Source organism: Enterococcus moraviensis ATCC BAA-383 (assembly GCF_000407445.1).
Classification (GTDB): Bacteria; Bacillota; Bacilli; order Lactobacillales; family Enterococcaceae; genus Enterococcus_L; species Enterococcus_L moraviensis.
Genome location: NZ_ASWB01000004.1, coordinates 346,029 through 403,699 on the forward strand (window position 1 = coordinate 346,029; position 57,671 = coordinate 403,699).

Genomic DNA, 57,671 nt, shown 5'->3' on the forward strand with positions numbered 1-57,671 from the left:
CTCTTTATTGATTTTTTTATCATTAGTTGGATTTGCTTGGCAGCCAGCTTTGATTCTTTTAGTCTGTATGCCGCTGATTCCACTGGTTATTATGAGTGTGATGAAAATTGCAAAACGAATTTTAAGTGGCTATTGGAATCAATATACTGATTTAGGTGCTAAATTTCATGAAAATTTAAGTGGATTAAGTACGTTGAAAGCTTACGATCAAGATGAAATCAAACAAGTTGAAGCGGCCAATGATGCAGAGAAATTTAGAAACGTTACGATGAGTTTACTTTCAATGCAGTTAAATTCTATTACGATCATGGATATTGTTTCTTATTGCGGAGCGGCAGTAGGAATTGGATTGGCATTATTTGCGTATCAACAAGAGCAGTTGACACTTGTGGGTATGCTGATGTTTATTTTATTGAGTGCGGAATTTTTTATTCCGATGCGTCAATTAGGTTCACTATTTCATGTTGCAATGAATGGTATAAGTGCATGCAAAAAGCTATTCACCTATTTGGAGCTGCCAGAACAAGAATATGGAGAGGTTACGTTGTCATCATCTTTGGATCAATTAAAAATAGAACACGTTGATTTTCGTTATGCTGGGTCGGAAGCGTTGGCATTAAATGATGTATCATTACTCATCAAACGTGGGGAATTTACGGCTTTTGTAGGGCAATCAGGTTCTGGGAAAAGTACGATCGTAAGGCTGTTGTTGCATCAATTATCTCAATACGAAGGAAGAATTTACTGGAATCAGGATGAGCTGAAGACATTATCACAAGAAACGATTCAGCAAACGGCGAGCCTTGTTGATAATCACGGCTATCTCTATCCAACGACCATCAAAGAAAATTTACTTTTAGGAAATAAAAAGGCTTCTGACGATGAATTATGGCAAGTATTAGAAAAAGTTCAATTAGCTGATTTTGTGCAACAGTTACCAAAAAAACTATCAGAACCTTTGAATGAAAATGGGGCTAATTTATCTGGAGGACAACGTCAGCGTCTACTATTGGCCAGAGCGTTACTCAAGGATGCACAGTTGTATGTTTTTGATGAAATAACTTCGGGGATTGATTTGGCCAGTGAGCAGATTATATTGTCTTGTTTGCAGGAATTGGCTAAGACAAACAGTGTTATTTTTATTTCCCACCGGCTATACAATGTCTTGGAAGCGGATCAGGTAATTGTTTTTGAGGACGGTCGAGTGATTGAATCGGGCAGTCCAGCTCAGCTTCAACGCGAATCTGTTTACTTTAAAAATTATTTCAAACAAGAGCAAGCGATGATCAATGGAGGTGAGCAGTAGATGAAGGAATACAACTTGATTCGTTGGCTGTTAGCGTTCGTTCGTCACGTAAAAGGGAAAGTATTATTGGCTGTAACACTTGGAATCATTAGTAACTTGTCTGTTGTTGCGATTCCGTTGATTGGATTACATGAGGTATTGAGAGTGACAATGGGGCTAGCTGGGCAGCCGATGCAAGCCTTACTATGGATGGTGATTTGTGGGGTGATTCGAGGAGTCACACGTTATTGTGAACAATATTTGAACCATGATATTGCCTTTCGATTACTAGCTGAGATTCGTCAAGAAATTTTTGCGACGATTCGATCATTGGGGCCAGCCAAACTAATAGGGAAAAAAAGTGGTGATTTAGTGACAGCAATCACGACAGATGTTGAAGCATTAGAAGTATTCTTTGCCCATACGATTTCTCCTGTTTTGATTGCAATTGGGACGACCGTAATCACGGTCAGTTATCTTTGGCAATATAGTGTGTTGCTTGGGCTGATTTTATTGTTAGGACAATTGATTGTCGGAATCGTTATTCCAGTTGTTGGCTATCGTAAAAGTCGAGCATTGGGAGATGACTACCAGAAATCATTTGTTGAGTTGAATCAAACGGTGATGGAAAATACTGCTAGTTTACAAGATATTACCCAATATGCCATTGAAACAGAGCAGCTAGAAAAATTAACTAGTGCAGGTGATCAGTTGAATGTCCAGTATAAAAGAAGACTTGCTCAAGAAAGCCAGCTTAGGATTTTAAGTGAGATTGTCATTTTGACAACAGCGGTTTCTGTGCTAGTAGTTGGTGTAGCCGTAAATTTGTCTGCTGAGGCTGTACTGACAGCAACTGTTTTGAGTTTAAGTTCGTTTGGTTCTGTATTGGCTTTGAGTGGGTTAGGCAGTGCGTTGTTGACAACGTTAGCAAGTGGTCGTCGGTTATTTGCCTTGACAACTGAGCGACCAGATGTTGATTTTGCAGCAAGTCACAAGGGAATTACTGAATTTGAAAAAAGTTCTATAGAGAACGTTTCATTTTCATATGCAACGGAGCAAAGAGTAGTTCTTTCTGATCTCACTCTTTCAATTGAAAAAGGGGCGGTCATTGGGATCGGCGGTCAAAGTGGGAATGGGAAAAGTACGTTAGTGAAATTACTGATGCGCTATTGGGACCCACAATCTGGGCGAATCATGTTTGATCAAACCAATGTAAACGATCTTCAAGAAGAATCTTTACACCAAATTGAAGGCGTGATGGAGCAAGCAACATTTATTTTTGAAGATACTGTGGGGAATAATATTGGTTTAGGGAAAAAGCAAGCGACTCAAGAAGAGATCGAAGCGTCTGCTAAAAAAGCTTCGCTTCATGAGTGGATCATGTCTTTACCAGAACAATATGAGACCAAAATCGGTGGCAATAATCGGAGTATTTCAGATGGTGAACGCCAGCGGATTGGTTTAGCAAGACTATTTCTTCATGATGCGCCATTCTTACTCTTAGATGAGCCAACAAGCAATCTAGATTATTTAAACGAACAAGCGATTTTACAAGCACTAACAAGCGGGATGATGGATAAAACAGTGCTATTGATTTCGCATCGTGATACAACATTGAGCATCACCGATCGTCGATATGACTTATCTGGTGGTACGTTATTTAAACAATGAAGAATGTAAATAGTGCGCTAAGGTGCTAAATAAAGACAAATTAAGACATCGTAGGGAAAACGCCTCTTTGATTAGATTATCTAATCAAAGAGGCGTTTTATTTGTGGTACTATCGTCATCACTAGATAGGAAGAAACGTAGCGAAAAAATTTAAATACTTCATTCTAGATTGCATATTTTTCTCACCTTGTTCTTATGATAAACTAAAGAGGAATGGATAAAAATAAAGGAGAAATACGGTGAATAAAATGAATTATGACATGTTGGTTGGGGAAGAGGTAACGGTAGAAGCGATACGCTATAAAATTACCGGAGTCATTGAATTTCAACAAGGGAATTATTACTGGCGCGAATTCAAATTGGTTGGAGAAAATCAAGAAATCAAGTGGTTGAGTATTGATAAAGATAATCCAGCAGAACGTTACAGTTTGTTTCAAGGAATAGAAGCTTTTTTTAGTTTGAGTACACCAGAGTATGAAAATGAGAAATATACATTAGCAGAGTCTGGAACGGCAACAGTGATTGCAGTCGAAGGTGAGGTAGATGCTGAACGTAACGAACGAGTGACGTTTAAAGAATTTTATGCTCAGACGAATGAACTGAAATTATTAAGCTATGAAAAATGGTCAGATGAGTCAGAGTATAGTAGTGGGAAAATCATTTCTGCTTCCCAAGTAGAATACCATGGAGAAATCACCGAAAGCAGTCGAACTGAAAAAAGGAAAGTCGAGCTATCCACACTAAAAAAACTCAAAAATGGGCAGGAAATAGCAATTGGCAGAACAATTTATAAAGTTGTTGGGTGGGCCAATTATCACCAAGGGAGCTATTCTTGGATTGAATACAGATTATTACCAAAGTCTGGTAAACAAGAAGCTTGGCTAGTTGTAGAGCCTCAAGGGGATAAATACGTACTTAGTCTATTCAAAACAATTGGAAACAAACAAGTTTCATTGAATACGACAGGCTCCCAAGTGAAATATAAGAACAAAACCTACAATATTGAAGAAACAGGAACCGCAATCGTCACCCGTTCAGCTGGGGATGTTGATTTTGACCCGAATGAAAAAGTCAGATTTACAGATTTTACGAATGAAAAAAAAGAGATCTTATCAAAAGAGCAATGGTCGGATGGTATTGAATACTCTTTCGGTCGGATACTGCATGATGCTGAATTTGAGTTATTAGAATATGTCGATCCACCATTTTGGAAAAAAGAAAAAGTCAAAAAAACGATGCTGATCAGTTTGATTGGACTCGTTATCCTTTTTTTCTTTGCTTTATCAGAAGGTCTCATCCATTTTCCACAAGCTACGATAGAAAAGCAAATGCGAGAATCAGCGATGTACGAAGAAGTGACAAATGTTACGTTTAAAGACCCTAGTAAGACTAAATCAACAATTTATAAAAGTGATTTAACTGTGGATCAAACCTGTGAAAACTTAATAGAACTAGATCCTGAACGGATATTATATGTAACGACGGATAAAGAAAATATTGAACAAGGGGAAAAAATGATCCAGACGAAAAAGGAAACAGTTTTGGTTTATATAGGAGAAGATCAAGAAACCTATATTCAGATTTTTCCTAATAAAGATTATCAAAATAGTTACAGTTCATACCATGCAGCCAATCATAGCCGTTTGCGTTCATTTTATGTGAATAGTCGAAATTGGGGGAATAACCAAGGAACAACGCAACAACCCAAAAATTATTCAGATGGATCGGTAGAACGTTCGATCGATACAACGCATTACAGCGGGGTCGTTGCTTCGGCGAGACAAAATAGTATCAATGCAAGAAAGCAAGATGGCGGAGGGACAGGTTTTGGTAAATAAGATACAGCAACATGAGTTTAGTGGTACACACGTTTTAGCGGAATTTTACGGGGTAACTATTCCGTTATTTGATCAACATGAAATAGAAACGGTTGTGAATAAAGCTTGTTTAAAGGGGCATGCCCATGTAATCAAACAAGAGGCTGCTACATTTGCAAATGGTGGGTATACGTTATTTGCATTATTGAAAGAGTCTCATTTATCGATTCATACTTATCCAGAACATCATGCAATCTTTATTGATGTTTTTACGTGTGGAAAGGCAGACTCAAAAAAAGTTGTAGAAGAACTAGCAACCTATTATCAACCAACATCACTCACTCTTAAAACGGTTAAGCGAGGGATAAAAGATGACGAGGGGTAAATTTATTCTTAGCGATAATCATTATTTGAAAAGTAGTCAAAAGGGGAGGGATATCGCGTGCTAGAAGAACATCATGGGGAAAAAATAGAGTTTAAGATACGTCCGTTGTTGTTTACCACACTGATTATTTCAGGGTGTTCAATGATCTACGAATTGATCATAGGGAGTCTAGGGTCCTATTTATTAGGAAATAGTGTAGTGCAATTTTCATTGACCATCGGAATTTATTTATTTGCGATGGGAGTAGGAAGTTATGGTTCGAAGTTTATTCATCAGCACTTATTTGATTATTTTGCTAGTTTAGAGGTCATTGTTGGATTGTTAGGGAGTTTTTCAAGTATTATTTTATTTCTTTGTTATATTTATACAGATATCTATTCAATCGTGATGTATGGATTAACGTTTGGGATTGGATTTTTTGTGGGTTTAGAGATTCCTTTGTTAGTAAGAATCATCGAACAGCACGATAAAGTATTGAAAGATGAGTTGGCGAATCTTTTTGCGTTTGATTATATCGGTGGTCTGCTAGGATCATTGGCATTTCCGCTGTTATTATTACCTCAATTTGGCTATATCACAGTAGCCTTTATTACAGGGATCTTGAATATTTTAGCGGCAAGCGTGATTGTTTTTAAATATGATGCGCACCTAAAATGGAAGAAAAGTCTTAAAACGGTTATCGTCGCATCGCTTATTGTGATTGTTTCTTTCATCTTTTTTGGCAATCGTTTGACTAATTTTTTAGAAGGTGGCTTGTACGAAGATCAAGTTATTTTTTCTAAACAAACCTTATATCAAAAAATCGTTGTAACGAAACATAAAGATGATTTACGAGTCTTTTTAGATGGAAATACACAGTTTTCTTCAATCGATGAAAAAAGATACCATGAAGCGCTAGTCCATATTCCTGTTGGATTAACAGGTCAGCCGAAAAAGGTCTTGTTACTTGGAGCAGGGGACGGTTTAGCTGCGCGAGAATTATTAAAATATTCATCTATAGAAAAAATTACGCTTGTTGATTTAGATGAAGAAATGGTTGAACTTTGCCGGACAAATCCGGAGATTTCAAAGTTGAATGAACAGTCGTTGGATAACCCAAAGGTTGAATTGGTTTATGAAGATGCGTTTACTTTTTTAGAGAAGAATAAAGAACAATATCAGGTCGTGATCGCTGATTTACCTGATCCAAACAATGAATCCTTGAATAAATTATACACAACGAGTTTTTACCGTTTGGTCAACCGAAGTTTGACTGAAGAGGGCATCATGGTCACCCAATCAAACAGTCCATTGTTCACAGGAAATGCATTTTGGTGTATCAACAAGACCTTAAAAGAAGAGTTTCCCTATGTTGTACCGTATCATCTTTATGTTCCTTCCTTTGGCGATTGGGGATACAACTTAGCCTCAAAGACCAAAATAGAGCCAGCAAAAATAAAGCTGGATCAGTTGGACTTATCTTATTTAAATGAGCAAACGTTACCAGTCTTGTTTAGTTTTGCCGAAGATGAAAAGAAGGACTTAGCCAAATTAGAAATCAATACTTTATTTAAACCAAAATTATTTGAATACTATGACAGTGACACAAGCAAACTCTGAGTGATAGGCTCGTTCATTGAAATTCTTAAAAGCAACGGATTACGAAAATCGTATAGTACTTAATATTTACTGGATGATAAAAGAGGTTATTTCGGAAATAGGGGCATTTTTTTGATGGTTTTTAAAGCGAAAGATAGCTGAAAAATAAACTTTATCACCTGTTTTTGTTGTTAGGATACCATGTGCTGCTCCTTCTTTTCCGTGTGTTAGAATCGATTTTATTTCTAAAGTACTAAGCTCTTTTTGTTCTTTGAGGATCATTTTTATAAACAGATCTTTTCCTTCTAATGGTTGTTTCCCTGGCACGATCCAATAAAAAGAGTCAGAAAGGATGGTGTTTAATAAAGGCAGATTTCCAGAAGCGGCAGCGATTAAATAATCTCGAATTATTTTTCTTTTTGGTGCGTTATCGCAATTTAATGAACCGATTACAGCGAAGTTTGTTTGGGGAACAGTATCATCACTAGAAGGCAATTGAAAAGCTAAATTCTGATCTTTCAAAGCTTTTTCTAAAATCGTTAGTGCTTTAGGACCCACGCCATGTATTTTTAAAAGAGATGCTTTATCTAATGTGCTCACTTGTTCAAGGGTAGTAATGCCGATTGCTTCAAGTGCATGTTTAGCGGGTTTACCGATACTTGGTAATTGCGTCATCTCCGTGCCTCCTTCTTTGATTTAGTTATTTTCTCTATTATATAGTTATTTGTGTCGATTTAAAACGATGCAAGTCTAAAATCAAGTGGCTAATATCTGAATTTGACTATTTTTCTTCAAAATGGTAGAGTACCTTTGAGGAAGGTGTTTCAAATGTACGTATTATATATTTCAACTCTTAGCTCCCTACAACTTATGTTTGATGAAGTGTTGTATGGAGCTTAATCGGAAAGCTTATGAGCTTTTCTTATTCATCAGTAAATTTTGTATACTAAAAAAATAGCATCTATTTGCTATGTATTTAGTCTGCTTATTTACTGAAGGATATATAGATTAAAAGGCCCTAGACATTTTGTCTATGGGTCTTTTTTGTATGTTCTTTAGTAAAAATCTAGGAAACCACATGAAAGAGGAAATTAAAATGGAATTATTACAAGTCAAAGATTTAACTTATGCAGTACCTGATAAACAGCTTTATGAAAACAGTTCATTTACGTTAAGAAGTCACGAACATATGGGCATCGTCGGTAAAAATGGTGCAGGAAAAAGTACCTTGTTGAAGATGCTTTTAGGGAACGTTTTACCCGATGCAGGAGCAATCATATGGAATCCAGCTGCTACATTAGGATATTTAGACCAATATGTGGATATGGATCAATCGCTGACGATCAACGAATTTTTAAGATCAGCTTATCAAGAATTATTTGCCACAGAACAAGAAATGTTGAAACTTTATGAGACATATGGTGAAACGGGCGATGACCAATTGTTAACAAGAGCGGCAACCTATCAAGAAAATTTGGAAATGAAGGGATTTTATGAAGTTGAAAATGATATCAGCAAAGCAATCACAGGGCTTGGCATCAGTGATGCTGATCAAACATTAGCTGCATTAAATCGTGGGGATCAAATCAAGGTCATCTTGGCTAAATTACTATTGGAAAAACCATCTGTCTTAATTTTAGATGAGCCAACCAACTATTTAGACCAAGAACATATCGAATGGCTGACAGATTATCTAAACGCATTTGAGAATGCATTTATCATCGTTTCCCATGATACAGAATTTTTAAGTAACATTGCAACCTGTATCTGTGATATTGATTTTGGTTCGATCAAAAAATACCATAGCAACTACACTGATTTTTTGAAACAAAAAGCGCACTTAGCCGAAGCCTATCAAAGTCAATTTGTAGCCCAACAACGAAAAATCAAAGAAACAGAAGCCTTCATTCAGAAAAATATTGCAGGGATCAAAACCAAAATGGCGCAAGGTAGAAGAAAGCATTTGGAGAAAATGGATCGTTTGAAAGAACCAGAGAAAAAGATAAAATCTAATTTTTCTTTTAAACTGATGCCCCAAAGTTCACCCAATGTTTTGACGATTGACGAACTAATAGTAGGGGACAAGGAACCGGTACTGACTGTACGTGATTTACAAGTGAAAAAAGGCGAAAAAATAGTACTCACTGGTGCAGATGGTTTAGGAAAATCAACACTGATAAAAACGCTTCTATCAATAGTGCCAGCGATTTCTGGAAAAACACATTTTTCACCACAGGTTGTTCCAGGATACCATTCACAAGATATAGAGTGGGAAAATACTGATTGGACACCGATCGAAGCGCTAGCCAATAAATACACGAAACTTACGTATGAAGATGTTCGGCGAGAGTTGGCTAAGTGTGGCTTGAAACGAGAAACTGCTTCAAAAAATATTTATATGCTAAGCGGTGGGGAACAATCAAAAGTGAAATTATGTGACCTAACGATGCAACCAAGCAATTTCCTGATTTTAGATGAGCCAACCAATCATTTAGATGTGGATTCGAGAAAATCCCTACAAGATGCTTTAAAAACGTTTAGAGGCAGTATTTTGCTCGTTTCAAATGATGAAGAGTTTTATTCACCAATCGCAGATCAAGTATATACCATTGCGGATAAACATCTTCTGAAGCAGTGAGGTGAACGCTGAGGCTGTTGACTGGATGTAAAACGACCATCTCTATGAATTTTAGTGGACCAGACAAGAAATTCCCAAGGTAAAAACGCAACAACTTCTACACTGAATTTTGATGTTCAAAAGTGGAATGTTAAAGTGCTAATTAGCTACACAAAAGAAAGAAGTCTTTCATATTGAACGCTCAGATAAACTTCTTCCGCTATTAATAACTTCATTGTGTCTAAACCCTATGAATTTTTCTAATTTAGTTTATAGTTAAAAGAACAAATTAAAATTCAAAGGAGAACTAAATGTTCACAACAATTGAAGAAGCTAATTTTCAACAAGTAGTCGATACATGGAATCAAGGATTTAGCGATTACCTATTACCGATCAATGTCGATCAAAAAGGCTTAGAGCAAAGAATCCAATCATTAAAACTGTCCAAAAAACTTTCTGTTCTCTATTCAATCAATGGTGAATTTGCGGGTATTATCTTGTTAGGTGTACAGACTTTTCGAAATATAAAAGTGATGTGGGTCGGTGGAATGGCTGTAGTTCCGAAATATCGCCAAAACAAAGTTGCCTCCAAATTGATGAACTACGCTGAACAGATGGCAAAAGAACATCACTGTGAGCATTTACTCCTCGAAGTGCTTGAAGCCAATGAACGGGCGAAACATTTATATCAAACTAAAGGGTTTCAAACTATAAATGAGTTAGTCGTTGGGGAGGTTGTGTTACCCCCTACGACAAATAAAAAAAGTAAGATTCACTTTCAACCTATCGCACCAAAAGAGCAAGTAGTGAATGAAAATAAATGGACACCTTGGCAAAACCGCTGTATTTTTTCTGATAAAAACTATACTATTTACCAAGAGTCAGCTAAAATTGGTTCGATCAGTTTTAATGTGGTGGATGAATCTTCTAGCAAAAACTTGATCCTAAAACAACTCCATTTATTTGAGCAACGAGACGTATTCTTAGTAGAGAACATCCTAACTACTTTAAAAGAGCAAGAAAACAGTGATAGCATCAAAGTAACCAATTTTGATAAGGAAACGTCTGAATATGCTGTACTTGAAAAAATCGGTATGAGCATACAACTCACACAATTTCAGCTAGCAAAAAAAATTGTTCAATCATAGTAACCCCAAAAATATAACTAGGTTTGTTTTAGCGAATAAACCTAGTTATATTTTTTTGCTGAAAAGACTGTTAAATAAAGGAGCAATGTATCGTTGCATGCCTCCCTATTGTATAATAAAGGAAAGCAACGTATTTATGCGCTAAAGATGCTGGACGCTAGAAAGTAGGTGGACTATAGTGACTGTAGAAATGGGGAAACAACTAAAAAAATTCCGTCAGGAGCAAGGGGTGTCTCAACAAGAACTAGCAGATTACTTGTCTATCTCCCGGCAAACAATTTCCAAATGGGAGTTAGGAAAAAGTCTTCCAGATGTTGAAAATATTATAAGACTTTGCGATTATTTCAATATCAGTGCAGATGTTCTAATCGGACGTAAAAAGCCTAGTTTTTTTGAAAACTTGTTCAGAGGAAAAGAAAGAAGGCAAATGCCTATGGATCAAGAGAAAGAAAAAAAGAACAATGCAGTATTTTATAGTGCCTATGCACCAGATATCGAACCACTGATTCTAGCGGGGCAGCGAGTGAACACATTTGTGAAAATTGAAGAGAACATTTTGCCGCACGCTACTTTTTCTAAATTAATGGGGTATGCTAATTGTTTATGCAACTTTAATGGCGAGAAGGTCTCAATTGATCAAATCGGGAAATTTGAATGGGTTGTAAATACTCCAATAGAAAAACCAATCGTTGAATTTTCACTTCAAGATGTTTTGGAGATAAAGCTACAATTTGGTAAATATTTTCGGAATGTTGGCGGTAACTTTGTGACATTGATCGATATTGTGACCAAAGACCAAACGTATTCTTTTTGGGTAGAATCTTTAAAAATCGCCTATGTGATTTGGCATCATGAAAAATTTAAGAACGTAAAACTCAACGTAGATAAAACATTCCAAAAAGCTTTAAACTTATCCAATGAAGAAGAGGCAGTTGCCGCAATTCGCAATGATGCAAAAAACATTCCCTTATTCTACAGCAATTCAAAGTGAATCATATAGTTTAGAAAAGAGCCGGTGTGTACCGTCACTTTTTTATTTATGTAAGCTTAGTCTAAAAAAAGTGATCTTGCTGCAGTAGCACAAGATCACTTTTGATTTTATAGAACACTATAGTTTCGACTCTATTTTGAAAAAAGTTTAGCTATTCCTTTTTATAGTTAAATAGTCTTCACGAGCCTTTGTTGAATCTTCTTTCATCGTTGGATATGCTTTTTTTATATCGTTCGCAGTAAGAAAAAAGAAAATAATAGCTACAATTTCAAGAGGGAAGACAATCAAGCCCATTAGACCCAAAGATACATCCCCTGTTCCTCCACTATAGATTTCAGAAATCATTAAGATACCAATGAGAAAGCCAATTGCTTCTGCGACATACATGATTATTGGGGCCACATATTTTCTTTTAGATACAAGTGTTAATTTACGTACACCAATATGTGCTAAAATCGTAAACACAAAGATAATCACGCCGACTGAGTTTAGATCTATTCCTAAAAAAGACAAAATAAATACAGCAATAACAATGATTGGAATGCCCAAATAGTATCCATATACTTGGTACGGCCTAACATTGTCTTTCATTTCTTTTTTTGCAACCTTCAAGTGTTCTTTCATAACAAACATCCTCCTTAATTTTAAAACCATTTGTTATTATACCATTCTTGATATTCCAAATTCTAGATAGAAATAGAGAGTTTGAGAGGCAATCAAGGAACAAAATGCAACTATACATAATAAATAGAAAGGTGTTTTTTTTTTGAATCATTTAAGCGATGTCAAACCTCAAGTAGTATTAAAAAATCAGCCTCAGTACTGATATATCATAAAATAGACTTTGTTATAATAAAAACAAGAGAAAAACATTGAGAAGTAGGGGTGTTATGAGGGTGGGAACTATTGATAGGGTGGTTAAAGAAAAAAAAATAAGTACTCAAGGCATTGATTTAGTTAAATATGCAGCAGCAATTTTAGTGATTTGCTTCCATTGTGAAAGAATTTTTCAAGATCCGGCAATCAATCATTTATTTAAGAATGTATTTTGTCGATTTGCGGTTCCATACTTTTTGATTTCTACAAGTTACTTTGTTAGAAAAGGACAGAATCAATCACCAGATTACATAAAACACTATATCAAATCGTTAGGGAAATCGTATTTATTTTGGAGCTTGCTCTATTTGCCAGTAGGCTTTATGTGGATCCAACAAAATTATTCTCTTGACCCAATGCTGTATCCAGTTGCCTTAATAGTAGGTTTCTTTTATACAGGAACGTATTATCATCTATGGTATATTCCAGCTATGATTTTTGGCATTGTTTGTGTTCAGTGGCTACTTAAAAAGACAGGGTATGGCTTACTGTTTGTACTTGCAGGGATAACATATGGATTTGGTACACTAGAAACGTATTATGCCTATATTGAAAATGAACAGTTGAGAAATTTTTTTGATCAGTATTTAAGTAACTTTATCACTACGCGTAATGGTTTATTTTTCGCATTGATATTTGTAGCAGTGGGTTTTTTCTTATGGGATCATCAAGAGAAAATCATTCGTCTTCAGAAGTATCTGAGTAGGCTTCTAGCGGTGATGGGGTTATTGTTAATAATAGAAGGTAGTGTGGTTTATGCGAACGTTGGAATTGATAAGAATTTCATGTGGATGTTAATTCCGTTTACTAGTTGTCTTTTTTGTTGGAGTTTGTTTATAAAAGTAGATAGGAAAATCGATGTAAAGCGTTTGAGAGAATTAGGTAAGTATTATTTTTTCATTCACCCACTGTGCATTTTGTGGACAGCAAGTTTGGTAAATAACTATGCATTTCTAAGTAATACGTGGCTACAGTTGGTTGTAACACTGAGTGCGACACACATATTGAGTTCATTGGCAATAACATTGGTTCAGCAACTACCCTATTACTATTTCGATCTACAACTTATGCTTCAAGTAAATCGAGCGTATCTACAAAAACTTATTTAAATGAATGTAAAACAGTTTCTATGAAAAGTGAGGCTGAGATAAAACGCCCAATCGTCTATCTCAGCTTCTTTTTCTAGTTTTTTACGTAAGGTGAACGCCCTTATCCACATAAATAATATCCCCTACGATACCAGCAGCTAATTCACTGACTAAAAAGGCACACGTATTCCCTACTTCTTCGATCGTTACACCAGCTTTATCTGGCGTACGGCCTTCGGAAATTTTGATCAATTGATCGTAATCTTTTACGCCTGTGACAGCAAGTGTTTTGATTGCACCTGCTGAGATGCCATTCACACGGATTTTATCAGCAGCAAATTCATAAGCTAAATATTTTACGGCTGTCTCTAAAGACGCCTTAGCGATGCCCATCATGTTGTAGTTTGGAATGGCTCTTTCAGAACCTAGGTATGTCATCGTTACGATACCAGCGCCTGGATTTAGCATTGGCTTAGCATGATGTGCAACAGCTAACAATGAGTAACTACTGATGTCTTGCGCTAATAGAAAACCTGAACGACTGATATCACTGACATTTCCATCTAGTTCTTCTTTGTTGGCAAATGCAATTGCATGGACTAGGCCATCGATTTTTTCATATTTTTCTTGAATCGTTTGGAAAGCTTGTGCAATCGAGTCGTCAGATGCCACATCACATTCAACAAGTAAATCTGTAGGTTCAGCTAATTTTAATAATTGCTTTTTCATGCGTTCGTTTTGGTAAGTATAAATAATATCTGCACCTTGTTCTTTTAATGCTTTGGCACATCCCCAAGCGATACTTCTCTTGTTTGCTACGCCCATTACGACGATTTTTTTATTTTTTAAAAACATATGGATTTTTCCCCTTTTAAAATTATTTTTAGTGTGTGAAAAAGGTCTCACATCTTAACAAAATCGTACGATCTGATTTTATTTAAGTTGACGGATAAAATTGCAACTGGTATTATCTGTGTTGAGAAAGATAAAAAATTTCTCTAACGAATAAACAACACCTGTACAGACATTTTATCGGATGTCTGAATTATTAACTAAAATACTTTGAAAGTCAAACTATTTTACTTAAATTTAAACAAAAAAGTGGTGTTTACGCAAGTTTTTTTTAATTTGATAGTCAAAACAATAGTGGAGGTGCACGATGAAACGAGTTGTAATAACAGGAATGGGAGCAGTGACTCCTTTAGGAAATACGGTAAAAGAGTATTGGCAAAATTTAGTCAATGGGAAATTAGGAATCGCTAAAATCACGAAGTTTGATTCTGAAGATACAGGTGTAGCACTTGCAGGTGAAGTAAAAGATTTTGACCCGAGTGAAGTTCTTGATCGTAAGGAACAAAAACGGATGGATCTATTTTCACAATATGGTTTAGTCGCTGCAATGGAAGCATGGAATATGAGTGGCTTAACGCAAGAAACAATCGATCCAAAGCGCTTTGGCGTAATCGTTGGTAGTGGTATCGGCGGGATGACGACCTTACAAGACCAAGTAAGAGTTATGGATAAAAAAGGTGCTAAACGTGTGACGCCATTCTTTGTACCAATGGTGATCGCAAATATGGCTTCAGGAAATATTTCAATCAAATTAGGTGCAAAAGGACCTTCTCAAACAATCGTAACTGCTTGTGCATCTGCGACAAACGCAATTGGTGAAGCATTCCGCACAATTAAATATGGCTTGGCGGATATGATGATCACAGGTGGAACCGAAGCGACAATCTGTGAAATCGGAATTGCTGGGTTTGCTGCGTTGAGTGCGTTGAATACAACAGAAGATCCAACAAGAGCGTCGATTCCGTTTGATAAAGAACGCCATGGATTTGTGATGGGTGAAGGTGCGGGCATGTTGATGCTAGAAGAACTTGAGCATGCGCAAAAACGTGGAGCTACGATCTTAGGTGAGATCGTAGGATACGGTAGTAATTGCGATGCTAGTCATATGACAGCGCCGCTAAAAGATGGTAGTGGAGCGGCAGATGCTATTGAATTGGCTCTAGCTGAAGCGTCGATTGATGCTTCTGCTGTAGGCTATGTCAATGCACATGGGACATCAACACCAGCAAATGATGCGGCCGAAACCGCAGCTTTAAAACGTGTCTTTGGTGAACGTGCCTACGATATTCCAATTTCGAGCACGAAAAGTATGACAGGTCATCTCTTAGGAGCGGCTGGAGGAATTGAAGCAATTGCTTGTGTGAAAACGTTACAAGAAGGTGTTGCACATCCAACAGTTGGCTATCAAGTAGAAGACCCTGAATGTGATTTAGATTATGTAACAGCAGGCTCACGTCCTGTACAAGCAGACTATGCAATCAGCAATTCGTTTGGCTTTGGCGGACACAATGGCGTTATTTGTATGAAGAAATGGGAGGAAAACTAACAATGACAAGATTAATGAATGCAACAGAAATTATGGAAATGATTCCAAACCGTTACCCAATTTGCTTTATCGACTATGTGGATGAAATTATTCCAGAGAAAAAAATTATCGCGACCAAAAACGTTACGATCAATGAAGAATTTTTCCAAGGACATTTCCCTGGAAATCCAACAATGCCAGGTGTTCTAATTATTGAAGCATTGGCACAAGTTGGGTCGATCTTGATTTTAAAAATGGAACAATTTAACGGCGAAACAGCGTATATCGGTGGGATCAATAAAGCCAAATTCCGTCAAAAAGTTGTTCCTGGTGATGTATTGAAATTACATTTTGAAATCGTAAAAATCAGAGATTATGTAGGAATTGGAAAAGCGACAGCTTTTGTTGAAGATAAAAAAGTTTGTGAATGTGAATTGACGTTTATCGTAGGTAGATAAATAAATAAACAAAAAAGTCGAAACTAACAAAATGTTTCGGCTTTTTTGTTTATTTTAATGATGCAATTCATATAATTTCAACGCCAATTGCAAGGCGAAAGTATTTTTTTCTTGCTCTAAATCCACAGGTATTAGGCTTTTGATCTTTTCAATCCGATAAAGCAACGTATTTCGATGGATAAATAACGCTCTTGACGTCGTAGCGATATTTAAATGATGAGCCAAGTACGCTTTTAATGTCGGAGTGAAATGTGTGTTATTCTCTTGATCATAGGTCAATAATGTATTTAAATAGTGTGCGTAGAATTTTTTTCCTTGTTCTTTTGAAATGGAATCAACTAAAAAGGAATCAAAGTAAAAATCATTAAAAAAATAAATTTTCTCTTCTTTTAAGTCACCTTCAAGCAATTGGATGACTTTTTTTGCTTCTTCAAAACTTTGAGCCAATTCAAAGATAGGCAAAGTTGAACCAATCGTACAGAAAATCTCTCGTTCAGAGTGCCCTTGTTGTTCCAAATACATGCGGATCCGTTCGGCTGTATCAGACACTTCGTTATGGGTTTTTACAGAACTTAAAGTACGGTCAGTTCCCAAAAGCATGACAAGCTGATTTTTACGACTGAATAGATGAAGATGAGAGAACCGATTCGTCGTATACGTTGTGAGTGAGGACAACAAGCTTTTCATCAAGCGATCTTCTGATTGTTTCTTTTGCATCAAAGAGGTAGAAGTTTGACCAAATGATTGAATCGATAAAATCAACACTGTATAGTTCAAGCTTGGATCGATTGTCGTATCGTAAGCAGCTAAAGCCTCCACATCTTTAATTTGTCCAGATAACAATTGATCGAAGAAATCACGGCGAATACGGTTTTCTGTTCGTTCAATCTCAAAAAGGCGCATTTGCTCTAGTGCAAATGCCATTGAACCATTTTCTAAGGCAACATAATCAAGGTCAGTTAACGGACGCTGAGTTTGATAAACCAAAATAAATCCATAATGGATCGTATCAAAATAAACGGGCATGATCACGCAAGGATGTTCTTGTTTTTCAACAAAAATCCCACGCGTAATTGGTTTTTGGATCCGCTCAAAGTCTGTTGGTAAATCGGTAAAAGTTTGAACAGGGAAGCGAAACGTATTCCCTGTTTTTTCAATAGTTGCTTGAATCAACGGTTGTTTTTCGTCACTCACAGCATTCACCGACCACTCTGTATCCACTAATACAACTGGATTGTTCACCATTTCGGCTAAACCAGCAGCGATTTTTGTCATTCCACCACCATGTAAAGAAATTTCAAAAAACTGGGAATGAATATCTAATGAGGCTTGATTCAACTCATTCATTCGACCAGAAATTTCAGCCATAACAATATTCATAATCTTTGAAAAGGCAATTCCATAAGGGATTTCAATGATTGGTAAAGCGAGTTCATCAGCTAAATCACGTATAGATTTTGGAATTTCTTTCAAGTAAATATGTGGCTTGATACAAATCGCCGAACAGTTGATTTCTTTAAAACGTTGAATAAATCGGCGTTGGATTTCTTCATTTTCACTAAAAAAATAGCCTGAAGTAATCAACAATTCTCCAGCCGACAACCAATCGGAAGCATCTGGATTGTCTAGGATATTCACACCAGTAATTTCATTTGTAAGACCATTTGCTCCAGCGACTAATTGGAACGTTTTGAATGGAGCAAGCTGTAAGAAGCTTTTGACCGTTAACATAATACACCATCTTTCTAGTTCGTGAGGTTAATACATCAACTATACGGCAATTGGTTAAAGTGTACAACTGAAAAAGAAAATATTCAGCTATTTTATCTCTTTTTGAAAAGGCTTTCTTAATGTAAATTGAATAGTGTAAAGAAGATCAATCAGTGAGGAAGTGAGTAAGATGCTTACGTACCAATCCCTATCTGGAGCTGGAAATTTCTTGCATGAAATCCAAGAAAAGTCGTGGAAAGGAGAAATTCACAGTGCGTTCAACCGGACGATAAATATTATTTCTGATTCTGGAGAATTGTATACGATAGCGTCAGAGGAATTGGATAATGCGCCCAATACTTTGAGGGTGAGAGGATTATTTAATAAGGGGCCGAAAATCACTGTTAAAACACCTGTTTATTCTCGGAAGGATCAGTTGATAATCGGAAAAACAGTTGCCGTTACGATTCAAAGTGCAAGTGAATGGCGATACCCACAAATTGAATTTCCAAAAAAACAAGCGTATTTCAGAGTCCGTAACCGTGTAGCTCAAGTAAATGAGTGGATGATGCAATTAGGAAATACTGGAGGCTATTTATTAAACAAAACACAGGCTACGACTTACGAGAAAATGATCCATGTAATGCTTTTACAAGAATCGGAACAACTATTAGTACATTTGAAGGAAAAACAGTTGTTTCAAGCGATGAAACAGTTGAATCGTGTAATTGGATTAGGCCCGGGCTTAACACCATCCGGCGATGATTTTTTAGTAGGACTCGCACTTATTTTTACGACGGTAAATTATCCATATCATTCTTTAAAGCAATGGCTGGACAATAACCGAAATGAACTAAAAAAAAGGACGAATATCATTAGTTATTCTGCATTAGATTGGGCAATCAAAGGCGTAGCTAGAGAACGGCTCGGATTATTTTTAAATGAATTATTTTACGGCGAAAGTGATAGTCTTCTGAAAAGAAAAATGATTGATGTACTGGAAATTGGTTCAACATCTGGTGGAGATATCCTGACAGGGATGTTGGCAGGAATAAAATTGACGATGGAAAGTAGCAGGTGAAACGTTGTTACCATGTGTTATCTAGCTGCACAAATCAATCCTTAGGAAAATAGATAAATTGTCAGTGAAATAAAGAGCATTTCAATGCCAATTTCCTAATTTTCTACAGGATTAAACGATTTGTTACGCTTTTATTGTTATCTAGCTACGCGAGCTAACCCTTCGGGAAAAAGATAAAAATAGTTTGTGGTAAAGAGCACCATAATCGATTTTTCCTATTTTCCTGTCAGAGTTGAACGAGCCCGCTTCGCTTTTGCTTTGAAACACAGTGAATAAAATGAACTGATGTTGAAAAGTACAAGGTGTAGCGTAGCGAAACGTTGTTACATATATATAAGGAGGAACCAAAATGACAATCAGTATTAAAATTCAACCAAATACCTACATTGATTCAGTCTCATTAATGGCTTTATCAACGAAAGCCAATCAAATAGCTGGGGTTGATCAAGCAATTATTGCAATGGCAACAGAGATGAACAAAGAAGTGATGAAAAATGTTGGTTTGTTTACCGATGAGATTGCGCAAGCGCAAACGAGTGATTTAGTTATCGCATTAGATGCAAAAGAAGAACAGGATTCACAGGAACTGATCAAACAAATCGAAACATTGATGACGGAGAAAAAAGCCAAGACTGCTAATCAACCTACAGAACAGTATACAACGATCGAAACCGCGAAAAAGAACATTCCAGAAGCAAACCTCGCTGTGATTTCAGTTAATGGTCAATATGCTGCTCGTGAGGCTAGAAAAGCGTTGAATAATGATCTGCATGTGATGATGTTCAGTGATAATGTCAGTGTAGAAGAAGAAATTGAGTTGAAGGACTTGGCGCATGAAAAAGGATTACTGATGATGGGCCCTGATTGTGGCACAGCGATTATCAATAATGTGGGGTTGTGTTTTGCTAACAAGGTACGCAAAGGAAGTATTGGGGTTGTTGGAGCGTCTGGGACTGGTAGTCAAGAAATCAGTGTGCGCATCCATGAGTTTGGTGAAGGGATTTCTCAATTGATTGGAACGGGTGGACGTGACCTGAGTGAAGCTGTCGGCGGAAAAATGATGCTCGATGCGATCGATGCTTTAGAAGCAGATCAAGAAACAAAAGTGATCGTTTTGATTTCTAAGCCACCAGCAAAAGCTGTGGAAGAAAAAATTCTTACTAGAGTCAGAAAAGCGGAAAAACCTGTTGTGATTTGGTTTATCGGAAGTGAAACTAGAGAAAATGAAGAAGGTATTTTCTTTGAAAAAATGTCTAAAGCCGCCGCTTTGAGAGCTGTTACTTTAGCAGGGATCGATCAGAATAAATTAGATGTCCATCCTTTGAACTTACCCTTGATTGATGAAGTTCGAGAAAAATTGAACTCGGAACAACAATACATTCGTGGTTTATTCACAGGTGGCACTTTATGTGATGAAGCAATGTTTACTGCTAAAGAACGTTTTTCAGATGTGTATAGCAATATTGCAACAAATCAAGAACATCTTTTGTATTTCGGCGATCCAAGTAAAGCCCACACTTTTATTGATTTCGGGGCAGATGAGTTCACGAATGGCAAACCACATCCAATGATCGATCCTTCTAATCGTATCGCTCGTTTTAAAGAAGAGGCGGCGGATCCTACGGTTGGCGTGATTCTAATGGATTTTGTACTAGGTTATGGAGCGCATCCAGATCCCGTTGGTGCAATGTTACCTGCGATGAAAGAGGCAAAAGAACATGCAACAGCGAATGGTCGTCATCTAGAAATCATCGGCTATGTGCTGGGGACAGATTTAGATAAACAAAATATCGATGAGCAAGTTGAAAAATTGACATCAATTGGTGCAACGTACGCTAGCAGTAGTCAAAATGCTGGATTATTAGCAAGAGAGTTTGTTGTGAAAGGAGCAGAACAATGAGTAAAATAACTGAATTATTCACTGAAGAACCAGTCATTATCGATCTTGGGATCGAGTCATTTCAAGAAGAATTAATCGAACAACAGGTACAAGCGACGTATTTAAATTGGGCCCCGCCAGGACAAGGGAAAGCAAGTATTTTAGCCGCTTTAGAAAAAATTGAAACGCCAGAGAATTTGGAAAAAATCAAAAAAGCAAACGAAGAAGCAGTTCATCGAATCATTTCTTCTCAAATTTCCTTGATTGGGTATGATCAAGCAATCAATGTTGTGCCAGGGATGACTAAAAATACAATTTTACATGCAGGACCGCCGATTACATGGGATAGAATGAATGGCCCAATGAAAGGTGCTGTTAAAGGCGCAATGGTTTTCGAAGGACTAGCGAAAAACCTAGACGATGCTGAAAAGGTTGCAGCTTCTGGTGAAATCATTTTTTCTCCCTGTCATGAACATCAATGCGTTGGATCAATGGCAGGTGTTACCTCTGCATCAATGTATATGCACATCGTAGAAAATAAAACATATGGCAATTTGGCATTTACAAATTTAAGTGAGCAAATGTCTAAAATCTTGCGAATGGGTGCTAACGATGATAGTGTAGTTGAACGTTTGATTTGGATGAGAGATGTTTTTGGTCCGATTTTAAGGGATGCAATGAAATTGTGTACAGAAGGAATCGATTTAAAACATATGCTAGCGCAAGCGGTACACATGGGAGATGAATGTCATAATCGTAATAATGCGGGTACCACACTGCTAATTCAAGCATTGACTCCTTATATTATTCAAACAGATCATTCGATCGAAGAAATGAAAGAGGTTTTTGATTTTGTGGCAAGTAGTGATTATTTTTCAGGTCCAACTTGGATGGCGATGTGTAAAGCAGCGTTAGATTCAGCTGTAGGAATTCCTTATAGTACAGTTGTTACAACAATGGCGAGAAATGGTACAGATTTTGGCATTCATATCAGTGGTATCGAAGGTAACCCATGGTTCGTTGGTCCATCGCAAAAAGTTATCGGTCCGATGTTTGCAGGGTACAAGCCAGAAGATGCAGGTCTTGATATTGGAGATAGTGCCATCACTGAAACGTATGGTATTGGTGGCTTTGCAATGGCTGCAGCACCAGCAATCGTAGCGTTAGTTGGTGGAACGATCGAAGACGCTTTACGTTTTTCGACAGAAATGCAAGAAATCACAACTGCTGAAAATCCTAATATCACGATTCCAACGTTAGACTTTATGGGGATTCCATCAGGAATTGATAGTTTAAAAGTAATTCAAACCAATACATTACCGATCATCAATACAGCTATTGCGCATAAAGAAGCAGGGATTGGCATGATTGGAGCTGGGATCACGCATCCGCCAATGGAAGCTTTTGAAAAAGCAATCATTGCATTTAGCGAACAACTATAAAAATAGAAAGGAGTAAAACGATGGATACAGTAAAAGTAAATCAATCATTGCTAAAGGCAGTAACATCCGGGCAAACACAACAAGTTATACAACGATTAAACGAAGGCTGTGATGTTTCTGTAACGGATGAAGAGGGGCGCTCCCCGCTAATGATTGCAGTGCAACATAATCAATTAGAGATCGTGAAAGAATTGTTGGTGTTTGGTGCAGATGTGAATCAACGCGATAATACGCAATTAACACCATTTATTTGTGCAGCGGCCAACGGTTTTGATGAAATCCTAAATGAGATTCTGCAATCTGGGCGAGCAGAATTAGCATCTGTCAATCGTTTTGGCGGTACGGCACTTCTTCCATCAAGTGAAAAAGGGTACCTAAGAACCGTTCAATTGTGTTTGACTGCAGGAGTGCCTGTTGATCATGTGAATCGTTTAGGCTGGTCAGCGTTATTAGAGGCTGTAATTTTAGGAAATAGTGGTTTTTTATACCAAGATGTGATCCGTGAATTGGTACAGCATCAGGCAAATGTGGCCCAAGTTGATGGCACTGGCAAAAATGCTTTGATGTATGCAAAAGAAACGGCCGATGAGGGACTTTTGGCTATCTTAGAAAAAAAAGAAGTTGAGGCACCGATTTTTAAAGAGGTACGTGCCTATTTAAACAATGGAGACTTACAAAAAGCTCTAACAATATTAGACGCACAAGATCAAACTGATTTAGAGGTTCTCTATTATTTAGGGTATACACACCAACGATTAAAAGAGTTTAAAACAGCAATCACTTATTATGAAAAAGGCTGGAAAAAAGATCAGCAATTTGCCTTTTATATAGGAAATAGTTACCGCATGATGGGTGAAATAGACAAAGCGCTTCAAACGTATGATCACGCAATCAAAACAGATCAGAGCTTCTTTTATCGTTATCATAAATCTAATTTTTTAAGAGAATTAGGCCGTCATGAAGCAGCAGTCAAACTGATGGATGACTTGTTGGGTGACTATCCTGAACGAGTTGATTTCTATTTTCATAAGGCAAACAGTTTACGTAGTTTGAATCGCCATCAAGAAGCCGCAGAGGCGATGGAACAAGCGATTCAACTAAGTCCAGAAAATCCATTATTTTCAGAACACCTTGCACAATCACTTCAGTTAGTAAAAAACTAAAGAAATGTATTGGAGGAAAATACAATGGAATCAGTAGAAAAACAAATCATCGCTGACTCACCGACCTATTCGGCGGAGCTATTGCCAAAAACAGGAGCAGACAAAAACTGGGGTACCTTTAATTACGTGACGCTTTGGATGGGAGCCGTTCACAATATTCTTTCTTATATGACAGTAGCAGGATTTTTCTTGCTAGGATTAAATACAAAACAGGTGTTAGCTGCTGTAATGGTGTCTGCTGTGATTGTTTCGGTTTTCTATGTATTGAATGGTGTGGCGTCAGCTAAATATGGACTGCCATTTCCCATGTTGTTACGTTCCGTCTTTGGTGTAAAAGGGGCGATCATCCCATCGTTATGTCGAGGGCTGATCGCAGGCGTTGTATTTTTTGGGACGCAAAGTGTTGTAAGCGCTCAATCTTTAGATGTTTTGTTTAGTCGGATTTTTCCTAACTACATGAACATCGGTGGTGGCATGACGATCCTTGGGATGGCAGCACCTACAATGCTTAGTTACTTGATCGTTTGGTGTGTAACGGTTGCGCTATTTTTAGGTGGAACCAAAGTGTTAGATAAATTCGGTAACTGGTCTTCCCCAATCGTTTATGTCTTTATTATAGGCGCTGCTGTTTGGACCATTCAAATTGCTGGCGGTTTTGGTCCAATTTTAGCGTATTCACCAGCGAATGCTACTACAAGTCCAATCGTCTTTATTGCGTGTGTCAGTGCCTTAGTATCAAATTGGGCGGGACCTATTGTGAATATCGGAGACTTTACTCAAAAAGCGAAAACGCCTAAAGCTATGATCATCGGGTTACCGTTAGGTTTTATTCTTTCTTATATTTTGTTTGCGGTTACATGTGTAGGGTTGATTGCTGGAACACAAATTGCTTTTGGAGAACCTATTTTTAATATTGTGAATGCATTTGATAAAATCGACAATACCTTCGCCGTTTTTGTTCTAATTTTAGCCTTAAATATGGGCGCTTTAGCATTTGTTGTATTCGGAAATTTATTCCCTGCAGGGTTACAAATGTCATCGTTATTCCCTAAATTTTTGGATGTAAAAAAGGCAGGTGTTCTGACCGCAATTATCGGTACTCTGATTTTACCGTGGAAATTAGTGGAAAATGCTTCAACCTTGTTTTATTTTTATAGTTTCATCGGGTCCATGTTTGGCCCGATTGCAGGAATCATGTTAGCAAGCTTTTATATTGAACATAGACAAGTGATCCATTTAGAGGATATTTATGTGGAAGAAGGCCAACCAGGTGAGTTTAAATCAGGTTATAATAAAATGGCAATGATTACCTTGGCAACAAGTTTTGTAATCACGATGTCAGGCGCATTTTTACAATCTGTCTCATTATTGAAAACAATCAACGACTTTGCGTTCTTTTCAGGGTTGATATTTTCGTTTGTTGTGTACAGTTTGCTTAGTAAAGTGATGAAAGGAGAAAAATAATGGATTATATGAAAATGGCAGCCGATGCAACGGTTGCTGGAATGGAAAAGAAATTTGGCGGGCCGTTTGGTGCAACTTTAGTTAGAAATGGTGAGGTGATCGTAGCCGTCAGTAATACAATGATGAAAGATACAGATCCTTCGGCGCATGCAGAAATGATCGCGGTAAGAGAAGCGTGTAAAAAATTAGATACGATGGATTTATCTGATTGTGAAATTTATGCAACATGTGAACCTTGCCCGATGTGTGTAGGCGCCATCTTATGGGCAGGTATTAAAAAAGTTTATTATTCAAATACGAGAGAAGATGCTGCGAAGCATGGTTTTTCTGATATGCATTTACGACATTATTTAGACGGATCGGATAAATCGCCACTTGATATGATCCACACAGGTGGATGCCCAGAGTGTGATTCGCTGTGGCAAACATTTACGGAACTTAATTCGAATGATGTGGAGAAAGTAGGAGAAAAATGAAACGTGTCGTTGTAGCATTAGGTGGTAATGCAATTTTGGAAAGTGATCCGACAGCCGTTGCACAACAAAAAATTGTACAAGAAACGGCAGAATCACTAGCTAATTTATTAACAGACGAGATGGAGTTAGTCATCGTACATGGAAACGGTCCACAAGTTGGCAATTTACTGCTACAACAAGTTCAAACAGAATCAACAGAAAACCCAGCAATGCCTTTGGATACTTGTGTAGCAATGACAGAGGGAAGTATAGGGTATTGGCTGGTCAATGCGTTGACAAATGCTTTTGAGCAAAAAAAAATAAAGCGAAATGTAGCCGCTATCATGACCCAGGTAGAAGTATCACCTGAAGATGAAGGCTTTGCACATCCGAGTAAGCCTATCGGTCCATTTTTAACTGAGGATAAAGCGCAAGAATTAATGCAGACGACAGATGCTGTGTATATGGAAGATTCAGGTCGAGGTTTTCGTAAGGTTGTACCATCACCAAAGCCTTTTGCAATCAAAGAAAGCCAAACAATTCAAATGCTCATAGAAAATGGCGTGGTAACAGTTGCTGGCGGTGGTGGAGGCATTCCAGTAATTCGTTCAGAAGGCAAATTAGAGGGTATTGAAGCCGTTATCGACAAAGATCTAGCAGCAGAAAAATTAGCTGAGTTGATCAATGCGGATACATTGATTATTCTAACAGGCGTAGCAAATGTTTTTGTGGATTATAATAAACCGAATCAAAAAGCATTGGAAACAGTCAGTATTTCAGAAATTGAGCACTATATCGAAGAAGGACAATTTGCCCCAGGCAGTATGCTACCTAAGGTTGAAGCAGCAGTTCAATTCGTTAAACGAAATCCAGCAAATAAAGCGGTGATCACATCACTTGATAATCTGGAAAAGGCTGTAAAAGAGGGCTTAGGAACCATAGTTGTACAAAAAGAACAAGTCAGTATCCGTTGATTTATGATGTGGTTGGGATAGAAGGAGTTGCTTCTGCCTCTACGGTCCTCGATTCACTCCGATCCTCGAAGCATCGAGGACCATTTGAACCCATCGTTTATTTGGATACCAGGTGTCTGGGATATAACTCGCAGAGTTGTGCCCCAGACACTTTTTTTACTGAAATTGGGTATGTGACTTGTTTTCATTCAAAAAAATCGATCCAGATAGCGTATTCTCTAGAATATCCGCTAGTAATCTGCTACAATGGGTGAGAAGATTTTTTTTAAGAAGCGTTTTTAATCTAAGCAGTTTCCTAGATATAAGGACGCGATACTAACGTTTCGATCAAATTTTGCGATCGAACCTTAAAGAAAGAGGAGAAAACAACATGATAGCAGTAAGTGATCTTAAAGCAGGTATGACTTTTGAACAAGATGGTAAATTGATCCGCGTAATGGATGCAAGCCACCACAAACCAGGTAAAGGGAATACGGTAATGCGTATGAAATTGAAGGATGTTCGTACGGGTGCTACAACGGATACAACGATGCGTCCTGATGATAAAGTAAAAAAAGCATTTATCGAAAGCAAACCAGTTCAATACTTATACAGCCAAGATGATACAGCCAACTTCATGGATTTAGAAACATACGAACAATATGAAATTCCAACCTCTGTGATTGATTATGAATTAAAATATCTTTTAGAAAACATGGAAGTAAAAATCCAGTTTTACGGATCAGAAGTTATTGGTGTAACATTGCCAACAACTGTTGTCTTAAAAGTGAAAGAAACACAACCTTCAATCAAAGGGGCAACCGTTTCAGGTTCTGGTAAGCCTGCTGTGATGGAAACAGGATTAGTGGTTAACGTTCCTGATTTTATCGAAGTGGATGAATCTTTAGAAATCAATACACAAGAAGGTACGTATTTAAAACGTGCATCAAAATAATTAAAAATGAAACGGCTGGCAGAGAAAAAAATAGATCTGTTAGCCGTTTTTTATTTTGCAGAGAAATCCTATTATTGCTACGAAAGCAAACAAGCATGGTACAATAATGTAGATGATTTTATAGTAGAAAGGGAGAGAAATATGGGTTTTTTATTAACATTATGTCTTGTCTTATTATTTACAAAACTTGCGGGACATTTTTGTAATCGAGTAGGGATCCCATCTGTGATTGGGGAACTATTGGTAGGTATTTTAATTGGTCCAGCATTGTTAGGTTGGGTCAAACCAGATGATTTTATGCATTATTTTTCTGAGATCGGTGTCATCATTTTGATGTTTATCGCAGGTCTAGAAAGTGATCTTGAGCTACTGAAAAAATATTGGCGACCAGCGCTAGCTGTGGCGCTTTTAGGAATCCTATTCCCAGCTGCGATGGGATTTGGTGTGGGAGAAGCATTTCAGTTTTCTGCCCAAAATTCAATTTTTTTAGGTGTTTTATTTAGTGCGACATCTGTTAGTATTTCTGTCCAAGTATTAAAAGATCTGAAAAAAATCGATACCGAAGAAGGCGCGACGATTCTTGGTGCAGCAGTTGTTGATGATATCGTTGTGGTATTGATTTTAGGTGTGATGTTGAGTTTGATGAATCGATCTGCGCCTGGTGAAGGGTTACCGATGTGGGAAGTTTTATTATTGAAAGTATTTTTCTTTATTGTTATCTTTGCAGCAAGTAAATGGCTTGTGCCGTGGTTGTTGAACCTAAGTAAAAAGCTGATTGCTATTGAGGCTGTATCTGCGATTTCCTTAGTAATCTGTTTAGGTTTTGCCTATTTTGCGGAGATGTTAGATATGGGCGCTATTATTGGCGCGTTTTTTGCAGGCGTAGCAATTGCACAGACAGATTATCGTAAGAGCGTAGATGAAAAATTAGAGACAATTGGCTATACTGTTTTTATTCCAATGTTCTTCGTATCAATTGGCTTAAATATGACGTTTACTGGCATGTCTAAGCATTTACTTTTCATTGTTGTTTTAACCGTTGCTGCCGTATTATCTAAATTATTAGGTGGGGCATTGGGTGCGCGCATGACTGGTTTTAAAGGTGTTTCTACTTTGATCATTGGCTCTGGAATGGTATCGAGAGGGGAAATGGCTTTGATCATTGCTCAAGTAGGGCTGACATCAAGTTTTCTTTCAGAAGAGTATTATTCTTCTGTGATCATTGTGATTATCGCTACGACGATCATTGCACCGTTATTATTAAAAGCGACGATTATGAAACAAGAACGACAACTTCACTATTAAAAAAACAGTTTCCGCTAATGCCTAATTTATTGGCGTTAGCAGAAACTGTTTTAGTTTAATGAATGGAACCCATTAGTTTTTTGATAGGTTTCTTAGAAAGAATCAGTAGAATACCTGCAATGACGGCGACGATCCCAACGATTCCGAAGTAGGCTGATTCAGTTTGGGGTGTGTAAAAACGTGCAATTTGAGCATTGATTGCTTGTGAAGCAGCATCGGCTAATAACCAAATGGCCACTGTTTGTGATTCAAACGCTTTAGGTGCAAGTTTTGTTGTAATAGATAAGCCAACCGGAGAAATACACATTTCACCGACAATCATAATAAAGAAACTAAAGAATAACCATAAAGGACTCACGCGTGTATCTGTACCATACAGCAACCCTGGTAACATTAAAAGGACGAAAGACAAACCAGCAAAGACTAAACCTAACGAAAATTTCACTACAGTTGAAGGTTGTTTTTTGCCTAATTTTGTCCATAAAGTTACGAATACAGGGGTTAAAACAACAACAAAAATCGGATTTAATGATTGAAACCAACTAGGTGCAATCGAGAACCCAAACAATGTGTCATTTGTCCGTTCGCTAGCAAATAGAGCTAAAATAGAAGACCCTTGCTCTTCTAACGACCAAAATACAATACCAGCTAAAAACAAAGGGATATAGCCGAGAACTTTTGGTTTTTCTTCAGCCGTTACATTTTTAGAAGTCAGCATTTTGATAAAATAATAAACAGGCAATAAAATTCCTAAGACGCTCACACTGTTAATGAAAAAGCCGATAGTCAAATGTCCGGTAGCAAATGCGCCACCAAAGAGAACGATGACAAAAACAAGTGCGAACAATAAAGAACGCATGAATTTTTTACGCTCGTCAGCCCCAATCGGATTTGTTGGGTTTAAGCCAATAGTGGATAATGATTTTTTACCTTGGAAATAATATTGCAATAAGCCGAAAAACATACCAAAGGCTGCAACAGAAAAACCAACATGATAGTTATACGTTTGCCCTAATGTTCCAACCACAAATGGAGCTAATAAGGCGCCGATATTGATCCCCATATAAAAGATCGAGAAACCAGCATCTCGACGTGTATCGGTTTTTGAATAAAGATGTCCGACCATACCAGAGACATTCGGTTTTAACATCCCAGTTCCAATGACAATCAGAAAGATAGAAAGAAATAGTGCGGAAACTCCGAATGGTGTCGCTAAAACAATATGTCCGACCATAATGAATGCGCCACCGAAGAAAACCGTTTTTCTAGCACCTAACACTCGGTCAGAAATCCAACCGCCAACAATACTCGACATAAAAACGAGTGATCCGTAAATCGACATGATGGCTAAAGCAGTTTCTTTAGGTAAGCCTAATCCACCATTTGCTACTGTATCGTAGATATAGTATAGTAAAATTGCTCGCATACCATAGTAACTAAATCTTTCCCACATCTCAGTAAAGAAGAGTGTAGACAATCCTTTGGGTTGACCCAAGAATGATTTGTCTAACTGCTGCTCGTCCATAAATAATAACCTCAATTCTTTTTAATATTCAGAAAATTCATTTAACCTAGAGTTACTGAAAAAATATATACGATATATTGTAAACTTCTACTCTTTTAAAATTCATAAAATTCCGTGAGTAGACTGTAAGAAAAAATATGTTTATATTCATTTTTTTTTAATTTTTTAAAAATTAAAAATAATTGATAGCAAAAATGATGCAATGGAAGGGATGATACTTTGAATGTATTCGCAAAAAGACAACAAGAATGGGCTTCTTTGAAGTATTTAGTTTTATCAAAATCCCAACAAGATTACAGAGGGATCAGAACATTGTTTTCAGATAATGGTTGGGATGAAAGAAAAGAGCAGCAATTCCGTGCCTATCTGCAACATGCGTGGTCACAACCAATCACCAAAGGGAATGCGTTGAATGCATACCAGCATGTTTGGGGCTACTTTAAGAGAAAAGCCACAGAGGAAGAAAAGAGAAAGTATGAAGAATTGAGCAACGATTTTACCTTGGAACAGGATGAAATACTCCCGTTTTTAAAAGAGTTGACATTAAAATATCAAGAACAGTATTTACTAAACGCAAGATTACTCTTTCCTAAAGAAGAAGAATAGAAAAAAACAATCTTAATGATGACATTCGACTTTTTGTTCGTTATAAATGTTTAAGATTGTTTTTTTTATTTTTTTTTTTGTTTTTATAGATCAATACACGAATATTTATTGATTAAAATGAAAAAACGTATTGAAATTGATAGGCAAAATTAGTATACTGAATCAGTGGAAAAACGAACGAGGAGTGTATAGATGAACAAGAATGTTCCGTATTTTATCGTAGCCCCTGGGATGATTTTATTACTATTTTTCTTAATGATTCCTTTAGTTACAAGTATTTTACCAACTATTTTTACAGAGCAAGGGGTAACATTGAGTAGCTACCTCGACTTTTTTAAAGACGAATATAACATGTCGATCTTTTGGCGCACAATCAGAGTATCATTGATCGTTACATTTATTTCAATTTTATTAGGGATTCCAACGGCGTATTATATTGCTGGTGTGGGTAAGAAGTGGCGTGGCATCTTGATGGCGATGACCTTGTTTCCCTTACTGACAAATTCCGTGATTCGTAGTTTTGCTTGGATCAATATTTTAGGGAAAACAGGCGTGATCAATACGTTGTTGTTGAAAACAGGTTTAGTTTCTCAACCACTGAATTTACTTTATACAGAATTTGCTATTATTATTGGCTCTGTTTATCTCTTTTTACCTACGATGATCATGACACTTGTGGGCGTTATGGAAAATATTGAAGGAGAAATGCTGGAAGCTGCTGAAACATTAGGTGCAAGCCCGTTTACTGCTTTCCGAAAAGTCGTGCTGCCACTTTCTATTCCCGGGACGATTGTTGGAAGTATCTTAGTTTTTACTGGGACATTGACAGCTTATACAACACCGCAATTATTAGGTGGAAATCAGAAGATGATGATGTCGACATTTCTATATCAAAAAGCCAATACTTTGGGAGATTGGAAAGCAGCAAGTGTTTTGGCCTTGATCATGATCGGTGTAACCTTGATCGTCATGAAGGGATTAGATCTGGTTGCTAAAAAAGTTGATAGGAGAGAGGCAAACAATGCGTAAACAAAAAGGGATGACGCTAATTGCGATCCTAGTATTCTTATTTTTATTCTTACCACTTTGCTTAATTGTGGTCACATCTTTTGGAACAGCAGCAGCTATCCAGTTTCCAATCAAAGGATTCACGTTAGACTGGTATGTTAAGGCGTTGCAATCAGATACCTTTATGAGCAGTTTTAAATTAAGCTTGTTGATTGGTGTGTTAGCGACTGTTTTATCATTGATCGTTGGGATTCCAGCCTCATATGCACTTGCCCGTTATTCAGTTAGAGGGAGAAATTTTATTAAGAGTTTCTTTTTATCACCTACCGTAATTCCAGGGATCGTTGTTGGGTATACGTTGTTTCAATATATTGTGATCAAATTAGGATTGCCGATTTTTCAAGGGCTACTGATTGGGCATTTTTTGATTAGTTTGCCTTATATCATTCGTGTAGTGGGTTCAAGTATGGAGCAATTGGACTATTCTATGGAAGAAGTTGCGTGGACATTAGGCTGTACCAAAATGCGAGCTTTTATCCAAATCGTTTTACCAAATGTATCTTCAGGGATCTTTGCAGCATTTATGTTGGCATTTGTAAATTCTTTTAACAACGTCCCTGTTTCGATGTTTTTATCTGGTCCAGGAGTGACGATGTTGCCTACTTCTTTACTCAGTTACATGGAATATAACTATGATCCAACCGTATCTGCTATTTCCGTAATGCTCATGTTATTGACGATGGGCTTGATGTTTTTGATCGAAAAAACATTGGGATTAGCTTCAATTGCGTAAATAAAAGAGAGAGCAACTGTAAATATCCAACTTATAGGTAGAAAGAGGAGAAAATTTTGACTTTTGTTGATTTAAAAGAGATACGTGTCAGCTATGATGGCAAACAGGATATATTAAAAGATTTAAGCATTTCAATGGAAAAAGGAGAACTGGTCTCCTTACTTGGTCCAAGCGGTTGTGGGAAAACAACCACGCTTCGAGTGATCGCAGGATTAATCAAGCCAAATGATGGTACATTTGAATTGGATAAGGATGATTTGACTAAAGTCCCTGTGCATAAACGCAATTTTGGAATGGTCTTTCAAAGCTATGCACTTTTTCCCCATTTAACAATTGCTGAAAATGTGGCTTTTGGCTTGAAATTAAGGAAAGAATCTAAAGCTACCACAAAAGAAAAAGTAGAAAAAATGCTTGAAGTTTGTGGATTAGAAAATCTGGGCGATCGTTACCCGAAACAACTTTCTGGTGGTCAAAGACAACGTGTAGCGTTAGCTCGTGCCTTGATCATTGAACCTAAATTATTACTATTAGATGAACCATTAAGCAACTTAGATGCAAAATTAAGAGTAGCAATGCGAATCGAAATCAAACGTATTCAACAACAATTAGGCATAACAACAGTCTTCGTGACACATGACCAAGAAGAATGTTTTTCGATTTCAGATAAAGTAGCAATCATGAATAATGGTGTGATTGAGCAATATGACTCGCCAGAGAAAATCTACCGCTTACCAAAAACAAAATTTGTAGCACAGTTCATCGGTTTTGAAAATTTCTTCGAGGTGACTAAAACAGAGGGAAATCAATATCAAAGTCAAAGTGGACAGTTGTTTACGACTACAAATCCACAGCCTAGTGTGACAGGAACGGTCGCGACGATTCGTCCAGAAGACATTGAGATTACGAAAGAAGTAACACAAGAAACGGTTGAAGGGACAGTGGTTGTGAGAACGTTCTTAGGGAAGAGTTACCAATATGAAGTAACGACGCCGCTTGGGGAACTTTTAGTTAATGGAACCAGTGAACAAACCTATGAAACAGGTGATAAAATAAATCTGGCTTTTCCAGCCGATAAGTTAGTTGTTTTAGAAAAATAAAAGATGGATAAGGGGATATAAACAAAATGAAAAAGAAGTTAATGATCGGTATTTTAGCAACAACTTTCTTAATGGCAGCGTGCGGAAATAGTGAAGCCAATACTAAAGAAGAAAGCAAAAGCGGCAGCAAAGCATTAGTTGTTTCGACTTTTGGCTTGAGTGAAGATATTGTCAAAAAAGACATCATTGCACCTTTTGAAAAAGCAAACGATGCAAAAGTCACATTAGAAGTAGGGAACAGCGCAGATCGCTATACAAAATTATTGAACAATCCAAATGCGGGAATCGATGTAATCGAGTTAGCACAAGCGAATGCAACACAAGGAAACAAGGAAGAGCTGTTTGAAAAGATAACTGAAAAGGAAGTACCGAATATCAAAGAATTAACTTCTGGAGCAACAGAAGTATACGAAAGTGGAGCGGGTATTCCGATTGCCGTCAACAGTATCGGGATCGTTTATGACAAAGAAAAAGTAGGAAAAGAGATCACAAGCTGGGATGATTTATGGTCATCAGACTTAAAAGGTAAAATTTCTGTTCCAGATATTTCTACAACAGCTGGACCATTAATGTTATACGTAGCAAGTGATCATGCAGGTGTAGATATTACGACAGATAAAGGCAAAGCCGCTTTTGAGGCGATGAAAGAACTAAAACCCAATGTCGTAAAAACCTATTCAAAATCATCAGATCTTGCAAACATGTTCCAATCAGGTGAAATCGAGGTCGCGGTTGTTGCTGATTTTGCAGTAGATATTATCCAAGGTGCTTCTAAAGAGGCGACATATGTTGTTCCTAAAAGTGGGACGTATGCCAATTTTAATACGATAAACGTACCAAAAAATGCTAAAAATAAAGAGTTAGCCTATGCATTTGTTAATGAACGTATCAGTGAAGCATCACAAAAAATAAAAGCTGTTTCATTAAATGAAGGTCCAACGAATAGCAAAGTAACCCTTGATGAAAAACAAGCGGAAAATAAAACATACGGTGAAGTAGCTGATAGAGCAAAAACAGTTGATTTTTCATTCATCAATGACAATTTGTCTAACTGGGTCGATCAATGGAACCGTACGATGAATCAATAAAAAACGAGAAAGGCGATAAGTATGAAAGTAGATATGATTATCCAAGATGTTTGGGTTTTCCAAACAGTAACACAATCATTTGTAAAAAAAAATGTCTCAATTAAAGAGGGTAAATTTTACTATATTAGCAATACAGAGATGAATAACTTAACGCCTGAAACGATCATCAAAGCCGAGAATCAGTACATGATTCCCGGCTTGATTGATGCTCATATGCATATTGAGAGTTCAATGACCACGCCAACGATTTTTTCAAAAGCAGTGTTGCGTTACGGTGTTACAACGGTCATTGCAGATGCACATGAAATGGCAAATGTCTTTGGACTAGAGGGACTTGATGAATTTATGAAGGCAGAAACAGAATTGGATATATTTCATGCAATTCCCTCCTCTGTCCCATCAACAACTCCAGCGTTAGAGACGACAGGTGGTATTATTGGTCTCGCTGAGGTAGCAGAACTCTTGAAAAATCCTAAAATCATCTGTTTAGGTGAGGCAATGAATTTTAAAGGAATTGCCTATGAGCCCGAATCATTGATCCAACAAATTATCGATTTATGCAAAAAAGAGCGACCAACGATGCCTTTAGAAGGACATTGTCCGAAAATCTATGATGAAGAGTTAGCTGATTTCTTGTTTAGCGGTATTACGTCGGATCATACACACCAATTTCCAGACTCTTTAAAAGAAAAAATTGAAGCAGGTGTGTTTATTCAATTTCAAAATAAATCGATCACACCTGAAAATATGAGTGTTATTGTAGACAATGCGTTTTATGAGTATGCCAGCATTATTACAGACGATGTAATGGCAGATGATTTGCTCCATGGTCATTTAAATGAGAATGTGAAAAAGGCTGTAAAAGCTGGCTTACCACTAGAAAGAGCAATATACATGACGACGTATACGCCAGCAAGACGAATGGGGTTCAATGACCGTGGTGAAATAGCACCTGGTCGTATCGCTGATTTTATTTTGTTGCGCGATTTAAAGGACTTCACATTTGATGCAGTCTATAAATCAGGTAAGAAAGTCTACGAAAAAGGCGCAGAGATCGAATATCCTGCTGTTGTAGAACAATTTCCAGCAAGCTATAAACAATCTGTTCACTGTAAGCTGCTGACAGCAGATGATTTACTTATTCGAGTAGCGACGGATAAAAAAAGTGTGCGCTGCAATGTGATCCAAAAGCAAGAAGTTGGTACATTTACTGAACGGATAACGAAAGAAATACCTGTAAAAAACGGTATTTTACAATGGCAGGAAGCAGACTGTGCGCTCTTGATTGTAATGGAAAGATATGGCAAAAATGGAAATATTTCCTTGTCGTTGATGGATAAGCCGATCAGTGAAAATGGCGCGATTGCAACGACTTGGGCTCATGATCACCATAATGTAATGGTGATGGGAAATACATTAGAAGACATCATTTTAGCTCAAAATGAACTTGTTGAGATTCAAGGTGGTTATATTGTTGTTTCAAATGGTGAAATCACAGGGAAATGCCCGCTACCTATTGGGGGGATCTTATCCCAAGCACCTATTGAAGAATTAGGTGGAGATTTGCAAAAAGTGCGTGCCAGTATGCAAGCATTAGGCTATAAGAATATGAATGAAATCATGTCCTTTTCTACATTATCTCTTCCTGTTTCACCGGCAATCAAAGTTACAGATAAGGGTATGATGAATACGAAGACCCAAGAATTTTATCCCTTGATTTTTCCAGAAGATGGAGAGTTGCTGAATGAAAACACTGATTAGAAACGTTCATATCCTTTCAATGGATGAAAACTATTCAGAAATTAAAGATGGTTATCTAGTGATTGAAGAAGAGTGTATCACCAAAATTGGTTCTGTTTCCGAACTCAATTCATTGACGCTCGATGTTGATAAAGTGATTGATGGGAAAAATGGTTTGCTGATTCCTGGAATGATCAATACTCATACACATGCAGGAATGATTCCATTCCGTTCTTTGGGAGATGATGTCCCCGATAGACTACGCAGATTTTTATTTCCTTTAGAGCAATATATGACCAAAGAATTAGTAAAGGCCAGTAGCAACTATGCGATCGCAGAAATGTTATTAAGTGGTGTAACGTCGTTTTGTGATATGTATTATTTTGAAGACGAAGTAGCAAAAAGTTGTAAGAAAATGGGGATTCGTGCGCTTGTTGGTGAAACGATTATTGATATGCCAACTTGTGATAGTCCAACGCCATCTGGTGGTTATGCGTATTGCGAAAGCTTTCTTGAACAATGGCAAAATGATCCATTAATAACGCCAATCATCGCACCACATGCTCCTAATACAAATAATGTAGAAATGCTAAAAAAAATAGTGTCACTTAGTGAAAAATACAATGCACCAATCACGATGCATGTATCCGAGATGACGTATGAAATAACTGAATTTCAAGAAAAGTACAATCAAACACCGATAGAATTTCTCCAAACATTAGGGTATTTTGAGCGTGATTTTATCTTAGCCCATTGTATTTTTGCAACTGAACATGATTTAGACATTCTTGTAAATTCAAAAGGCAAAGCTCGCGTTGCTCATTGCATCGGAGCGAATACAAAATCAGCAAAAGGAGTCGCGCCAATCAAGCAAATGCTTGAAAAAAATATCTTAACAGGTTTAGGCACAGATGGACCAAGTAGCGGGAATACGCTAGACTTATTTAGTCAAATGCGGCTCTTTGCGAATGTTCATAAAACGTATAACCAAGACCGCTCACTATTTCCTGCAAAAGAAATTGTCCGTTTAGCAACAATCGGTGGTGCTGAAACGTTAGGTTTAGCAGATCAAGTTGGTTCGATTACGGTCGGCAAAAAGGCTGATTTGACCTTGATTGAAACGGAGTCAGTAAACATGTTCCCAATTTTTGATCCATATTCAGCGATCGTATACTCAGCGAATGCAAGTAATGTTGATTCTGTTTGGGTGAACGGAAGACAATTGGTAAGTGAAAAAAAATTGGTTGAACAAGAGTTGAACGAAATCAAAGCAACCTTGTACCATGAAATGGCAACCTTTGTTACAGAGGCGAATAAAGTAAACTAAAAAAAGGACAGAAGTGTTTAACACGAAGAACCAAGCAGGACCTGCCTAACATCAACAAGAGGAATGTACGTCTGCTTTCACCGTCTATTTAGAATGCTTGAGGCTGAGATATAACTCTATGAGTTATATCTCAGCCTCTTTTTTTATTTTGACAGATACGTTTCAATCGGTTTTTGATACAGATCCCATGCTGTTTTCCCTTCATTGAAATAAGTTGCTAAAAGAAAGCCGATATAAGGGCCCGTTGTCAGTCCAGAAGAGCCTAATCCACTAGCGACAACAGCTGTCGGTTCATCGGGTAAGCAGTTAAAAAAAGGAGCAAAATCTGATGTATAGGCGCGTGTCCCTACACGATAAGAAGCGGGATAGTCTTTAAAAAGAGTTGATTCAGCCAGGAAAGAACTTGTTTTATGTTCTAGTAGAGAGAATGCTTCCTTGGTCGGTGTTAAATCAAACCCGCCATCATTTTCATGGGTTGCACCAACTAGAATTTGACCATCTTCAAAAGGAATCAAATCACTTTCTCCATCCAACATTGCGACAGGCCAAGTGCCACTTTTTTTGAAAGGTGTATCAAAGGCTAGTAATTGTCCTTTTTGTGCTCGGATATCTGTGACATAGCCGAGAGGTTCTAATAATGCAGGGAGTCCAGGCCCCGCACATAAAGCGATAGCATCAAATTGTTCAATGTTACTAGGGGTGTGAATGGACCACAGTTTTTCTGTTTTACTGAGCTGAACGGAGCCAGTTTTTAACGTGATATTTTTTACTAGTGCCCGTTGTCTCAATGTTTCTAAATAACTAGCACCGTCTAATTTTCCGCCACCGGAGATAAATACCGCTGGTTGTGCTTTTAATAAAGGCAGTTTTTCTGCGACTTGCTCTGCGTTTAATAATTGAATAGTGCCAATCTCAGGGGCAGTCTGTTTTCGTTCATACGCTAGATCCATCAAAGATTCGAGTTCGCCATCTTTTCTAAGAATCAACGTGCCTGTTTGCTGATAGACACTTTTGGGTAAAGTAAAATCTTGCACCAATTTAGGATAAAAGGCTGCACCGTCCTTAGCTAATTGGTACCATTTTTTATTGCGACGTTTTGACAACCAAGGTGAGATGATCCCAGCGCTAGCTTTAGTAGCTTGTCCGACTGGATTGTCAAAAACAGTCACGCTATATTTAGTTAAATCAATATAATTGGCTAAGGTCAAACCAATGATGCCACCGCCGATAATAGCTAATTTTTTCATCATTAACTCCTTTGTTTACTTCTATATTCAAGTAACTCATTTTTACATATCTGAAAGGAGGATGCAAGGGGGAGAACTGCCAAATAGATGTAGAATATATTTTTTTATAAATAAAACATTTAATAAAAAAATAACGTGAATCCGATTAGAAAACGATTATTTTTATGTTATGATAATAAAAGTATTGCTGTTTCAATAGATTTTGAGTATATAGGAGGTTACTAAAATGAGGAATACAAAATTAGGGAATTTATTAGTTGCGACAAGTTTCATGGTTTTATTGAGTGGATGTGGTACTAATAAAGAAAAAACTGACGAAGCTGGCCAAAAAGGAACGGACAACGAGCAGACATTTTCGGTTGTAGCAAAACAAGAAATACCATCCATTGATGCATCTGTCACAAACGATGTTGTAGGGTGGGGTGTATTGAAAAATACCAGTGAAGGATTATTTCGTGCGGATAAAGAAGGAAAATTAACGCCCGCTGGAGCTGCAGAACCACCAAAGGTCAGTGAAGATGGCTTAACGTATACCTTTAAATTACGAAAAGAAGCGGTTTGGTCAAACGGAGAACCTGTTGTCGCAAATGATTATGTTTACGGTTGGCAACGAACTGTTGAGCCGAAAACAGCATCAGAAGTTGCGTATTTATTTGAATCCATCAAAAACTATCAAGCGATTATGGATGGTAAAGTACCAGCTAAGGAATTAGGGGTAAAAGCAATAAACGATCATGAACTGCAGGTGACATTGGAATCGCCAGTTCCTTACATTGAGTCTTTGTTGTCCTTACCACCATTTTTCCCGCAAAATGAAAAAACCATCACTGAAAGTGGCGAAAAATATGCTAGTTCAAGTGATGATATGGTTTATAATGGTCCATTTGTGCTTAGTGATTTTGAAGGTGCAGGAACAGATACAAAATGGAGTTACGTAAAAAATGATCACTATTGGGATCAAGAAAATGTTACAATGAACAAAATTAATTTTGATGTAGTAAAAGAGGATGCAACTGCCTTGAATTTATTTCAAGATGGCCAAACAGACGATATTGTCGTAACGGGTGAATTAGCGCAACAAATGGTAGAGGATCCAGCATTTTTCTCACAAGAGATGTCAAATGCTACCTATGTAGAATATAACCAAACAAAAAAAGAATTCCAAAATGAGAATGTCAGAAAGGCGATTTCTTATGCGTTAGATCGTCAAACTCTCGTGGACCAAGTCTTAGGTGATGGATCGATTGCAGCGACAGGTCTAGTGCCGAAAAATATGTCGTTCAATCCTGAAACAGAAGCTGATTTTGTGAAAGATTCTGGTAACCACCTGAAATATGATCCAGAAAAAGCCAAAGAATATTGGGATAAAGCAAAATCAGAATTAGGAATTGAAACCTTAAAAATCAATTTGCTTTCATCTGATGCCGATTCTGCTAAAAAAGTGGTAGAATACATGCAAGGTGCAATTCAAGGGACGTTGAAAGGCGTTACTGTCGACGTTTCGTCAGTACCTCTTTCAGTTCGGTTAGAACGTGGCAACAAAGGTGAATTTGATATGATTTTAGTAGGTTGGGGTGCAGAATATGATGATCCAAGCGTATTTTTAGAACTATTTGCATCAGACAATATCAATAATAGCGGTAAATATAACAACAAAGAGTTCGATAAGTATTTGAAAGCTTCAGCTACAACGAATGCTAGTGATCCTAAGGCACGCTGGAGTGACTTGATCGACGCTGAAAATGTGTTGATGGATACGATGGGGGTTTGCCCAGTCTATCAAAAAGCCGAGGCACATTTACGTAATCCAAAGATCAAAGGCATCCTACCTTCTGGTCCGGAATATGATTATAAATGGACCTTTATTGAATAGTAACTGAAAGTAGAAAAGGTGGGAGTTAGATGATTCATCGGTATATAAAAGTAATAGGATCAGCATTTGAACGCGGCGTGCAGATTGGCGAAGTGTTAAAAATGCAGATCGAAACAAATTTATCTAGTCAAAAATTATTTTATAAAGATCCCCCTGAAATCATTGCTAAATGGTTGAAAAAGGCTCAAATGTATCTTGACTATACAGAGGAATTTGCACCAGATGTCGTTAGCGAAATGCAAGGTGTCGCAAAAGGGAGCGGGCTGGCTTTTCAGGAAATTTTATATCTATACACTGTGTATGAACGTTCATTTTTTGATGAATTGATCAGTGACAAATGTACGTCATTTGCAGTAAAAGGAAATGCTACCTCTGATGGTTCTGTGATCTGTGGGCAAACCAATGATGAGCGACTTGATGAATATCGCTCTGAGGTTGATTGTGTTGTTCACCATATAGAGGATGAATCTGATTTTGAATCCCTGATTTATAGCCACCCTGGTATCCCAGCTTATATGGGCATGAACAATTATGGTCTAGCAGTTATGTGGACATATATTGATAATGGACAGCGTAAAGAGGGAATTCCCACAGCTGGAATTATTAGAGAGTTGATCAATAAAAAAAGTTTGAAAGAAGCTCGCGACTATCTTTACAGCATTCCTCACGCGGTACCGAATCAATTTAGTTTATCTCATTCAAGGGAAGGAATTGCGAGTTTTGAGTGTTTTCCAAACAAGATTTACGAACATGATCCATCCGATGTGATGATTCATGCCAATCATAATAGCATTACGGCCGAAGAACCAGAAATGGGTGGTTCTAAAACATCCCATTCTCGTTTTGAAGCAATGGAAGCCATTGTCAATGAAAATTATGGTATCATCGATGTCAACTTAGGGAAACAGTTTTTGGCGAATCATCGGAATTTCCCGAAAAGCGTCTGTAATCATCCGTCACCGGAGCATCCATTATCAAAATCGTTAGCTTCGATGGTTTTTGATTTAGGCAAAGGAGAAATGCATTTAGCTTTCGGAAATGCTTGTGAACAGCCGTTTCATACGTATCAATTCAAGCAGTGGTTTGGCTAAAAAAGAGCAACGTCTTTATGTAGTGACCCCCAAAAGTCTAATTTTTTGGGGTCGGCTCATTTAGACGTTGCTCTTTTTTATGATGAAGGGGACCTTTTTTTCAAATCCGTTAACAGTCGGGCGGTATGTGTCAATAATTCTGTAAGACCTTCCTCTTCAGGAGGAATACCACCGTACAAAGCTTGTTCGTATAATACTGTTAGTTGGATAAAGCTGCCGTGAAACGCAATATAATTAGCCTCAAAACGTTTGGCATACTCATTTAGTGGTTCGTCTATCTGGCGCACTAATAGTTGTTCTGCTTTGCGCAATAGTAAACGATAGGCTTTAGAAAATTGTTTCGGATAAAGAATCAAATGAAGCCTAAAACGCAGCAAGAAAAAGTATTTTTTTAGAAAGAAACCAATAACTACTAATGAAATAGTGAATAAAACAAGCGCAACATTACGTAAGATAGGAAGCCATTGAGAAAGTGTCGAACGAGAAGTTTCCTCTTTCTTTTGAGTTGCTACGCTACTAGCAGTTGTTTCGCTGGTATTCTTCATTTCAGAAGATGATATTGTTTCCGTTGTCGTTTCTGATTGGCTATTCGATGTAGACGTAGTGGTTGTTTCAGGTTGACTAACTGTATTGGTGAAACTAGGCGTAGGTTCAAAAGGAATCCAGCCATATCCTTCAAAATAAACTTCAGGCCAAGAATGCGCATCACTATTTTTAATGGTGTATTCTTGATAGTTGGTATTTTTCCCGCCTGTTACTTCGCCAGAAGAGAATCCTTTTGCCCAGCGAGTAGGAATGCCAATGGAACGTAGTAAAACCGTCATCGCACTGGAAAAGTTATCGCAATAACCAACTTTAGATTCAAAAAGAAAATAATCAACATAATCTTTTGTTTGTGGCGTATAAGGGGTATCTGTTTTTGAATATCGATACCCACCATTTTGTTTAAGGTAACGTTCTATCGCTGTGACTTTTCCATATAAAGTTTCTTCATTTTCAGTCAATGAGCGAGCAAGTTCTTCAACTCGTTTAGGTGTAGTAACAGGAACGAAAATGTTCTGTTTGTCTTGAGAAAATGTATAAGGAACTTGTGCCAAACTCTCTTGTGCAAAAATAGGTTTCTGCCAGGTAAAATTGAAGGATGTTGGCGAATCTAAAAGCGTGAACCGTTGTTTTTCTTTGATTTGCTCAGTTCGTCCAATTTCATCAAAAGAAATAGCAGTATTTCCATAAGGATACGGCAGATACTCTTTAGGCGAACGAAAGGTCAAAGTAATGGTTGTTTCAGGTGCTAAAGCCCCTTGGTATTCTGGATTTGTTGAAATGGACAAGGTTTGCTCTTCAGAATGAGTAACAATTTCAGAAGTATTTGTCCAACCTTTTCCAGTATAATGATTCTTAGTTTCAACACGCCAATAATGGTCGCTCGTCTGTTTCGCTGTAAAAAGGATCGTTTGATCATCGTTTATTGGGCCGCCTAATTGGGCATCATTTTCGCTAAAGCCTGTTTTAGAAGCAGTGCTGGAACCATACTCTTCAATTTGGCGATACAGTCCTTGCTTATTCATGTAGTGACGAACGCTTGCAGATTGAGTAAGTAAAAAGTTTTTTGGTTGAGGAATCATGAGTGGAAAAAGAGATGATATACCTGCAATCAAAAATAGTATGAAGCTACTCAATAGAACAAATGCACTCTTCTTTTTAGGTGTAAGTGTCGTCGGTATCTGTTTCAAGCTATAAAAAAGAAGAGCGAAACTGCTGATCAAAATAACCGGAATACTTAAATTCAGCTGATTAAAAACCGCCAACATGAGCAAGTAGCCAATCAGGAGCAGAGAACCAAGGGCCCAACGTTCATAACGAATAAAAAGGACGCATAATAGAATCAGTAAAAATAAAATAATGGACAAAGCGAAAAAGTCCGGTAAATAATTGATTTCACCACTAAACATTTTTGCATATGTCTGCAGAAGTCTTTGGGCAAATACGCCAATCCAAGTAAACCCAAACGGGCGCTCAAAAGGGAAATAATAATAGAGTGTGAACAAGTAACTAATCACATACAACGGCAAAACAATCAAGTACCTTTGGATCAATACGGTCATAAAACAAATCAATGCCAACATACCAATAAAGAAAAAGGTATTGCTTTTAGGGAATGCATATACACTTAAAAAAGGGAGGCTAGCCGTTACGACGATAAAAAAACTAAGCAAGGTAAAAAGCCATTTTTCTTTTAGTCTACTTTTCAAGAATAGGCCCTCCTTTTTTAATGACGGTTACTTGATCTTTCCAATGCAAGCAGATCATTTCGCCCTCAAACGTGAACAAAAAGATGTCATTCTTTTTCTGTAGACTAGTCAATTGCATTTCAAGATACTCGGTTTTTTTTGGCGCAAAAATCACTAGTTTTTTATTTGAAAAAGTAGGTAACGGACACTCTTTTCGTAATGGCGTCATTAGTGCTAGCTGAATTTCTTTTGAGGTAGAATCAGGAATAGTAGCTAGAATAGTTTCTTCAAAGGATAATCGCTTCTCAACCAAATGAATAAGTGAATAATAAAGAGAGAGCAGTTCTTCGAATTTCTCATCAGATAGTCCATAAAATAAAAAATGAGTGTTTGTTTTCGTTTCGTGTTCAAATTCCTTGATAATCAGTTCATTCCGTTTGCCAGATTGTTTCCAGTCTACAGAATTAAGTGGATCTCCTGTATTATAGTTACGGAAATTCCGAACAGTAAAAGTCTGATCGCCAAAAGGAGCAGTAAAATTAGGACTAGCCGCTAGTAAATGTTGGTACACTTGTTCAGCTAAATCCAGCTGTAACATAGGTAAAATGACAAAAGGACCGGTTACAAAGAGGGTCTTTTGTTTAGAAAATAATTGAAATACATCTGAACCGACTAAAATCAATGGAAGTTGTTCAAAGACGCCTCTTTTAGTAGGCTGCCAGTTAAAAACGAGTTGTTTGCTTTGGCCTGAATAAAGAGGTAAAACCTGTTTTTGTACAGAAACATTTTCAGCTAAAGTTATGGTTAGCATCGGAATTCTAAGGAGTGTTGGACGATAACGGAAAATTTCTAATTTAATCTTATGTTGGCGATTTACTTCGTAAAGTGTATGCTCCGATGAATGAACTTGAATTTTTTTTAAAGACGGAGCTAATAAGATAAGATCAGCCAACAATAGGAACGTCAAAAAGAAAAATAGTGCCCAACCAGTTGGATTATTAAAGACAATCGTATACAAGAAAATACTGCTATAAAAAAGTGCAAATCGGAATGCTCGTATTAGGTTAGTGCTAACGTATCCTTTCATCGCTATTTCCTAACGGGAACAGGTACGCGTGTAAGGAGTTGATCCAAAATAACCTGTACATTTTCAGTAGAAGTGGGATGTCCACCTTTTAGAAGAAGCCGATGGCCAAATGTTGCAGGTAAAATGAGTTGTAGATCGCTCGGCGTAACGTAATTTCTGCCTTCGGTCAAAGCAAAAGCCTTTGCAGCCCTAATGAATGAAATCGAGCCTCTAGGACTGATTCCTAGTGCGATTCTATCGTGATTTCGAGTGGCATGGACTAATTGCAACGCATATCTAGCAACTGCAGCATCAACGTAAACATCATCGACAATTCGTTTTAACTGGCTAATATCAGATGAACTCAAAATTTGCCTTATCTGATTCAATTCGTTTCCAGTTTGGTTTAAAATTAAATTTAGTTCATCTGAAAATTCTGGGTAGCCAACATGAAGTTTAAATAAAAAACGATCTAGTTGCGCTTCGGGTAAAGGGTATGTCCCTTCATAATCTAGCGGATTTTGCGTTGCTAAGACAAAAAAATGTTGATTTAAAGGATATGTTTGGTTATCGATCGTTACATGATTTTCAGACATAGCTTCTAATAAAGCGGCCTGCGTTCTAGGGGTAGTGCGATTGATTTCATCTGCTAATAAAACGGTTGTGAAAATAGGACCTTGATGAAATTCAAATGATTGAGAAGTAGTATTGTAAATCGAAACGCCTAATATATCGCTAGGTAATAGATCAGGTGTAAACTGAATTCTATTAAACGTTCCATGAGTTGCTTTTGCTAATGTTTTAACCATCATTGTTTTTCCAACACCTGGAATATCTTCAAATAAAACATGACCACCTGCTAGAAAAGCGGTCACAGTTAATTGGAGAACGTCACGTTTTCCTAAAATAACTTTCTCCATCTCATCGATCAGTAAAGTAATCTTTTGATGTGCTGATTCAAGCATACTGTGTAATCTCCTTCGTTTAAAGTCTAGCTGGGGATTTAAACGTGCATAAAGCTAGATCGTGTGTGTTTATTTTATTGTATAGATAACGATAGCTCTGTGCAAGGTATCCTAAGCTTTTCTTAACATAGTGTTTCAGACGATTGTCAGTTTTTTTTGTAAGACAAATAAATGTTAATCTTAAACTATTTGGTTCATACTACTAATAAAGAATGAAAGGGAGGAAAGAACAGATGCTGGAAAACAATCAAATGAGCGTCGTCGGTTTTTTTGAAGGGTTACCTATTGAAGAGGAATGTAGCTTTATTGATGCACAAAATACGATTCCAGTGCCTGATCAGCACGACATTCTTGTAAAAGTAGAGGCTGTTTCCATAAATCCTGTCGATACAAAATTAAGACAAACAGCCAAACGAACAAAAGAGATGCAGGTTTTAGGGTTTGATGGTGTTGGAAAAGTGATGGCAATTGGGAAGAATGTAAAAAAATTTTCGATAGGGGATCGTGTTTTTTATGCAGGAACCACCAAACGGGCTGGGAGCAATCAAGAATTTCAATTAGTTGATGAAAGAATCGCCGCGTTCGCTCCTAAAAATTTAACTAACGAAGAAGCTGCGACATTACCTTTAACATCATTGACCGCTTATGAATTATTGTTTGAAAAATTTGCTCTTATCCCAAAAGAGAATGCTAATCAAGGGAAAACGATTTTAGTGATCAACGGTGCGGGTGGTGTAGGATCGATTTTAAATCAACTTGCCCATTGGTCAGGAATGACAGTGTATGCTACTGCTAGTCCCAAAAATTTTGATTGGGTAAAAGAAAATGGCGTTGACTATCCACTTGATTACCATCAAGATCTTAAAAAGAATTTAGAAAAACTAGGTGTAAAAAATGTAGATTATATCGCTGTTTTATTCAATATCAAGCCTTATTTTGAGGTCATTGCAGAATTGATCAATCCTTTTGGTCACGTTGGAACGATTGTTGGTTTTGATGAACCTTTAAAAATTAGCGCTTTGAAGAATAAATCTGTCAGTTTCGATTGGGAATATATGTTTGCAAAAACAGACCTTGATTATCATATTGAAACACAGGGAGAAGCGCTTGCTCATATCACTGAGCTTGTTGAAACTTGGAAAATAAAAGCAACTATTGGGAAAGTGTACAAGAGTGGAATCAATGCTAAAAATTTGAAAAAAGCTACAGCAGATGTGGAAACAGGGCATATGATCGGAAAAGTCATCGTTAGCGGTCCTTTTAACGGAAGTTGCAGGAAGTGATTTTAGTATTGTACGTTTGGACAACTAAAAAAAGCTAAGAGGAAACGAAGGTAGTATAGTCCTTTCGTCTCCTCTTGGCTTTTTAGTTGCAAAATACTTATTTATCTTGTTTTACTTTTTTTAAAATATAGCGATAATGAACAAATCCAATAAGAAGGGTTCCAAGGACGAACCAGGCGTAGTTCGATTGTTCTCCTGTGGCAGGTAATCTCTTTTTAGCAGATAAGTTACTTTTCGTTCCTGCCCTAGGTGGTTGGCTATTTTTAGGCGCATCTTTTTGAACGGATCCACTAGAATTCTGAGTGTTGCTTTCAGAACTAGACGTTGTAGTGTCCGTTGTATCTGTTGTTGTATCAGATGGTGGGATGGACGAATCCGTCGATGTAGTCGGATCGGTTTTATTTTCATCTTTGGTATAAATGTACGTTACACTCTGTTTTTTTTCAGTATAGAAACCAGTCGTATTTCCTTGTACTTCTTTAAAAGTGTAGCCTTTGAAGACTAATTGCTCGGTTGTAAAAGGAGTTCCAACAATTTCAGTTTTGTCGATAGCTGCTCGAAGCGGAACGTTATTTGTGTCCACATAATTCACGCTAACGGTTCCTTTAACTTCTTTTGCTATCTCTTTATAAACAAACGTTACGGTTTGTTCTTGGTCAGAAAAAGTACCTGTTGGATTGCCGATTGTTTGGTGTAGTTCATAACCTAAAATGTCAGGGGCCTGAATCTCAAAAGATTGTCCTACTAGACCTTGACGCTCTTCACTAAGCTTCAATTCATTTCCAGCGATATCTTGATAATTGACCGTTACAGGTTTACCGTCGTCAACGACATTAAACTGGTGTAAATAAGTACCAGATGAAATAGCATAAAATGTAAAACCTGCCGGTTGGGCATAAGAGCCAGCTGGATTATTCAAACGTGCATTGTATTTAAAATTAGCCAGATTTTTCAACTCATCTTCTGAAACACCAGAAATCGTGATACCTAAATCTGTAATTTGTAGACGATTTGCAGGTAATTGTGTCCCGTTGAAATCAAGATAGGTGTTACTTGCAGAATTTGATGTTGAAAATGGCGGCACATAATTATCGAAATTTGTCAGTCTATTCGGCATTAATGAAAATGGAATAAATAGACTTTGTTGGTCAAAATCATAAGACAATGCAGAACGACCAATCGTTGTAGGTAAATCATTTCGCCCAGTATTTTGCCCAAAGGCGGCTAGATCACTGAGCATTGGGAAGTCATTGATAACCGTAAAATCTATAATGCCACAAAATTGTGCAGAAAGAGATCTTAGATTAGGTAAAGCTTTTAAAGGTTCAAGAGTCGTAATCCCCATATTTGAATCTAGGTAAAGACGTGATAATGAAGTGAGCTGAGCGATTTTAGGTAACACATTGTTGTCGATACTGGTAGAACCTAAACTAAGATTTGTGATCCCTGTACTTTTGCTTAAATCTGGGAAGTTAGCGCTAGTTAAACTCTTCGTTTGCAGCGTAACATAAGTCAAAGACGAAAGTTGTTCCAACGGACTAAAATCAGTGATACCAGTCGTTCCATTCAGAAAAATAGAATCTAAATTAAGCGCATTTTCTAGTCCGGAAAGGCTAACGATCTGAGCGGAACTAAGTGAAAGCGATGTGAGGCGTTCCATATCTGCTTGCGTTAATTCGCTACCAGCTGGTAAGCCAAGAGTCGTTAAAATAGCTTGTTTTAAAAGTGGGTCTGCGATAACCACAGTAGCGGCTTTAGGAGTGGGTGTCACAGAATCTGCTTCTACAATAGTTGTGGAATCTAATGTAGAAGGAGTTGTTTCGCTTTCGACCGATAGAGCAGTTGTCGCTGATTCTTCAGTACTGGAACTTTCCATTGTTGTAGACGATTCCAGCGTTGATTCGGTTGTTTCCGTACTTTCTTGAGCTTCAGAAGACATACTTTGTTCAGTAGCAGTGTTGTCTTCAGCAAAAACAAGAGATGAGAAAAGTAAAGTGGGCGCTAAAAGAGCAAGTAACATAAAGGTATGGCTCTTCTTTCTCCTATGTAATGGTGCGTTAGATCTTTTTTTCATATGTGTTTCCTCCAAGATTAAAAAATGATGTGTGTTAACGTAGTATAAAAACAGTATTGTAAATCATTTTATCATAATTATAAATAATAAATGTATTTATTATTTAAAAAAACATTAATTTTTATGAAAAAGATGCTGTATGTGCTGTTTCTAAGGCGTTTTCCTCTTTTTTTAAATAGTGGATAAATGATTAAAAAAATAATATTATCTGAAATTTAATTTTGAAGTGGAAAAGATGGAAAGCTATTTACTGGTGGATTATAATAGAATGGACTGTTGGGGAAATCGAAGAAACCAAGCCCATTCAGCTTTTAAAATAAGGAGTATCAATCATGACATTGAAGCAAAAAATTATAGCGGAGAGTAAGCGTTTAGGCATCGATAAAATCGGGTTTGCTTCGGCTGCTCCGTTTTATGAATTAGAAGAATCATTGATAGAACAAAAGGAACGTGGCTTTAACTCTGGGTTTGAACATCAAGTTATTGAAGAACGGATCTATCCAGAAAAGACATTTGAAAACCCAAAAACAATTATTTCAATTGCGTTAGCCTACCCAACTAAAATTGAAGGAAAAGTACCTCGAGATGAAAAAAGAGGAATGTTTGCTCGTGCTTCTTGGGGAATCGATTATCACGATGTGCTTCGTGATCGTTTAGCTAAACTGATCGACTTTATTCAATCCCAAGCTAAAGATCTTGAAGAAACACAAGAATGGCGTTTTGCTCCTCAAGTCGATACTGGAGAATTAGTGGATGTAGCGGTAGCTCAACGAGCAGGACTAGGATTTATTGGTAGAAATGGCTTATTGATCACAGAAGAATTTGGTTCATTTGTCTATCTGGGAGAAATCGTAACAAACATTGATTTTGAAGTAGATAAACCTGTTCCTTTTGGTTGTGGGGATTGTACCCGTTGTGTAACGGCTTGCCCGACCCAAGCGCTTTTAGGGAATGGTAGTATGAACGCTAAAAAATGTCTATCATATCAAACACAAACAAAAGGGATGATGCCAGAAGAATATCGAAAAAAAATGCATAATGTCATCTATGGCTGTGATATTTGTCAGCTTGTTTGCCCATATAATAAAGGAAAAGATTTTCATTTTCATAAGGAAATGGAACCAGAAGTTGATACAGTTTATCCTAAGCTAAAACCCATGCTCAGTATCTCCAATAAAGAATTCAAAGAAACATTTGGACATCTTTCAGGATCATGGCGAGGAAAAAAGCCATTGCAACGAAATGCCTTGATCGCATTAGCTAATTTAGGCGATCGCAGTGCGTTGCCAGAGATTCACAGATGTGCAACAGAAGATGTACGTCCTGTGATTAGAGGGACAGCTGTCTGGGCAATTGGAAAATTAGGCAATAAAGACTCAGAAAAATGGTTGGATGTCTTAAATGAATTGTTAGAAGTTGAACCAGAAGAAGAGGTACTTGAAGAAGTTAGAAAAGCAATCAAACAATTAGAAAAATAAAAGGCGCACGCATTTTATTATTGAAAATAAATAGAAAAGAGCCTGAAACATAACTTTTTGAGTTATGTTTCAGGCTCTTTTGATTATCAACAAAGGAATATTAAGCTTTTGCAGCTTCTTTTGGTTCGCGGCCTAAAATGGCTTGTAAGATCGTTAAGACGCCGTATGAAGCTAAGATTGTGTAAATCAAGCTTGAATAAGTTGTAATATCGAAATCCCACGTTTTGTAAATAACTAAAACAATTGCTAAAACAATACCTGCAAGAACGTTGAAGAATGCAAATGCCCATAGATTTCCATTTTCTTTACGTGAAAGATAATAAATCGAAAACCATAGACTTAATACGCCCCAAGCGATGCAGACTAAAATCGCTGCCCAATAAATAATAAATGCTACCACGAAGTTTCACCTCACTTTTATACATTATGTATTCTATCACGTTCTCTTTTGTTTGTCATGAAAAGACAGTGAAAAACCTATCATTCTTAAAAGCTTCTCACTTGAGTTTCTTCCCGATAATTTCATGAGGAATCTGTTTTTTTAGAAAGAAAAATAAAGCATTTCTTTTCATTTTGTTTTCTCTCTACTCCTTATTTACGCTATAATAAATTTAATGGGAGATGAAACGATGCAAACAATTGATAAAACTAATGCGATAACTCTGATCCAACAAGCGAAAAAAATCGTATTCTTAACAGGAGCAGGTGTTTCTACCGCTTCAGGTGTACCGGATTATCGTTCATTAACTGGAATGTATAAAGGAATTGAGCAACCAGAATATTTATTAAGTCAAACATGTATGCTAGACGAGCCGGAGAAATTTTATGCATTTGTCCAATCGCTGTATCATCCTGAAGCTAAACCTAATAGTATCCATACAACATTAGCCGAATTAGAAAAAGAAAAAAAGGTATGGGTCATTTCTCAAAATATAGATGGACTTCATAAGGCTGCAGGCACCCGAAATCTAGTTGATTTTCATGGCAATCTATATGATTGTTATTGTAGAAAGTGTGGGCAACCAGTTCCAGTAGAGAGCTATTTAATGTCTGATCGACATGAACTGTGTGGTGGGCAAATTCGCCCGAATATCGTCTTGTACGAAGAAGGATTAGATCAAAATGCAATCAGTGTATCGATTGAGGCGGTTGCGAATGCTGAATTGGTCGTTATTGTTGGGACTAGTTTTCAAGTACATCCATTTTGTGACTTGATCCATTACGCATCAGATGCCGTGAAAATTCTAGTGATCAATGAAACAACGGTTCAATTAAATAAAGAAGCTTATTTTTTAAAAGAAGATGCAACGAAGGTCTTTTCAAATAATAGATAGAGGAGTTTTAATATGGAAAAAATAAAATCAGAGCGACAAAAAATGATTGATGGTGAGCTTTATTTTGCGGGTGATCCAGAATTAGCAACAGCACGAAAATTTGCGAGAGAACAAATGAAATTGATCAACAAAGAAGAAGATAGACAAATTCGACGTCAATTAGTAGAAGAAACATTTGGAACAACAGGAACAGGCAGTTACATTGAGCCATCAATCAGTTTTGATTATGGATTTAATATTCATGTTGGGAAAAATTTTTATGCTAATTTCAATAGTATTTTTCTAGATATATGCCCAATCACGATTGGCGATAACTGCATGTTTGGTCCTAACACTCAATTATATGCAGCGACCCATCCGTTACACCCAGTTAAACGCAATAGTGGGTTGGAGTATGGAAAACCGATTACGATCGGCGATAATGTTTGGTTAGGTGGTGGCGTGATCATTACCCCAGGTGTGACTTTAGGGGATAACGTCGTAGTCGCAGCGGGTTCTGTTGTAACGAAATCATTTCCAGATAATTGTGTGATCGGAGGCAATCCAGCGAAGCTCATCAAAGAAATCGAACTTGAGGAAAAACGTGCGCCTTTGACGATCGAAAGAGAGAAAATTGATGTTTTGGATAAAAAAATTGTAGCATTGTTAGAAGAGCGCATGAATGTAGTCGAAGCAATCGTTGATATTAAAAAAACAGCAGACAAAGAAATTTTAGATACAACAAGAGAACAAGATGTATTGAACAAAATCGATACATATATCCAAAATGATACGTATAAAGAAGTAATCAAAGAAACCTACCAAGGAATCATGGATGCCTCAAAACATTTTCAGCAAAAGAAAATGAACTAAGGTGTTAGGAGGGGATTGAATGGACGGCGTGGAAAGAAGAGCAGCAATTCTAGTAGAATTGGAATCTGCAACAAAACCAATCAGTGCCAGTCGTTTCGCGAAAGAGTTTAAGGTTAGTCGCCAAATCGTCGTTGGAGATGTTGCGCTGTTAAGAGCTGCAGGTTATGAAATCATTGCAACGGCTAGAGGCTATCTGCTTGAAAAAGAACATCAAGGAATCATTCGGAAAATAGCATGTCAACATACACCAGAACAGTCAAAAGAGGAATTGTTAACCATTGTCTCTTTAGGTGGTGAGATAATAGATGTCATAGTTGAACATCCAATTTATGGTGAATTAACAGGTGGCCTACACATTCGTATGGAAAAAGAAGTAACAGAATTTATTCAATCGTATGAGAAAAGTAGCGCTGCATTACTTTCTGAACTAACCGGTGGGATCCATCTTCATACCATTCGTTGTGAAGATGAGGAATCATTTAACAAGATTGAGTCAACTCTGGCACAAAAAGGAATTTTATATAGAAACGAATAATGAATAGACATAAACAAGTCTACGGTGATTGTTTATGTCTATTTTTTCCAGAAATTGAATAGACCAATTTTGGAAAAAGAGGAAAAATAGAGAGATATTTCTAGTTTTTATTTACTTTTTTATTTTTAAGGCTATAATGTAAGCGTAACCAAAAAAAGAAAAGGAGTTGTTTTTAGTGAGTAGACCAATCGATATTCGTAACTCGCTGGATAAGGAGTATCAACTGTATATTGACGGGAAATGGACAAGTGGTTCAGAAAATCAAAAAATCATCAGCTACAATCCGAGTAATGGAGAAAAACTAGCTGAATTTATTGATGCGACACACGAAGATGTTGATCAGGCGGTAGAGGCAGCTACAGTAGCATTCGAAAAGTGGAAAGATGTAGATGTTGTGACACGTAGTAACTTATTGTTGAAAATTGCTGATTTGATCGATGCAAATACAGAGCATTTGGCATTAGTTGAAACGTTAGACAATGGAAAACCTTTGCGTGAAACGCTCTCGATTGACGTGCCAGCTACAGCGGATCATTTTCGTTATTTTGCAGGAGTGATCAGAGGAGAAGAAGGCTCTGTGAAAGAGTTTGATCAAGAGACGCTTTCCATTGTGATCAAAGAGCCAATCGGTGTCGTTGGTCAAATTATTCCTTGGAATTTTCCTTTGTTGATGGGCGCATGGAAACTTGCACCAGCGATTGCAGCTGGGAATACAGTCGTGATTCATCCCTCTTCGACAACGTCCCTAAGCTTACTTGAATTATTCAAATTATTTGATCAAGTGTTGCCTAAAGGCGTTGTAAATTTAATTACGGGAAAAGGTTCAGACTCAGGGAATTATATGCTGGAACATCAAGGGTTTGATAAGTTGGCCTTTACAGGTTCGACAGAAGTTGGTTATACAGTAGCGAAAGCAGCTGCGGATAAATTGATTCCTGCAACGTTAGAACTAGGTGGGAAATCAGCTAATATTATTTTTGATGATGCAAATTGGGAACGTGCATTAGAGGGGGTTCAACTAGGTATTCTGTTCAATCAAGGGCAAGTTTGCTGTGCGGGATCTCGTGTGTTTGTTCAAGAAGGGATTTACGATAAATTTGTAGCAGCTCTAAAAGAAAAATTCGAGAACATCAAAGTAGGCTTGCCTTGGGAAGATGGCGTGCAAATGGGTGCTCAAATCAACGAAAAACAATTGAAAGATATCTTAAAATATGTTGAAATCGGGACTAAAGAAGGCGCAACGTTAATTACAGGAGGGCGTAAAATCACCGAAAACGGATTGGATCAAGGAGCGTTTTTAGAACCGACCTTATTAGCGGATGCCAATAATATGATGTGCATTGCCCAAGAAGAGATATTTGGTCCAGTCGCAACGGTCATGAAGTTTAAAACAGAAGAAGAAGTAATTGCTTTAGCTAATCAATCTGATTATGGTTTAGGTGGTGCTGTTTTTTCACAAAATATCAATACAGCAATTCGCGTAGCTCGTAAGGTAAGAACGGGTAGGATGTGGGTCAACACATATAATCAATTGCCAGCAGGTGCACCATTTGGCGGGTATAAAAAATCTGGAATCGGACGTGAAACACACAAATCAATGCTAGATGCTTATACTCAAATGAAAAATATTTACATTGTGACAAAGGAAGAACCAGATGGTTTATATAATTAACGCAAAAAAAAGAATCGCCACCAATTGGCAGCGATTCTTTTTTTTAATTATTTTCAGCTTCAAATTTATCAAAAGCGGATTTAATTACTTCTTTTAATGCATTAGCAGAAGCGTTCATACGATCTTTTTCTGAATCAGTCAATGGGATTTCAATAACTTGTTTGATTCCTTGACGGTTGATTACAGCGGGTGCTCCGATGTAGATATCGTTTTGTCCATACTCACCATCTAAATAAACAGAAAGTGGGAAGACAGAATCTTCATCATCTAAAATTGCTTTTGTGATTCGTGCTAAAGCTGCAGCAATTCCATAGAATGTTGCACCTTTTTTCTCAATGATTGAATAAGCAGCGTCTCGTACGTTAAAGAACAAGTTAACCATCGCTTCTTCATCGACATCAGGATTGTTTTTGACCCATTCATAGATTTGTAAACCAGCAACATTGGCGTGAGACCAAACTGGAAATTCAGTATCGCCATGTTCACCTAGAATATAAGCGTGGACGTTACGAGCGTCTACATCTACTAATTCAGCGATTGCTTGGCGGAAACGGGCAGAATCAAGTGAAGTTCCTGAACCGATAACGCGTTCTTTTGGAAATCCTGAGAATTTCCATGTAGAATAAGTTAAAATATCAACTGGATTAGCAGCAACTAAGAAAATTCCGCTAAAACCAGAATCAACGATTGCTGTAACGATTTGTTTGTTGATTTTTAAATTTTTATGAACTAAATCGATTCTTGTTTCGCCAGGTTTTTGTGCTGCCCCTGCAGTTAATACAACAAGATCAGCATCATGGCAGTCATCGTAAGTAGCAGCGTAAATCTTTTTAGGAGAAGTAAAAGCTAACGCATGAGATAAATCTGCGGCATCTCCTTCTGTTTTCTTTGTATCTATATCAATAATACCAACTTCTTGTGCAATATTTTGAGTGACTAAGGCAAATGCATAACTAGATCCGACAGCGCCATCTCCAACTAAAATAACTTTTTGGTGGTCTTTATTTCCTACTGCTGCAGTCATGTGTACCATTCCTTTCAGTTAATTGTTTTATCACAATGATAATACCACCATTTGTGAGGTTTGTCACGTTTTTTGTTTTTAATATTAATACAGTTTTACGAGGTGTTTCATAAGAAAACTCTTTCATGTGCGGTATTTCACTATTTGTCATTTGAGCAACAATCTTATTTACGAAATAATTAAATGAAGCTTACGGCTTTTTTAAGAATTTTTAAGCGTCGGCATTTAGGTGTTTTATGGTATAATTAGAAAAAAACTGGGCAAGGGATTCTCCTGTCCAGATATTTTGTGTTGGAGAATGAATAGGAAAGCACTTAAAAACCCTTGTTAAGGAGAAGAATAAATAGATGAAAATGATCGTTGGATTAGGTAATCCAGGAAGCAAATACCAAGAAACAAAACATAATATCGGTTTTATCACGGTAGATGAAATCGCTCATCGATACAACGCAACATTTAATAGAAGTCAATTTGAAGCAGATGTCGCAGAATTTTTTATAGGGACAGAAAAAATCATGTTGATCAAACCTCTTACATTTATGAATGAGTCAGGCCGTTCTGTAGGGCCATTGATGACTTATTATGGCGTAGAAGAAGCGGATTTGATCGTTATTTATGACGATCTAGATTTGGATATCGGTAAGATTCGATTACGCGAAAAAGGTAGTGCAGGTGGACATAACGGGATTAAAAGTTTGATTTCTCATTTAGGAACGAACGTGTTTCCGAGGATCAAAATCGGCATTGGCCGTCCAATTGGCAGTAACACAGTTGTTCATCATGTACTGACCGGTTTCCCTAAAGATACGCATGAAGAAATCTTATTAGCCGTTAAAAATGCGGCAGATGCAGCGATTTATACCTGCGAAGGGCATACTTTTGTTGATACGATGAATCAGTTTAATGGAAAGTAAGTATAAGGTGAAACGAAACGTTGTTACCATTGTGTTATCTAGCTAAGCAGGCTAATTCCCTTGGAAATAGGGGGTGAAAGAGCCTGTTACGCTTTTAAATTTAGGAGGAGTCTAACGTGAACATCATTGAACAGATTGGTGCAAGTACAC

General features: G+C 37.3%; 49 protein-coding genes (2 of these 49 cut by a window edge). 37 read left to right on the forward strand and 12 right to left on the reverse strand.

Annotation, left to right across the window (positions count from 1 at the left end):
* The 5 genes from I586_RS15105 to I586_RS15125 form a co-directional block, all read left to right on the forward strand.
* Window positions 1-1,306 carry the 3' portion of an ABC transporter ATP-binding protein/permease gene (locus tag I586_RS15105; RefSeq protein ID WP_010763743.1) on the forward strand. Its footprint begins 413 nt before the window's first position, so 1,306 of the gene's 1,719 nt are visible here — the last part of the coding sequence; its start codon lies beyond the left edge, outside the window; it ends in the stop codon at window positions 1,304-1,306.
* A complete protein-coding gene (locus I586_RS15110; RefSeq protein ID WP_010763744.1) occupies window positions 1,307-2,956 on the forward strand; it encodes an amino acid ABC transporter ATP-binding/permease protein in 1,650 nt (549 codons plus the stop codon).
* 248 nt (window positions 2,957-3,204) lie between these two features.
* Window positions 3,205-4,794 (forward strand): DUF4178 domain-containing protein, encoded by a 1,590-nt coding sequence (locus I586_RS15115; protein ID WP_244147893.1) that lies wholly within the window; start codon window positions 3,205-3,207, stop codon window positions 4,792-4,794.
* Entirely contained in the window at window positions 4,784-5,158 is a 375-nt protein-coding gene (gene speD / locus I586_RS15120; protein ID WP_010763746.1) for an adenosylmethionine decarboxylase, read from the forward strand. The genes I586_RS15115 and speD overlap by 11 nt, the downstream gene beginning before the upstream one ends.
* 57 nt (window positions 5,159-5,215) lie before the next feature.
* Window positions 5,216-6,757: a polyamine aminopropyltransferase gene (locus I586_RS15125; RefSeq protein ID WP_010763747.1), complete on the forward strand. Its 1,542-nt coding sequence runs from the start codon at window positions 5,216-5,218 to the stop codon at window positions 6,755-6,757.
* Window positions 6,758-6,823: 66 nt separating this feature from the next.
* Here the strand turns inward: I586_RS15125 and I586_RS15130 are convergent, their stop codons facing one another.
* Complete coding sequence (locus I586_RS15130; RefSeq protein ID WP_010763748.1) at window positions 6,824-7,411, reverse strand: hypothetical protein; 588 nt, start codon at window positions 7,409-7,411, stop codon at window positions 6,824-6,826.
* Window positions 7,412-7,832: 421 nt separating this feature from the next.
* On the opposite strand from I586_RS15130, the gene I586_RS15135 reads away from it, so the two are divergent.
* From I586_RS15135 to I586_RS15145, 3 genes are all read left to right on the forward strand, one after another.
* Entirely contained in the window at window positions 7,833-9,374 is a 1,542-nt protein-coding gene (locus I586_RS15135) for an ABC-F family ATP-binding cassette domain-containing protein (RefSeq protein WP_034702662.1), read from the forward strand.
* Window positions 9,375-9,664: 290 nt separating this feature from the next.
* Window positions 9,665-10,501, forward strand: coding sequence for a GNAT family N-acetyltransferase (locus I586_RS15140; RefSeq protein ID WP_010763750.1), 837 nt, complete (start codon window positions 9,665-9,667; stop codon window positions 10,499-10,501).
* A 178-nt stretch (window positions 10,502-10,679) separates the two neighbouring features.
* On the forward strand, window positions 10,680-11,492 hold the full coding sequence (locus tag I586_RS15145; RefSeq protein ID WP_010763751.1) for a helix-turn-helix transcriptional regulator: 813 nt from the start codon (window positions 10,680-10,682) through the stop codon (window positions 11,490-11,492).
* A gap of 147 nt (window positions 11,493-11,639) precedes the next feature.
* On the opposite strand, the gene I586_RS15150 is transcribed toward I586_RS15145, so the two are convergent.
* A complete protein-coding gene (locus I586_RS15150; protein ID WP_010763752.1) occupies window positions 11,640-12,116 on the reverse strand; it encodes a hypothetical protein in 477 nt (158 codons plus the stop codon).
* Window positions 12,117-12,382: 266 nt separating this feature from the next.
* Here I586_RS15150 and I586_RS15155 point away from each other — a divergent pair, with 266 nt between their 5' ends.
* Entirely contained in the window at window positions 12,383-13,477 is a 1,095-nt protein-coding gene (locus tag I586_RS15155; RefSeq protein ID WP_010763753.1) for an acyltransferase family protein, read from the forward strand.
* Window positions 13,478-13,558: 81 nt separating this feature from the next.
* On the opposite strand, the gene fabI is transcribed toward I586_RS15155, so the two are convergent.
* The gene (gene fabI / locus I586_RS15160; protein WP_010763754.1) at window positions 13,559-14,311 is read right to left on the reverse strand and encodes an enoyl-ACP reductase FabI; all 753 of its coding nucleotides are present in this window, start codon (window positions 14,309-14,311) and stop codon (window positions 13,559-13,561) included.
* Between the two features lie 304 nt (window positions 14,312-14,615).
* On the opposite strand from fabI, the gene fabF reads away from it, so the two are divergent.
* Window positions 14,616-15,854: a beta-ketoacyl-ACP synthase II gene (gene fabF / locus I586_RS15165; protein WP_010763755.1), complete on the forward strand. Its 1,239-nt coding sequence runs from the start codon at window positions 14,616-14,618 to the stop codon at window positions 15,852-15,854.
* A gap of 2 nt (window positions 15,855-15,856) precedes the next feature.
* A complete protein-coding gene (gene fabZ, locus I586_RS15170) occupies window positions 15,857-16,291 on the forward strand; it encodes a 3-hydroxyacyl-ACP dehydratase FabZ (RefSeq protein WP_010763756.1) in 435 nt (144 codons plus the stop codon).
* A gap of 54 nt (window positions 16,292-16,345) precedes the next feature.
* Here the strand turns inward: fabZ and I586_RS15175 are convergent, their stop codons facing one another.
* On the reverse strand, window positions 16,346-18,022 hold the full coding sequence (locus I586_RS15175; protein ID WP_010763757.1) for a PucR family transcriptional regulator: 1,677 nt from the start codon (window positions 18,020-18,022) through the stop codon (window positions 16,346-16,348).
* A 169-nt stretch (window positions 18,023-18,191) separates the two neighbouring features.
* On the opposite strand from I586_RS15175, the gene I586_RS15180 reads away from it, so the two are divergent.
* The 9 genes from I586_RS15180 (at window position 18,192) to I586_RS15220 (ending at window position 28,698) form a co-directional block, all read left to right on the forward strand.
* Window positions 18,192-19,082 (forward strand): oxamate carbamoyltransferase subunit AllH family protein, encoded by an 891-nt coding sequence (locus I586_RS15180; RefSeq protein WP_010763758.1) that lies wholly within the window; start codon window positions 18,192-18,194, stop codon window positions 19,080-19,082.
* Window positions 19,083-19,431: 349 nt separating this feature from the next.
* The gene (gene fdrA, locus I586_RS15185; RefSeq protein WP_010763759.1) at window positions 19,432-20,982 is read left to right on the forward strand and encodes an acyl-CoA synthetase FdrA; all 1,551 of its coding nucleotides are present in this window, start codon (window positions 19,432-19,434) and stop codon (window positions 20,980-20,982) included.
* A complete protein-coding gene (locus I586_RS15190; protein WP_010763760.1) occupies window positions 20,979-22,403 on the forward strand; it encodes a YlbE family protein in 1,425 nt (474 codons plus the stop codon). Before fdrA ends, I586_RS15190 begins: the two co-directional genes overlap by 4 nt.
* Before the next feature lie 20 nt (window positions 22,404-22,423).
* Entirely contained in the window at window positions 22,424-23,566 is a 1,143-nt protein-coding gene (locus I586_RS15195) for an ankyrin repeat domain-containing protein (RefSeq protein ID WP_010763761.1), read from the forward strand.
* A gap of 24 nt (window positions 23,567-23,590) precedes the next feature.
* A complete protein-coding gene (locus I586_RS15200; protein WP_010763762.1) occupies window positions 23,591-25,030 on the forward strand; it encodes a cytosine permease in 1,440 nt (479 codons plus the stop codon).
* Window positions 25,030-25,506 carry a nucleoside deaminase gene (locus I586_RS15205; protein WP_010763763.1) on the forward strand — a complete coding sequence of 159 codons (477 nt, stop codon included), beginning with the start codon at window positions 25,030-25,032 and terminating at the stop codon, window positions 25,504-25,506. Before I586_RS15200 ends, I586_RS15205 begins: the two co-directional genes overlap by 1 nt.
* Window positions 25,503-26,459 carry a carbamate kinase gene (arcC, locus tag I586_RS15210; RefSeq protein ID WP_010763764.1) on the forward strand — a complete coding sequence of 319 codons (957 nt, stop codon included), beginning with the start codon at window positions 25,503-25,505 and terminating at the stop codon, window positions 26,457-26,459. The genes I586_RS15205 and arcC overlap by 4 nt, the downstream gene beginning before the upstream one ends.
* 370 nt (window positions 26,460-26,829) lie before the next feature.
* A complete protein-coding gene (gene efp / locus I586_RS15215; protein ID WP_010763765.1) occupies window positions 26,830-27,393 on the forward strand; it encodes an elongation factor P in 564 nt (187 codons plus the stop codon).
* 141 nt (window positions 27,394-27,534) lie between these two features.
* Window positions 27,535-28,698, forward strand: coding sequence for a cation:proton antiporter (locus I586_RS15220; RefSeq protein WP_010763766.1), 1,164 nt, complete (start codon window positions 27,535-27,537; stop codon window positions 28,696-28,698).
* 55 nt (window positions 28,699-28,753) lie between these two features.
* On the opposite strand, the gene I586_RS15225 is transcribed toward I586_RS15220, so the two are convergent.
* On the reverse strand, window positions 28,754-30,223 hold the full coding sequence (locus I586_RS15225; RefSeq protein ID WP_010763767.1) for a peptide MFS transporter: 1,470 nt from the start codon (window positions 30,221-30,223) through the stop codon (window positions 28,754-28,756).
* 219 nt (window positions 30,224-30,442) lie between these two features.
* Here I586_RS15225 and I586_RS15230 point away from each other — a divergent pair, with 219 nt between their 5' ends.
* The 7 genes from I586_RS15230 (at window position 30,443) to I586_RS15260 (ending at window position 37,882) form a co-directional block, all read left to right on the forward strand.
* The gene (locus I586_RS15230; RefSeq protein ID WP_010763768.1) at window positions 30,443-30,829 is read left to right on the forward strand and encodes a YbgA family protein; all 387 of its coding nucleotides are present in this window, start codon (window positions 30,443-30,445) and stop codon (window positions 30,827-30,829) included.
* A 192-nt stretch (window positions 30,830-31,021) separates the two neighbouring features.
* Window positions 31,022-31,858 carry an ABC transporter permease gene (locus tag I586_RS15235; protein WP_010763769.1) on the forward strand — a complete coding sequence of 279 codons (837 nt, stop codon included), beginning with the start codon at window positions 31,022-31,024 and terminating at the stop codon, window positions 31,856-31,858.
* Window positions 31,851-32,630: an ABC transporter permease gene (locus tag I586_RS15240; protein WP_010763770.1), complete on the forward strand. Its 780-nt coding sequence runs from the start codon at window positions 31,851-31,853 to the stop codon at window positions 32,628-32,630. Before I586_RS15235 ends, I586_RS15240 begins: the two co-directional genes overlap by 8 nt.
* 56 nt (window positions 32,631-32,686) lie before the next feature.
* A complete protein-coding gene (locus I586_RS15245) occupies window positions 32,687-33,727 on the forward strand; it encodes an ABC transporter ATP-binding protein (protein WP_010763771.1) in 1,041 nt (346 codons plus the stop codon).
* Window positions 33,728-33,753: 26 nt separating this feature from the next.
* Window positions 33,754-34,815 carry an ABC transporter substrate-binding protein gene (locus tag I586_RS15250; protein ID WP_010763772.1) on the forward strand — a complete coding sequence of 354 codons (1,062 nt, stop codon included), beginning with the start codon at window positions 33,754-33,756 and terminating at the stop codon, window positions 34,813-34,815.
* A gap of 21 nt (window positions 34,816-34,836) precedes the next feature.
* A complete protein-coding gene (locus I586_RS15255; RefSeq protein WP_010763773.1) occupies window positions 34,837-36,576 on the forward strand; it encodes an adenine deaminase in 1,740 nt (579 codons plus the stop codon).
* Window positions 36,560-37,882, forward strand: coding sequence for an amidohydrolase (locus I586_RS15260; RefSeq protein WP_010763774.1), 1,323 nt, complete (start codon window positions 36,560-36,562; stop codon window positions 37,880-37,882). Before I586_RS15255 ends, I586_RS15260 begins: the two co-directional genes overlap by 17 nt.
* Before the next feature lie 143 nt (window positions 37,883-38,025).
* On the opposite strand, the gene I586_RS15265 is transcribed toward I586_RS15260, so the two are convergent.
* Entirely contained in the window at window positions 38,026-39,129 is a 1,104-nt protein-coding gene (locus I586_RS15265; RefSeq protein ID WP_010763775.1) for an NAD(P)/FAD-dependent oxidoreductase, read from the reverse strand.
* Between the two features lie 226 nt (window positions 39,130-39,355).
* Between I586_RS15265 and I586_RS15270 the strand changes: the two genes are divergently transcribed.
* Both I586_RS15270 and I586_RS15275 read left to right on the forward strand, forming a co-directional pair.
* Window positions 39,356-41,002 carry a peptide ABC transporter substrate-binding protein gene (locus tag I586_RS15270; RefSeq protein ID WP_010763776.1) on the forward strand — a complete coding sequence of 549 codons (1,647 nt, stop codon included), beginning with the start codon at window positions 39,356-39,358 and terminating at the stop codon, window positions 41,000-41,002.
* A gap of 29 nt (window positions 41,003-41,031) precedes the next feature.
* On the forward strand, window positions 41,032-42,093 hold the full coding sequence (locus I586_RS15275; protein WP_010763777.1) for a C45 family autoproteolytic acyltransferase/hydrolase: 1,062 nt from the start codon (window positions 41,032-41,034) through the stop codon (window positions 42,091-42,093).
* A gap of 77 nt (window positions 42,094-42,170) precedes the next feature.
* Here the strand turns inward: I586_RS15275 and I586_RS15280 are convergent, their stop codons facing one another.
* The 3 genes from I586_RS15280 to I586_RS15290 are packed head-to-tail and all read right to left on the reverse strand — an operon-like array spanning window position 42,171 to window position 46,355.
* Window positions 42,171-44,345 (reverse strand): DUF4129 domain-containing transglutaminase family protein, encoded by a 2,175-nt coding sequence (locus tag I586_RS15280; RefSeq protein ID WP_010763778.1) that lies wholly within the window; start codon window positions 44,343-44,345, stop codon window positions 42,171-42,173.
* Window positions 44,335-45,411, reverse strand: a complete 1,077-nt coding sequence (locus tag I586_RS15285) for a DUF58 domain-containing protein (RefSeq protein WP_010763779.1) — start codon at window positions 45,409-45,411, stop codon at window positions 44,335-44,337. The genes I586_RS15280 and I586_RS15285 overlap by 11 nt, the downstream gene beginning before the upstream one ends.
* Before the next feature lie 2 nt (window positions 45,412-45,413).
* Complete coding sequence (locus tag I586_RS15290) at window positions 45,414-46,355, reverse strand: AAA family ATPase (RefSeq protein WP_010763780.1); 942 nt, start codon at window positions 46,353-46,355, stop codon at window positions 45,414-45,416.
* 233 nt (window positions 46,356-46,588) lie between these two features.
* Between I586_RS15290 and I586_RS15295 the strand changes: the two genes are divergently transcribed.
* Entirely contained in the window at window positions 46,589-47,638 is a 1,050-nt protein-coding gene (locus I586_RS15295) for a zinc-binding alcohol dehydrogenase family protein (protein WP_010763781.1), read from the forward strand.
* Window positions 47,639-47,735: 97 nt separating this feature from the next.
* Here I586_RS15295 and I586_RS15300 read toward each other — a convergent pair whose 3' ends face one another.
* Window positions 47,736-49,712, reverse strand: coding sequence for a MucBP domain-containing protein (locus tag I586_RS15300; RefSeq protein WP_010763782.1), 1,977 nt, complete (start codon window positions 49,710-49,712; stop codon window positions 47,736-47,738).
* Window positions 49,713-50,044: 332 nt separating this feature from the next.
* Here I586_RS15300 and queG point away from each other — a divergent pair, with 332 nt between their 5' ends.
* Entirely contained in the window at window positions 50,045-51,190 is a 1,146-nt protein-coding gene (gene queG, locus I586_RS15305) for a tRNA epoxyqueuosine(34) reductase QueG (RefSeq protein ID WP_010763783.1), read from the forward strand.
* 100 nt (window positions 51,191-51,290) lie between these two features.
* On the opposite strand, the gene I586_RS15310 is transcribed toward queG, so the two are convergent.
* Window positions 51,291-51,590, reverse strand: a complete 300-nt coding sequence (locus I586_RS15310; RefSeq protein ID WP_010763784.1) for a hypothetical protein — start codon at window positions 51,588-51,590, stop codon at window positions 51,291-51,293.
* 229 nt (window positions 51,591-51,819) lie between these two features.
* On the opposite strand from I586_RS15310, the gene I586_RS15315 reads away from it, so the two are divergent.
* From I586_RS15315 to I586_RS15330, 4 genes are all read left to right on the forward strand, one after another.
* On the forward strand, window positions 51,820-52,524 hold the full coding sequence (locus I586_RS15315) for an NAD-dependent protein deacylase (RefSeq protein WP_010763785.1): 705 nt from the start codon (window positions 51,820-51,822) through the stop codon (window positions 52,522-52,524).
* A 12-nt stretch (window positions 52,525-52,536) separates the two neighbouring features.
* Window positions 52,537-53,376 carry a chorismate mutase gene (locus I586_RS15320; protein WP_010763786.1) on the forward strand — a complete coding sequence of 280 codons (840 nt, stop codon included), beginning with the start codon at window positions 52,537-52,539 and terminating at the stop codon, window positions 53,374-53,376.
* Window positions 53,377-53,395: 19 nt separating this feature from the next.
* On the forward strand, window positions 53,396-53,911 hold the full coding sequence (locus I586_RS15325; RefSeq protein ID WP_010763787.1) for a transcription repressor NadR: 516 nt from the start codon (window positions 53,396-53,398) through the stop codon (window positions 53,909-53,911).
* A gap of 175 nt (window positions 53,912-54,086) precedes the next feature.
* Window positions 54,087-55,583, forward strand: a complete 1,497-nt coding sequence (locus I586_RS15330) for an aldehyde dehydrogenase family protein (protein WP_010763788.1) — start codon at window positions 54,087-54,089, stop codon at window positions 55,581-55,583.
* Between the two features lie 43 nt (window positions 55,584-55,626).
* On the opposite strand, the gene I586_RS15335 is transcribed toward I586_RS15330, so the two are convergent.
* Window positions 55,627-56,607: an L-lactate dehydrogenase gene (locus tag I586_RS15335; RefSeq protein WP_010763789.1), complete on the reverse strand. Its 981-nt coding sequence runs from the start codon at window positions 56,605-56,607 to the stop codon at window positions 55,627-55,629.
* Window positions 56,608-56,954: 347 nt separating this feature from the next.
* Between I586_RS15335 and pth the strand changes: the two genes are divergently transcribed.
* Entirely contained in the window at window positions 56,955-57,521 is a 567-nt protein-coding gene (gene pth, locus I586_RS15340; protein ID WP_010763790.1) for an aminoacyl-tRNA hydrolase, read from the forward strand.
* Window positions 57,522-57,646: 125 nt separating this feature from the next.
* Window positions 57,647-57,671, forward strand: the 5' portion of a protein-coding gene (gene mfd, locus I586_RS15345; RefSeq protein WP_425250071.1) for a transcription-repair coupling factor. It continues 3,500 nt past the right edge of the window; only the first 25 of its 3,525 coding nucleotides appear in the window; it begins with the start codon at window positions 57,647-57,649; the stop codon falls past the right edge of the window.

Coding starts and splice junctions, on each gene's coding strand:
- I586_RS15110 (WP_010763744.1), top strand. CDS start 1,307: ATGAAGGAATACAACTTGATTCGTTGGCTGTTAGCGTTCGTTCGTCAC.
- I586_RS15115 (WP_244147893.1), top strand. CDS start 3,205: ATGAATTATGACATGTTGGTTGGGGAAGAGGTAACGGTAGAAGCGATA.
- I586_RS15130 (WP_010763748.1), bottom strand. CDS start 7,411: ATGACGCAATTACCAAGTATCGGTAAACCCGCTAAACATGCACTTGAA.
- I586_RS15135 (WP_034702662.1), top strand. CDS start 7,833: ATGGAATTATTACAAGTCAAAGATTTAACTTATGCAGTACCTGATAAA.
- I586_RS15140 (WP_010763750.1), top strand. CDS start 9,665: ATGTTCACAACAATTGAAGAAGCTAATTTTCAACAAGTAGTCGATACA.
- I586_RS15150 (WP_010763752.1), bottom strand. CDS start 12,116: ATGAAAGAACACTTGAAGGTTGCAAAAAAAGAAATGAAAGACAATGTT.
- I586_RS15155 (WP_010763753.1), top strand. CDS start 12,383: ATGAGGGTGGGAACTATTGATAGGGTGGTTAAAGAAAAAAAAATAAGT.
- fabI (WP_010763754.1), bottom strand. CDS start 14,311: ATGTTTTTAAAAAATAAAAAAATCGTCGTAATGGGCGTAGCAAACAAG.
- fabF (WP_010763755.1), top strand. CDS start 14,616: ATGAAACGAGTTGTAATAACAGGAATGGGAGCAGTGACTCCTTTAGGA.
- fabZ (WP_010763756.1), top strand. CDS start 15,857: ATGACAAGATTAATGAATGCAACAGAAATTATGGAAATGATTCCAAAC.
- I586_RS15175 (WP_010763757.1), bottom strand. CDS start 18,022: ATGTTAACGGTCAAAAGCTTCTTACAGCTTGCTCCATTCAAAACGTTC.
- I586_RS15180 (WP_010763758.1), top strand. CDS start 18,192: ATGCTTACGTACCAATCCCTATCTGGAGCTGGAAATTTCTTGCATGAA.
- fdrA (WP_010763759.1), top strand. CDS start 19,432: ATGACAATCAGTATTAAAATTCAACCAAATACCTACATTGATTCAGTC.
- I586_RS15190 (WP_010763760.1), top strand. CDS start 20,979: ATGAGTAAAATAACTGAATTATTCACTGAAGAACCAGTCATTATCGAT.
- I586_RS15195 (WP_010763761.1), top strand. CDS start 22,424: ATGGATACAGTAAAAGTAAATCAATCATTGCTAAAGGCAGTAACATCC.
- I586_RS15200 (WP_010763762.1), top strand. CDS start 23,591: ATGGAATCAGTAGAAAAACAAATCATCGCTGACTCACCGACCTATTCG.
- I586_RS15205 (WP_010763763.1), top strand. CDS start 25,030: ATGGATTATATGAAAATGGCAGCCGATGCAACGGTTGCTGGAATGGAA.
- arcC (WP_010763764.1), top strand. CDS start 25,503: ATGAAACGTGTCGTTGTAGCATTAGGTGGTAATGCAATTTTGGAAAGT.
- efp (WP_010763765.1), top strand. CDS start 26,830: ATGATAGCAGTAAGTGATCTTAAAGCAGGTATGACTTTTGAACAAGAT.
- I586_RS15220 (WP_010763766.1), top strand. CDS start 27,535: ATGGGTTTTTTATTAACATTATGTCTTGTCTTATTATTTACAAAACTT.
- I586_RS15225 (WP_010763767.1), bottom strand. CDS start 30,223: ATGGACGAGCAGCAGTTAGACAAATCATTCTTGGGTCAACCCAAAGGA.
- I586_RS15235 (WP_010763769.1), top strand. CDS start 31,022: ATGAACAAGAATGTTCCGTATTTTATCGTAGCCCCTGGGATGATTTTA.
- I586_RS15240 (WP_010763770.1), top strand. CDS start 31,851: ATGCGTAAACAAAAAGGGATGACGCTAATTGCGATCCTAGTATTCTTA.
- I586_RS15250 (WP_010763772.1), top strand. CDS start 33,754: ATGAAAAAGAAGTTAATGATCGGTATTTTAGCAACAACTTTCTTAATG.
- I586_RS15255 (WP_010763773.1), top strand. CDS start 34,837: ATGAAAGTAGATATGATTATCCAAGATGTTTGGGTTTTCCAAACAGTA.
- I586_RS15260 (WP_010763774.1), top strand. CDS start 36,560: ATGAAAACACTGATTAGAAACGTTCATATCCTTTCAATGGATGAAAAC.
- I586_RS15265 (WP_010763775.1), bottom strand. CDS start 39,129: ATGAAAAAATTAGCTATTATCGGCGGTGGCATCATTGGTTTGACCTTA.
- I586_RS15270 (WP_010763776.1), top strand. CDS start 39,356: ATGAGGAATACAAAATTAGGGAATTTATTAGTTGCGACAAGTTTCATG.
- I586_RS15275 (WP_010763777.1), top strand. CDS start 41,032: ATGATTCATCGGTATATAAAAGTAATAGGATCAGCATTTGAACGCGGC.
- I586_RS15285 (WP_010763779.1), bottom strand. CDS start 45,411: ATGAAAGGATACGTTAGCACTAACCTAATACGAGCATTCCGATTTGCA.
- I586_RS15290 (WP_010763780.1), bottom strand. CDS start 46,355: ATGCTTGAATCAGCACATCAAAAGATTACTTTACTGATCGATGAGATG.
- I586_RS15295 (WP_010763781.1), top strand. CDS start 46,589: ATGCTGGAAAACAATCAAATGAGCGTCGTCGGTTTTTTTGAAGGGTTA.
- I586_RS15300 (WP_010763782.1), bottom strand. CDS start 49,712: ATGAAAAAAAGATCTAACGCACCATTACATAGGAGAAAGAAGAGCCAT.
- queG (WP_010763783.1), top strand. CDS start 50,045: ATGACATTGAAGCAAAAAATTATAGCGGAGAGTAAGCGTTTAGGCATC.
- I586_RS15315 (WP_010763785.1), top strand. CDS start 51,820: ATGCAAACAATTGATAAAACTAATGCGATAACTCTGATCCAACAAGCG.
- I586_RS15320 (WP_010763786.1), top strand. CDS start 52,537: ATGGAAAAAATAAAATCAGAGCGACAAAAAATGATTGATGGTGAGCTT.
- I586_RS15325 (WP_010763787.1), top strand. CDS start 53,396: ATGGACGGCGTGGAAAGAAGAGCAGCAATTCTAGTAGAATTGGAATCT.
- I586_RS15335 (WP_010763789.1), bottom strand. CDS start 56,607: ATGACTGCAGCAGTAGGAAATAAAGACCACCAAAAAGTTATTTTAGTT.
- pth (WP_010763790.1), top strand. CDS start 56,955: ATGAAAATGATCGTTGGATTAGGTAATCCAGGAAGCAAATACCAAGAA.